Here is a 57,671-nt window from a genome sequence, read left to right as displayed (position 1 = left end):
TGCAGATCAATGGAGAAGACAGGCGGTGGGTTATGAAGAGGAGGATCAAGTAATCACACCAAATATAGATGCTTTTTCCAAAGAAGGTACAGTTTTTTCAAATGCGTTGACTGTTTCTCCATTGTGCTCGCCTCACAGAGCATCTTTACTGACAGGAAAATATCCTATTCATACGGGAGTATTTACAAACTGTAAAGTAGGTGCGGATATCATGCTACAACCAGATGAAACTTGTATAAGTGATGTCTTAGCAGATTCAGGCTACGAAACCTGCTATATCGGAAAATGGCATCTGGACTTACCTGATCTAAACGTGACTGATAAGCCTGCTTCAGGTGCTAAAGGATGGGATGCTTACACCCCACCTGGTCCAAAGCGTCATGGATTTCAGCATTGGTACTCATACGGTGCCTGGGACGACCACTTATCTCCACATTACTGGGGGGATAGTCCGGAAAAGATAAAAGTCCAACAATGGTCCGTTGAACATGAAACAGATAAAGCAATTGAGTTTATTGAAAAACGGGATCAAGAGAAAGCTTTTGCACTCTTTATTTCGTGGAATCCACCACACAGCCCATTTGACCAAGTGCCGGATAAATACCGAAAAGTATATGAAGGAATGGATCTCAAGTTTCGTAAGAATGTAGAGATTCGTGATCCACTATTGGTTCATACCGGAGAACATGTTGATGGCGGAGAAGAGAAGTTAAAGGAAAATCAACTTAATTATTTTGCTGCTATAACTGGAATAGATGAGCAGTTTGGTAGAATTCTAGAATTATTAAAAGAAAAAAACTTAAATGAAAATACCATTGTGGTACTCACATCCGACCATGGAGAGATGATGGGTTCACATGGTCTAATGGCGAAGCATGTATGGTATGAAGAATCAATCGGAGTACCATTTATCATCCGCTGGCCTAATAAAATACCAAAGGCAAAATCAGAAGTGTTGTTAAATACGGTTGACATTATGCCAACGATTTTATCATTAATGAATTTGGTAGCACCAGATTCGGTTGAGGGAACAGATTTATCTGATTTTATCATTAAGCAAACGAATGAAGGCCCAGAATATGCGTATATTAGCTGCTATCCTGGAAGAAAAGAAGCCTTGGAGCAATTCCAAGAAGCAGGAGTAAGTAATCTCGCCTATGGATGGCGCGCAATAAGGTCGAAAGAATATTTGTATGTGATTCACAATGGATATTCTCCGGAAGATGTACAAAAAAGGTTGTTTTATAAGTTAATGGAGGATAAATTTCAACAACACCCAGAAGCAATTAGGGAGCCAGTCAAACACCCAATCGTATCGAAACTAGAGGGGAAATTATGTGACTGGTTAAATGAAATGAACGATCCATTTTTACTATATCATGTGAAAAAGGTGGTAGAACAATGACTGTAAGTGTAAATGAGGTACATACGGAAAAAATTTTAAATAAAGAAAGATTTGAACAGAAGTCTAACGTAAACAGAGCATTTGTTGAAAAAGCAATTGACCATGTATTAGCAAAAATCGATCAAAGCTTAGATGAGTTTACTGATTTCTTTCCCGATTCAAATAGTGAAAATCTGGTCTATAAACCAATCGAAAACGTAGAGTGGACGACAAGCTTCTGGACTGGAATGCTTTGGCTAGCTTATGAATGGACTGGTGATGAGAAATATCGAAAAGTTGCAGAAAAACAGCTTGATAGCTTTGTAGAACGATTAGAAAAGCGAATTGAAGTTGATCATCATGATTTAGGATTTCTATATTCGCTGTCATGTGTGAATGCATATCAATTAACTGGGAATGAAAAGGCAAAAGAAACAGCCATTAAAGCGGCTGACCTATTAATCACTAGGTATTACGACAAAGCGGGTATTATCCAAGCATGGGGAAATCTAAATGACCCTGCAGAGCGTGGCAGAATGATTATTGATTGCAATATGAATCTACCATTACTCTATTGGGCATCAGAAGTTACTGGTGATAAAAAATACCATCAGATTGCCGAAACACATGTCAAACAAGCAGCTAAATATATTGTGAGGGAAGATGCATCAACATTCCACACTTATTATATGGATCCAGAAACTGGTAAGCCGTTGTATGGAAATACAAGACAAGGATATTCAGATGATTCTTGTTGGGCCCGTGGCCAAGCATGGGGTATTTATGGTTTTCCTTTAAGTTACTCCTATACAAATGATTGGAGTTTAATTGAACTAACGAAAAAACTCACAAACTACTATTTAAACAGAATCCCTAAAGACTACATTTGCTATTGGGATTTGATATTTACTGATGGTGAAGAAGAAAGAGATAGTTCTGCTGCAGCTATAACAGTTTGTGGATTACTAGAATTAACAAAGTATTTACCACTAACTGATGAAGATAAGAAGTTATATGAAAATGCAGCGTTATTGATGGTTGAATCACTTTATGAAAATTATCGAACTGAAATTGACAGTGAAGCAAATGGAATTCTCAAACACGCTGTCTATTATAAAGGGGGAGGCCGCGGAATCGATGAAAGCTGTATTTGGGGAGATTATTATTATTTCGAAGCCCTCATTCGATTAGCAAAAGATTGGAAAAAGTACTGGTAAGAATAAATTAGTTGGTTAAATATAATGCCTACCACATGTAGAAAAGGAGACAAAGGATATGGGAATATACGACAGTAAATTATATAGGGCAATGGATTTTATCATGAATACCTTCTTATTAAATTTAATTTGGATTCTTATGTGTATTCCCATTATCACGATTTTCCCAGCAACAGCAGCTATGTTTGGTGTCATTCGTAAGTGGAAAAGAGAAGGCGAAATCAAAATATTCGCCTCCTTTTTCCGTTTTTTTAAAGAAAATGTAAAACAGGGAATCGTCCTCGAGTTAATCTGGTTATTTATCGCCTTTCTTTTTATAGTTAACTTTAATTTTACAAACCAAATTCCTTCAAATGTGAAGTATGTGTTATTTGCAGTTTACTTTCTGGTCTTAATCCAATTTATCTTTATCACTCTGTATATATTCCCAGTCATGGTTCAATACAAAGTAACTTGGATCCAGACGATTAAAAACTCACTTATTCTCTCGATTCGTAACCTACCTAATACAATTTTATTACTCCTAATTCTGAGTGCAGGTATAGCGATTATTTACTTTTTTGCAGGGGCTACAATGATCATTTTTAGTTTAATTGCATATTTCATTTATAGTGTTGTGGATTGTACTTTCCATAAGATGACAGAAGAAATTATCTAATTATTATTGGTATGATAATATTAAGCAGAATTATTCGAAAATAAAATTGGACCCAACAACCCATCAATTGTATAATGAAAATACAGTCTAATAAATTATTAATCTAACTGTAATTAAGATTTAAGTATTGTGGTGAGGTGATATATACATGAAACGATCAATAGGAGTCGATATTGGAGGAACGAAGATTGCCGCAGCAATCATTGATGAAGATGCAAACATTCTGTTTCGTTCAGAGGTACCAAGTGACCCAAGTGATAAAGAAAAAATGTTTCAACAAGTAGTGAAGGTAATTAACAATGTTTTGGATGAATCGCATTTGAACATGCAACAACTTGAAGGCATTGGGTTAGGGGTACCAGGAATTTTAGATCGAGAATCAGGTATTGCTGTTTTTCAAAATAATTTGCCGTGGAGAGGTTTTCCGGTTATTCAACGGATCAAGGAAGCCTTTCCTGCAGATAAAGTTGTAATTGATAACGATGTTTATATGGCAGCCTTTGCAGAGTGGCAAAAATATGGAGCAAATCCACATGAGACCTTTGTATATTTTACAATCAGTACTGGCATTGCGGTTTCAATTATTCATAACGGAGATTTTATTCGAGGAATGGGATTTGCTGGTGAACTGGGGTTATTGCCTGTGAAATCTGCCAATGGAATCGAAAGACTGGAACAAGCGGCAGCTGGCCCTGCGATTCAAAAATTAACGAACAATTCAATGACAACTAAAGAGGTCTTCGAAAAGTATCAGCAAGATGATGAATTTGCACACTCTTTAATTCCGAAAGTAGTTGAATCACTTGTACATGGCTGTTATGCCATAACTTGTTTATTAGACCCCGAAAAAATTGTCTTTGGGGGAGGAGTTATTAATAACAATCCTTTTTTGCTTCCATTAATCAAGGAGAAAATGGAGGAGTACTGTATTCCAGACCAGAAAGCAGCTGTCAGCCGATTGCATTTAAGTCAATCGAAGGGTGATGCTGGTGTTCTTGGAGCTGGACTGAGAGTTTTTGATGGGATGCGAGGAGATACCAGTGAAGAAACCAAATATCTTATTAATCACGAGTGATCAGCAGCATTTTGACACGATTGGAGCTTTTAATTCTGAAATTCAAACCCCCAATCTAGATCGTCTAGTGAAGGAAGGTATTACGTTTCAACGAGCGTATTGTCCCAATCCAACCTGTACGCCATCACGAGCATCAATCATAACAGGAATGTATCCGAGTCAGCATGGTGCATGGACTTTAGGAACCAAATTATTAGAAGACCGCCATACAATTGGAGAATACTTACAGGAAAACAATTATCGTACTGCTTTAATAGGGAAGGCTCATTTACAACCAACCAAAACAACAGATGAATACGAGTCCGTTGAATCCTATCCACTATTAGCAGATTTGGAGTATTGGAAGAGCTTTGATAAAGAATTTTATGGGTTTGAACATGTTGAACTAGCACGAAACCATACGAATGAACATCTTGTAGGACAACATTATGCTTTATGGATGGAAGAAAAGGGATGTGAAAATTGGCGTGACTACTTTCTTTCACCAACAGGTAACATGGACCCAAATATAAAGTATAAATGGGATATTCCGGAAGAGTACCATTATGATACGTGGATAGCAGAGAGGTCAAATGCTCTACTAGAAGATTACGTAAAAAATGGTGAGAATTTCTTCTTGTGGTCTAGCTTTTTTGATCCACACCCACCATACCTTGTACCAGAACCGTGGGATACAATGTATGACCCGGAACAATTGACCATACCGACAGGAAAAGAAGGGGAGCATCAGCAAAATCCCCCACATTTCCAAATGACCCAAGAATTAAACCCTGATTTCAGCTCTTACATGGAGACAGGCTTTGGAATTCATGGCTACCATACTCATCGTGACATTGACGAAGAAAACCATAAAAAGCTTACAGCTACCTACTACGGCATGATAAGTATGATGGATAAATATATTGGAAAAATTCTTGATAAGCTTGATGAACTAAATATCGCTGACAATACGATTATTGTCTTTACAAGCGATCATGGTCATTTCTTTGGGCAGCATGGGCTCCAGTATAAAGGCGGGTTTCATTACGAAGATTTGATTAAAGTACCTTTTATTGTTCGCTATCCAGGGAAGATTCCAGCTGGAGTTGTTTCAAATGCTTTGCAATCATTGGTAGACCTCACACCTACATTTATGGATTTTGCAGGTTTAAAGATTCCTAGCGAAATGACTGGTGTTAGTCAAAAGGAAGTTTGGAAAGGAAATCTAAGTAGTGTTCGTGACCATATCATCTGTGAATTTCGTCATGAACCAACGACTATTCATCAAAAAACATACGTAGATGAGAGGTATAAACTTACAGTCTACTATAACCAAACATATGGGGAGTTATTTGATTTACAAGAAGACCCCAATGAATATAACAATCTTTGGAATCATCCAGATTACACTACTTTGAAAATGGAACTGTTATTGAAATACATTTGGGCTGAATTGGGCAATGAACCACTTCCTATGCCACGAATATCACATGCATAACAATGAATATAGTTGGGAGATGTACTTATGTTGAAATTAGAAGGCGCTACACATACTGCTTCCGAAATTTTCCAGCAACCAGTTGTTTGGAAAAAGTCAATTTCACTTTTTGCTCAAAAAAAGGATGAATATAAAGGTTTTCTACAGGACATATATTCAAAACACGAAGTTGTTAAGGTAATCCTAACTGGGGCAGGTACTTCAGCGTTCATCGGTGATATACTTGCACCAATATTTAAACGAGAGGGTAAAAATAAGGTCTTTTTTGAAGCTGTAGCTACAACAGAAATTGTATCTAATCCAAGCGAATATTTAGTTTCAGAAATACCGACCATTCTCGTTTCGTTTGCGCGTTCTGGAAATAGTCCAGAAAGTGTAGCGACTGTTAATCTAGGTCAACAATTAATTAACGATTTTTATCAAGTCGTTATTACTTGTAACAAAGACGGACAGCTTGCTCAAAACGTAAAGGATGACAAGGATAGTCTCGTTATCTTACTTCCTGAAGAAGCGAACGACAAATCATTAGCGATGACGAGTAGTTTTTCTTGCATGCTGTTAATGGCTTACGCCTTGTTTACAAACAATCCATCTTTTGAACAAGAAATGGATCTTGTGATTGAAAATGGAAAACAATTAATTCAATCAGTGGAAGCATCAGTAGACAGTGTGTTGGAATCTGAGTTTAATCGTATCATCTATCTTGGTTCTGGATTACTTGGCCAATTAGCTCATGAAGCTTCATTAAAGATGCTAGAGCTAACCGCAGGAAAAGTAGTCGCAACATTTGAATCTTCATTAGGTTTTCGTCATGGTCCCAAATCAATTCTTAATGATAAATCAGTTGTTGCATTATTCCTATCAAGTGATCCTTATACAAGAAAATATGATCTTGATATTCTTAAGGAAATTGCAGGAATTCCAGGGGTTAAAGTCATCGTATTAACAGAAAAAATAGATGAAACAGTAGAACAATATGCAGATTGGAAGTTCTCGGTGAATACATCTCGAGAATTACTGAGTAACGACTTTTACTTAGCTTTATTATATATCGTCTTTGCCCAAACATTAGCCATGAAAAAGTCTATCAATCTAGGCATTTCACCTGATAATCCAAGTCCAAATGGAGTCATTAGCCGTGTTGTTCAAGGTGTAACAATCTACGATTATGAGTGAGCTGTAAAGGAAGAATGACAATGACATACTATTTAAAAGCTGAAAAATATCTGCTAGAAAATGAGGAAAAAAAGGGTGGCTACTTGGTAATTGATGACGGGAAGTTTGGGTCTATTGTGAGCCAGGTTCCGGAGGATGCAGAAATCATTGATTACAGTGGTTACACGATTGCTCCAGGGCTATTTGATACTCATATTCACGGTATTAAAGGAAATGACATTATGGATGGAAAGGTAGAAGTAGTCAAAGAAATCTCAAAGACACTCCTTTCTCTAGGAGTGACTCGCTTCTTACCGACTACATTAACGTCATCAAAAGATGACTTGGACCGTGCAATAATTGCAATTCGAGAAGCGGTAGAAGAAGGTCTTCCAGGTGCCCAATCGGAAGGAATTTTTTTAGAAGGCCCATATTTCACTGAACTTCACAAAGGAGCGCAAAATGCTAGCTACTTCCGAGATCCAGATATTAAAGAGTTTGAATATTGGCAAGTATTAGCGAATGGATCTATTAAAAAAATAGCAATTGCACCAGAAAGAGAAGGGGCTTTTGAGTTTATTCGAAAAGTGAGTAAAGAAGGTGTATTAGTGAGTATTGCTCACACTGATGCAACTTATGGATGCTGTATGGAAGCTGTGGATGCGGGGGCAAGGAATTATGTCCATTTATTTAATGGAATGACTGGATTACATCATCGAGAACCAGGTGTCGTTGGGGCAGCTTTAATAGACGACAGAGCTTATGCTGAACTAATATGCGATAGCTTTCACGTGCACCCGGATGTTTCCTCGTTAGCATTACGAATCAAAGGGGAAAAATTACAACTGATTACAGACTGCATGCAAGCAGGATTAATGCCGGACGGCAATTACCAACTTGGTGAATTTCCAGTAGTCATGAAAGATGGAATAGCCCAACTTGAAGGCGGTTCCCTAGCAGGGAGTACGTTGAAGTTAATTAATGGAGTAAAAAACCTACAAGAGTGGAGTAACGAGCCTTTATATAAAATCTGGCATCTAGGCTCATTAACTCCGGCTGTGAGTGTAGGGAGAGATATGATTCTGGGTAGCATTTCATCAGGTAAGGTTGCTGATTATGTTGTTATAGATGAACAATTTGAGGTTCAGGCTACAGCAGTTGCGGGCGAAGTAAAGTATCAGAAATAAAGGGTTAAAAAATCTAATAAAGGGTGATGAAAATTGGTATCTGTTCAACCAAAGAGTTTAATACAAAATACAAAAGAAATGTTGTTAAAAGCAAGTCGTGAGAATTATGCAGTACCAGCATTTAATATTCATAACCTCGAAACGATTCAAACGGTTGTTGAAGCTGCTGTGGAATTAAGGTCTCCTATCATTCTAGCAGCGACTCCAGGAACGATGAACTATGCTGGACGATCTTATATTCAAGCGATTGTAGAAGTAGCTGCAAGAGAAAATGACATACCAATTGCGCTGCACCTTGATCACCATGAAACTTATGAATCTATTGTAGAGTCCTTAGAATTAGGAACAAAATCAGTGATGATTGATGGCTCGCATTTATCATTTGAAGAAAATATTGCGCTTGCAAAAAAAGTGGCTGATAAGGCTCATGAATATGGTGCTACTGTTGAAGCTGAGCTTGGGAAATTAGTGGGACAAGAGGACGATCTTATTGTTGAAGCAAAAGATGCAGCTTATACGGATCCGGATACTGTCGAAGAATTTGTAGCACGAACAGGTATTGACTCACTTGCAGTTGCAATTGGAACAGGCCACGGATTATACGAAACAAAACCAAATCTTGATTTTGCCCGCCTTGCTAAAATTAAGAGTTTGACCGATGTACCAATTGTGCTCCATGGTGCATCAGGAATTTCTAAAGAAGATGTTCAAAAGTGTATTTCCTTAGGCTGTGCTAAGGTAAATATCTCAACAGAACTAAAAATTCCTTTCTCAGCTGGTTTGCGAGAACATTTGATTGCAAACCCACAAGAAACAGATCCAAGAAAATATTTTGGACCAGCAAAAGCGAAAATGAAAGAAGCAGCAATTGAAAAAATCTTAATCTGCATGAGTAACGGAAAAGCATAACTTTTTTCAGCAGAATTCCTTTAACTATTAAAGGAGTCGTACTTTGCGTGTGGGTTCAAACCCAACTGAATAAAGTTATAGCCTCCGGCAGATGCTACGATTTTTCAAAGGAAATTTTTCGAGCAGAAAGATTAAAGACTAAGAGCGCCACATCCTGTGGCAACGTTTTTATGACCCACCTCGTGTGGGCCTAAAAATCAGGCGCAAATTACGCCAAGGCGAATTTGATTTTGAATTAGGTGAGGGATCGAAACCTATGTGTGTATATATGCGCAAGGAGAGTTCCTCGCCTTTTTTGATAAATAGAAATAGAGGTGTATATTCATGATTTTAACCATTACTTTAAATCCTTCTGTTGATATCAATTATAAGATGGATTATTTTTCATTAGATAAAGTAAATAGAGTCAATACTGCCGGCAAAACAGCAGGTGGTAAAGGACTAAATGTAGCCCATGTACTAAGGCAATTAGAGGAAGAGACTGCTGCATCAGGTTTCTTGGGAGGTAGTTTGGGTGAATTTATTCGAAAAGAAATAAACAAAAAGGGAATTAGGGACTTTTTTGTGGAAATTGGAGGCGATACCCGGAACTGTATTGCAATAATTCATGAAGGCAAGCAAACTGAAATCTTGGAAGATGGTCCGGACATCAGTGAAAAAGAATCAAACGAATTCTTAAAACAATACTCAGAAGCAGTACAGCAGTCAAATTATATTACAATCTCAGGAAGTACTCCACAGGGAATAAACGACGAGTATTACAGCGATTTAATCGACATTGCACATCAGTTTCAAAAACCTGTTTTATTAGATACAAAGGGTTCATTACTAAAAGCAACATTGCGAGGTAACAATAAACCTTTTTTAATTAAACCCAATCAAGATGAATTAGGTGACTTATTCGGAAAAAGGCTGACAAGCGAAAAAGAAATTTTCTCAACTTTACAAAAGGATCTATTTCAAGGAGTAGAATGGGTTGTCGTCACACTAGGGGGAAATGGTGCAATTGTAAAACATAATGAGAATATATACCGAGTTCAAATACCGAAAGTAAAGGTTGTAAATCCTGTTGGCTCTGGTGATTCAGTTATCGCTGGTTTTGCAGCGGGGTTATCGCGCGGTTTAAAGGAAGATGAACTTATTAAATTTGGTCTTGCAATGGGAACATTAAATGCTTTGGAAGAGCAGACAGGAAGTGTTGATGTGACTAAGATTACTTGGTGTGTAGATTCGATAAAAGTAGAAAAAATAGAGGAGTTAGCCGTATAGAAGCTGAAAACCTTAAGTCTATGTGATTAACATCACCGTAGCTTTTTATTCTTTTTAATAATATAAGGATAAAAGGATAAGGTGGGAAAGTTGAATGAGTGCCTGTGGAATAGGAGCAACAAATCTTACAGGAGTTCTTTGGAAAACAGTTTCAGAGGCTTGTAATCTAGCATGTGATTATTGTTACTATAGCAAGTGTAAAGGTAAGATCGATCAATTAAATATAATTGAGGATGAAGTACTTGAAAAGTTTATTAAAGAATATATGGCCATGTCAAACGGTGTGGCTTCTTTCGTATGGCAAGGTGGAGAGCCCCTATTAGCAGGGCTAGACTTCTTTAAAAAGGTAGTCTCACTTCAGGCCAAATATGCAAAACAGAATACAATCATAAGCAACTCCGTTCAAACAAATGGAACATTAATCACGAGAGAATGGGCAAAGTTTTTTAAAAGATACAATTTCTTAGTTGGTGTTAGTCTCGACGGTCCTAAACATATTAATGATGCAAAGCGGGTTACAGGTTCAGGTGGTGGTAGTTTTAACTCCATTATGAAAGGCATCCAGTATTTAAGAGATGAGAAGGTAGATTTTAATATCTTAACTGTCATCCATGAGGGAAATGTTACAAAAGGGAATGAATTAATGGAATTCTATCTGAACGAGCAATTTCAATATATTCAATTCATTCCTTGTATGGACTTTAAAGCACAGGAAGTTGGACAATTAGGAAGGTATACGATTACACCAAAGGAGTATGGTGATTTTCTATGTCAAGTATTTGATAGTTGGTATAATGACGGAAATCCAACTATCTCTGAACGATTTTTCGATAATATGTTGGCCGTCTATCTTCATCAAGAAGCAGAGATCTGTATTCACCGAGTGACTTGTCCAAAAACATTAATTTTGGAACAAAATGGGGATGCGTACCCCTGTGATTTTTACATACATGACGATTTTTACTTAGGCAATGTGGGAAAGGATCCGCTCAAAGATATTATTAACCATAAGAAATTTAATGAATTTACTCGTTTAAAAGAAAATCTGTCAGAGCAGTGTTTGAACTGTGAATTTCTCCACCTATGTCACGGAGGTTGTCCAAGAGCTCGTAGTTGGGACCCACAGAAACAAACAGTCAATGTTGAATATTTTTGCCAAAGCTATCAACAAATTTATCAATATGCTCATGAAAGAATGCAAATGGTAGCAGAAAAAATAAAGGAAAGAAAACTAGTAGAATATCTCCAAAGTGGAGGAAAGCTTCCCGAAAGAAATGATCGTTGTATTTGTGGAAGTGGAAGGAAGTTTAAGAAGTGTTGTGAAAAATATAAGCCACAATATGCCTTAACTTAATTAACTCCAATTCAGGACTTTCAACAGGACATTTTCGAACCATATCGAATTTTAATAAAGAAGGGGGCGTGACAGCATGAGCAAGGTAGTAAGGTCTTGTTGTTCAGTTAGTCGAACAGCAGTTGAAACACGGGATAAAGAAGCTTCGTTAATTACTATGGAAAAGGCGAAAAACCATTCATCGATAGACGGCATGGTCTACATCCCAGGTGGAGAATTTTTAATGGGAACCGACCAAAAAGAAGGATTTCCTGCAGATGGAGAAGGGCCAGTTCGTGAAGTGATAATAAATCCTTTTTATATGGATACTTATGCTGTTACCAATGCACAGTTTGCAGAATTTGTGAATGATACTGGTTATAAAACAGAAGCAGAAGTGTTTGGTTGGTCATTTGTGTTTTATCAGATAATATCGAAAGAAGTAGCGAAGACCGTTAAAAATCAGGTTGCATCGACACCTTGGTGGTGGGTCGTAGAAGGTGCCTATTGGAAAAAGCCTGAAGGGGTAGATTCCTCGATTGACAATCGAATGGACCACCCAGTTATTCATATTTCATGGAATGACGCTATGAAATATTGCGAGTGGGCTGGGAAGCGACTTCCAACTGAAGCAGAGTGGGAATTTGCAGCAAGAGGAGGTTTAAAGCAAAAAATTTATCCGTGGGGAGATGAATTAACCCCTAATGGTGACCACCTTTGTAATATATGGCAAGGGAATTTTCCACATGTAAATACAAAATTAGATGGCTATTTATCCACTGCACCCGTCTCAGCATTTCCACCTAACGGTTATGGGTTATATAATATTGTAGGGAATGTATGGGAGTGGTGTGCAGATTGGTTTAGTCCCACTTTCCATGTGTCTGATACAGGAGATAATCCGAAGGGACCGCCTACTGGGCAAACAAAAGTAATGAGAGGTGGATCTTATCTTTGTCACCACTCGTACTGTAATCGTTACCGGGTTGCTGCGAGAAGTTCGAATACACCAGATAGCTCAACTGGAAATCTCGGCTTTCGCTGTGTGAAAGACATATGATGCTATAAAACCACAATCAATATCAATAACTGATATCGATTGTGGTTTTTTCAAATAGAGATTAAATAAAAGTCTCAAGCCACTCTAATGTTTCCTCTTCATCTGGACCCTCAATTTTAACAGTTATAATCTGTCCTTCACGAATACCTGCCCCCATTAACCCTAAAATACTTTTGGCATTGTATGATCTATTTTTAAACTGAAATTCAACATCACTTGTAAACCTACTGAGATTCTGAACTAATTCCCCTGCTGGCTTAGCGTGTAGTCCTTCCTTGATCGTAACTGTAACTTCTTTTTCAATCAAAGCATTCCACTCCTTACAAGAGTTAATTTTAAAATGAACATTACTACTTTTATTCTGAGAAAATAATTTTAGACCTAAAAAAGCACCTCTTCTCAGGTAGAAAAAAACATGTAAGCGTGTTAATTTTAAGTAAGGAGAACGTTTTAACTTGATTCAGAAGAAGTTTCTACTTCTATAAGTGGGGATGAATGCAATTTTGAGTACTCAATTTAGTGATGGGTCCAAATTCCGTCTGAATAAAGTTAAAGCCTTCGGCGGATGCCACGATTTTTCAGAGGTAGTTTTTCGAGCGAGCTCGAAAAAAATCGGGCGCAAATACGCCAAGGCGCATTTGATAGGGGGGCTATAAATTGGAAAAATACATACTTTCACTTGATCAGGGTACCACGAGTTCACGCGCCATCTTATTTAATCAAAAAGGTGAAATAGTACATGTTGCGCAGAAGGAATTCACGCAAATTTTTCCAAAACCAGGCTGGGTGGAACATAACGCAAATGAAATTTGGGGTTCGATTTTATCGGTCATGGCATCAGTTTTATCCGAGGCAAACGTAAAAGCGGAGCAAATTGCAGGAATAGGGATTACAAACCAACGTGAGACGACGGTTGTATGGGACAAAGAAACTGGCCAGCCTGTGTACAATGCAATAGTGTGGCAATCCCGTCAAACGGCTGATATTTGTGAAGAACTAAAAGAAAGAGCATTAAGTGATACATTCCGTAAAAAAACTGGGCTATTAATTGATGCTTATTTTTCAGGGACAAAAGTGAAATGGATTTTAGATCATGTAAAAGGAGCACGTGAAAAAGCGGAGAGCGGGAAACTTCTATTTGGTACAATTGATTCTTGGGTCATATGGAAGCTGTCAGGTGGGAAGGCTCATGTAACAGATTATTCTAATGCCTCCCGAACCTTAATGTACAACATTTACGAGTTACAATGGGATGATGAGTTATTAGGGCATTTAACAGTACCTAAGTCGATGCTCCCAGAAGTTCGCCCATCTTCAGACGTGTATGAAACCACAGCTCCTTATCATTTCTTTGGTCAAGAGGTGCCAATTGCAGGTGCAGCGGGTGACCAACAAGCAGCTCTTTTCGGGCAAGCTTGTTATGATAAAGGGATGGTTAAAAACACATATGGAACAGGCTGCTTTATGCTGATGAATACCGGTGAGAAAGCAGTGCCTTCTAAGCATGGATTACTAACAACAATTGCATGGGGGATTAACGGAAAAGTTGAATACGCCCTAGAAGGAAGTATTTTCGTCGCAGGTTCCGCTATTCAATGGCTTCGTGATGGTCTGCGCATGTTTAATGATGCCAAGGACAGCGAAGGCTATGCTGTCAAAGTGGATTCAACTGATGGAGTATATGTTGTGCCGGCATTTGTTGGACTAGGCGCTCCATATTGGGATAGTGACGTGCGTGGGGCTGTGTTTGGCCTTACACGGGGGACTTCAAAAGAACATTTCGTTCGAGCAACTTTAGAATCATTAGCCTACCAGACAAAGGATGTCTTAACGGCCATGGAGGCCGATTCTGGCATATCGTTGAAAACGCTTCGTGTAGATGGTGGTGTTGTTAAAAATAACTTCCTTATGGATTTCCAATGCGGAATTTTAGGAGTTCCAGTCGAACGTCCTGTAATCAATGAAACAACAGCTTTAGGGGCTGCATACTTGGCTGGCTTGGCAGTTGGTTATTGGAAGGGTCAATCAGAAATTTCTAGTAAATGGGCGATTGATCAAACATTTGAACCAAAAATGAGTGAGGAAAAGCGTGAAGAACTATATAATGGTTGGAAAAAGGCAGTACAGGCTGCCATGGCATTCAAATAAAAGTTATGCTATCATGAAGATAAGTTAATCATTCGGTAGGAGATTAGGGAGAGACCGCAGGAGCATTGTCACTATGTGAACAATGACTTTTGTGGTCTCTTTTTCTACCTCTTTTAAGGAGTGGAGATCGTGACACAGTTCTCAAGTATAAAAAGAAGTTCAATCTTAGCGGATATGGAAAAGGAGGTTCACGATTTATTAATAATTGGTGGTGGAATAACGGGTGCAGGTATTGCACTTGACGCTACTACACGTGGACTTAAAACAGCGCTTGTTGAAATGCAGGATTTTGCTGCTGGTACATCCAGCCGTTCCACAAAGCTGGTCCATGGTGGCCTTCGCTATTTAAAACAGTTTGAAGTCGGATTAGTGGCCGAAGTAGGTAAGGAAAGGGCCATTGTTTATGAAAATGGGCCACATGTGACAACTCCAGAGTGGATGCTTTTACCCCTACATCAAGGTGGTACTTTTGGAAAATTTTCAACATCCATTGGCCTAAGGGTTTACGACTATTTAGCAGGTGTCAAAAAGTCAGAGAGAAGATCCATGTTAAGTGCTGATGAAACTCTTGCAAAAGAGCCACTTATCAAAAAGGAAGGTCTTAAAGGTGGAGGCTATTATGTTGAGTATCGTACAGACGATGCGCGCTTAACAATTGAAGTGATGAAAAAAGCCATCGAAAATGGCGCAAAAGCGGTCAACTATGCCAAGGTAGAATCATTTATCTATGAGGATAAAAAGGTAAAAGGAGTAAAAGTGGTTGATCAACTTACTGGAAAAGAATACAAAATTCACGCGAAAAAAATTGTCAATGCAACAGGGCCATGGGTTGATAAATTGAGAGAAGCCGATAATTCGAAAAAAGGGAAAGTATTGCGTCTAACAAAGGGGGTTCACATTGTACTTGATCAATCCAAGTTCCCGTTAAAACAAGCGATTTATTATGATACACCAGATGGCCGAATGGTATTTGCAATCCCACGTGACGATAAAACATATATCGGAACAACCGATACTTTTTATGACAAAGATACCGCACATCCAACGGTTACATCAGAGGATCGTGCGTATTTAATCAATACAATTAACTATATGTTTCCAAGTGTAAATGCGAAGGAATCTGATATTGAATCGAGTTGGGCTGGTGTACGACCATTGATCTACGAGGAAGGAAAGGATCCTTCCGAAATATCCCGTAAAGATGAAATTTGGATTTCTGAATCAGGTCTCATCACAATTGCAGGTGGAAAATTAACAGGTTATCGTAAAATGGCGGAAACCGTGGTAGATAAAGTTGGAGGGCTTTTACAAGAAGAAGGGGTAACTACACTTAAAACTTGTCAAACAAAAAACATGGCTATATCTGGTGGAAATGTTGGTGGCTCGAAAAACTATCCATCATTTGTGGCTAAAAAAGTTGAGAAGCTCATGAACGAATTCCACCTTTCTCGAAAGAATGCTCAAAAATTAACGCATTTGTATGGATCAAATATTGATATTGTTCAGGGAATCATGGTCGATTTTAGCGATAGAGCAGATGAAGAGACTTTGCCAGTACTTGCGTCATTGGAATATGGAATTCAATATGAAATGGTTACAAAACCAATCGATTTCCTTATTCGTCGCACAGGTGCGATGTTCTTTGATATCGATTGGGTCAATCAATGGAAACAACAGATTATTGCCTACATGGCCGAAAAGTTTAACTGGACTGCCGAAGAAAAACAAGGTTACGAAGCCGAAGTTGAAGCTTACATTAAAGACGCAACCGAGCCAACTGAAGAAAGATAATAATTGCTGTAGACAGACGGAGAAATCCGTCTGTTTTTTGACTTTCAGGGAATTATAAGGTCCCACCATGTGATAATAGTGAAACGGCGCTAGGTTAAACAGGTACGTAACTGGAGGATATTAGGAGACAGCGAGGTAGTAAACCAGTTAAAGAGGTATGCATATGGATTATAGTAGGAAACAGCGAGCTAGTAAACCAGTTAAGGAGTATGCATATGGCTTATATTAGGAAACAGCGAACCAGTAAACCAGTTAAAGGGGTACGCATCTGGATAAAATTAGGAAACAGCGAACCAGTAAACCAGTTAAAGGGGTACGCATCTGGATAAAATTAGGAAACAGCGAACCAGTAAACCAGTTAAAGAGGTATGCATCTGGATAAAATTAGGAAACAGCGAACCAGTAAACCAGTTAAAGAGGTATGCATCTGGATAAAATTAGGAAACAGCGAACTAGTAAACCAGTTAAAGGGGTATGTATATGGATTATATTAGGAAACAACGAACCAGCAAACCAGTTAAACAGGCACCCATCTGGAAAAATAAGAAATAATGAACAGCAACCGCCTTAAACATGTACCACCTGTAAAGTTAAAAGAGAACAAACTTAGTGGTCCTTATTGTACAAGAATGATTGGGATCATAACAGGAATCCCTACTAAAAATCATAAACTTCATTTAATCAACCTAGCCTTTTTACTCATTTTCATAAGAAACAAGACAAACTTTGCTAAATTAATTGGAAAAAGACAGGATTTTATATAGAATAGGTAGAAGATAAAACAAAGATATTAACAATACAACTGTAATTGGGGGCATCGAACATGAGTTGGATGGAAAAGTATAACCAATGGCTAAATACGCCGGGGTTAGATGTAGAAATCAAGAATGCGTTGCTTGAAAAAAAAGACAATCAAAAAGAACTTGAAGATTGCTTTTATAAAAATCTCGAGTTTGGAACTGGTGGAATGCGTGGAGAAATCGGACCAGGGACAAACCGTATGAATTTATATACCGTAAGAAAAGCTTCAGCTGGGCTTGCAGCATTTATAGAGACATTTGGTGAAGAGGCGAAGCGCCGTGGGGTTGCTATTGCGTATGATTCTCGTCACAAATCACCTGAGTTTGCAATGGAAGCTGCAAAAACCCTTGCTACACATGGAATTCAAACCTATGTATTTGATGAACTTCGACCTACACCAGAATTGTCATATGCGGTTCGTCATTTAGGTGCTTTTTCAGGAATTGTCGTGACTGCAAGCCACAATCCACCAGAATATAATGGGTATAAGGTATATGGCTCAGATGGTGGACAACTTCCACCAGAAGCTGCTGATACAGTGATTGAAAAAGTAAATGCGATTAATAATGAGCTTGATTTAGAAGTCGGTAATGAAGAAGAATTAAAGGCTTCCGGACTTATTAAAATGATTGGTTCAGAAATTGATAATGCCTATACAGAAAAACTAAAAACGATCTCAATTAATCCAACGCTTTCTCAGGTTGGTGTCAAGGTCGTGTTTACTCCACTCCACGGTACTGCAAACAAGCCCGTTCGAAATGGCTTAAAAGCATTTGGATACGAGAATGTTACTGTGGTAAAGGAACAAGAGCTTCCTGATCCTAATTTCTCAACTGTAAAATCACCAAACCCAGAGGAACATGCAGCTTTCGAATTGGCGATTAAAGAAGGCAAAAAGATTGACGCAGATATTTTAATTGGAACAGATCCAGATGCAGACCGTTTAGGGGTAGCTGTTAAAGATGACAATGGTGAATATGTCGTATTAACAGGAAACCAAACAGGTGCTATTTTGCTGCATTACATATTATCAGAAAAGAAGAAACAAGGTGTTCTTCCAGAGAATGGTATTGTTCTTAAGACAATCGTTACATCTGAAATTGGACGAGAAATCGCAAAATCATTTGGCCTTGATACAATTGATACACTTACGGGATTTAAATTTATCGGTGAAAAAATTAAGGAATTCGAACAAACAGGAGAATACAAATTCCAATTCGGTTATGAAGAAAGCTATGGTTACTTAATTGGAGATTTTGCTCGTGATAAAGATGCAGTTCAAGCTGCATTATTAGCAGTAGAAGTTTGTGCTTTTTACAAAAATAAAGGCATGACAATGTATGAGGGCCTAATGGAGATTTTTGAGAAATATGGCTATTATCGTGAAGGCCTTGAATCCTTAACACTAAAAGGAAAAGAAGGGGCAGAGCAAATTAATAACCTTCTTGCAAGCTTCCGTAGTGAACCGCCAACAATTGTTGCTGGACGTAAGGTAACACTTGTTGAGGACTATAAGGAAAGTGTCCGAACCAACGTTAAAGAAAGTCAAAAAGAAGAAATCACTCTTCCAAAATCAAATGTTTTAAAATACTTCTTAGAAGACGGTACGTGGTTCTGCCTACGACCATCTGGAACAGAACCTAAAGTAAAATTTTATTTTGGAGTTAAAGGAAGTTCACTTGAAGATAGTCAACAAGCTTTACATGACATTTCTAAAGATGTGATGGAACAAGTTCATAATACATTAAAATAAAAACAAGGCCCTCGGGTCTTGTTTTTTTTCGATTAAAATGAAGTGGGGATTTTCACCCCACTTACATATGTGCAGCTAATTCTTCCATGCTTTCTGTGGATGCATGGTCTATATACCGTAGTAAAGAATACAACTGTCTCTCGATAACAGAATAATCTTTTTCAAAATTATAGGCATGTAAAAAGTGTTCAATTTTTTTTGAAAGGAAATCATCCTTTGTTCGAACCATCAATATAAGTAAGTTGTCCCACTGGGAACGATGCGTGTAATAAAGCGCTTTGTCATAGTCAACAGTATTCACTGCTTTTCCCTCCTTCTAAGGAGTTGATTATAGTGTGTGGAGAAAACAATTTTTTTCTCTCTGTAAATCTTGGTCAAGAATCCAAAACAAATATGAATACATAAAAGCTCGAGTTTTGTTTAATTGGAAAAAATAAAGTGATTAATATCTCAAGGAATAGCACAAAATACAATTGATTTTTACATAGGAGGTATGGAAGGTGACAAAAAGAGTATTGATTTCAATTTTCTGTAGTATATTTCTATTAGCAGGAGGCGGTATGGTAAGCGCACAACAGAAGCCACCACAAAAACCACCACAGCAGGAACAACCGCTTCCAACGGATTATGAAAAATGGGGTAAAATTGCAATTGATGTGGCAAAATTAAATTATCCAGACAGCAAAATTAGTGATTATCAGTATAAGGGACGAGAAAATCTTACTAATACACAATCAAAAGATACTTTTGAATTGAGAGTACAAACCAAAGACCGCACTTTTACAGCAAAAGTGATGATCTTGTTTAATCCACAAACAGAGTCCCTTTTATCGTTAAGCATCGAAGAAGTAAAATAAGGAACAACCATCTGGCCACAATTCACTGAACGAATGTGGCCTCTTTTGCGTTAAAAACGTGTAACAACAAAATCCCCTTTCATCATTTTGACCAATGACTCATAAATTGTGATAAGGACGAAAAGGGGGAGATCAACTGTGAGAGATTCTGATCGCAAGAAGCTAGAGTATGCAATTGATGAAATCACAGAAATTGCAGAAGGCTTTGGACTGGATTTTTATCCAATGAGATACGAAATTTGTCCTGCTGATATTATTTATACATTTGGCGCCTATGGGATGCCTACTCGATTCTCGCATTGGAGCTTTGGAAAACAATTTTATCGAATGAAGCTACAATATGATTTAGGATTAAGTAAGATTTACGAACTCGTTATAAATTCAGATCCATGTTATGCGTTTTTACTTGATTCTAATTCCCTTATTCAAAACAAACTAATTGTTGCCCATGTACTAGCACATTGTGATTTTTTCAAAAATAATATCCGTTTTAGTAATACAAAACGAGATATGGTTGAAAGTATGGCAGCTACAGCGGAACGGGTGAAACATTATGAACATGTATACGGAAAACTTGAGGTCGAAACATTTTTAGATGCAGTATTAGCTATCCAAGAGCATATTGACCCTTCCCTTATGAGGCCAAAGCTTTCTTGGAGCCTTGAGGATGAAGAAGAAGAAATAAAGCGAAAGCCGTCACCATATGATGATTTATGGGGCTTAGATAAAAAGGCGGCAAATGATAAACCAGTTGCACGTAAGAAAAAGAAATTTCCGCCACAGCCTGAAAAAGATATTCTTCTATTTATTGAACAATACAGTCGGGAACTAGAGGATTGGCAACGCGATATTTTAACAATGATGCGCGAGGAAATGCTGTATTTTTGGCCGCAGCTTGAAACCAAAATTATGAACGAAGGCTGGGCTTCATATTGGCACCAACGCATTCTCCGAGAAATGGATCTTACTTCTGATGAAGCCATTGAGTTTGCGAAGCTCAATGCAGGTGTAGTGCAACCATCAAAAACAAGCATTAATCCATATTACCTAGGTTTAAAAATCTTTGAGGACATAGAGGAACGATACAATAATCCAACAAAGGAAATGAAGGAACGTGGTGTTCAGCCAGGATCTGGGCGTGAAAAAATCTTTGAGGTTCGTGAAGTTGAATCAGATATATCGTTCATTCGAAATTACTTAACGAAGGATTTAGTCCTACGTGAAGACATGTATCTCTTCCAAAAGCAAGGTCGAGATTATAAAATCATTGATAAACAATGGACGCAGGTTCGTGACCAGCTCGTAAACATGCGTGTCAACGGTGGATTCCCGTATATCACTGTAAACGATGGTGACTATCTAAAAAGTGGGGAACTCTTCCTAAAACACTGGTACGAAGACATAGAGCTTGATTTAAAATATCTTGAAAAAGTACTTCCTTACATTTATCAATTATGGGGCAGACCCGTCCACATGGAAACTGTACTAGAAAATAAATCGGTTGTATTTACGTATGATGGAAAAACAGTGCATAGGAAGTATGTCTAAATAGAAAGAAGCTGCCTAATGGGTAGCTTCTTTTATTATTAGAATTTATTGCAAAAATCTAAAAATGGTGATGTTCCTCACAGAAAAAGTAAGGTAAATAAACTAAAATAGATTCCAATTATAAAGGGAGGGAATAGAGAGTGGAAAAAAAGAAATTACCTTTAGTGTATTCTTGTTCAGGTTGTTCGTCCGCTGCACAAACAGCAAATACAATAGCTATAAAGATGGATCGAGAAAATATAGCTGAAATGTCTTGCATTGCAGGTGTAGGCGGAGATGTAAAACCACTTGTAAAAACAGCAAAATCAGGAAGGGATATCATTGCGATTGACGGTTGCCCACTGGCATGCTGTAAGCATATTTTGGCTAGACATAACATCGAGACTAAGCATCATTTTGTATTAACAAATTTTAATGTTCCCAAAAAACAACATGAAGATCCGGACCCCCGACTAACGTTAGATACTTACAATAAGATTTTGGAGATAACTAGATAAAAGTCCTATAGTAATTTCAAAGTCGTAAAAAAATTAAAGTAATAAAGGAAAATGTGTATATTGTAAGGAATTATATAAGAGAGCATTAAATAGGGAGGTCAATTATGTACAACAAAATCCTATTAGCTGCAGATGGTTCTGAGCACTCTATACGTGCGTCCGAAAATGCAATAATGCTTACAAACGGAAAATCTCATCCTAAAATTGAAATCGTATATGTAGTCGATCACAATAAAGTCAAATCCGATGTATTAGAAAATTGGAATGCTCCGGATATAGGTGATAAACGAAGATTCCGATTAAGAGAAATAGAACAATTAATGAGGAAATCAGGAGTTTCTTATGAAATAACTTTTCTCCATGGCGAACCAGGACCTACTATTGTAAATTATGCGAATAAAAATCAGTTTGATCTTGTCATCATTGGAAGCAGAGGATTAAATGTGCTACAGGAGTTTGTACTTGGAAGTGTTAGTCATAAAGTTGCCAAGCGTGCAAATTGTCCAGTGCTAATTGTAAAGTAAAATTGAGTAAAGGCAGTCAGTGCTTTATAAAAAAGAACTGACTGTTTTTTTATTTGGTACTGCACTAAAAACTACCATATAGAATTAAGATTTTTATTAAGTCACAGTGAAAATGAGAGAAAACAGTAGAATAAGGAAGATGGATCAATATGTTTGCGTTTACATAACATTTTCACAAATTAGCAATAATCCGCTATACTATGATTTGTTAAAGACGGACCCGACTTTCATGAGAGTTGAAAGTCATTAGAAAGCGAAGGCAATCATTTTGAGACAAACGGACTGATATGAACCTGAAGGAGATAAGGAAATACGGCGAGGAATCGGGCCGATGTTAGGCTTTGTGTACGGAAGGTAAGAGGAGTCTTGATAGTAGCTACTTGCTAGAGCTAGACAAAAAAATGATAAACAAAATAGAAAGAGGTGCTGATTTGAATATATCAACATTTAAAACTGAATGGTTTGGCAATGTGCGAGGAGATATCATGGCAGGGATTGTTGTTGCACTTGCTCTAATTCCTGAGGCAATTGCCTTTTCACTGATTGCAGGAGTAGACCCCATGATAGGGCTGTACGCCTCATTTTGTATTGCAGTCACAATTGCGTTTGTTGGAGGAAGACCTGGTATGATTTCTGCAGCAACAGGTGCAACTGCATTGTTAATGGTAACATTGGTTGCAGATTATGGACTCCAATACTTACTTGCTGCAACGATTTTAACGGGGATTATCCAAATTATCATGGGTGTGTTAAAGCTTGGAAGACTTATGAAATTTGTCCCTCGTTCAGTTATGACTGGTTTTGTGAACTCACTGGCAATCCTTATTTTTGCAGCTCAATTACCGCATTTTGCTGGTGAATCATGGCAAATGTACGCAATGGTAGCGGGGGCATTAGCGATAATTTATATCTTCCCGCGCTTTACAAAAGCTGTTCCATCACCATTAGTGGCGATCATCGTTATGACAATAATTGCAGTATTAACCAATAGTGGAGTACGTACAATAGGAGATATGGGGGAACTACCATCAACATTACCGATCTTTTTACTACCTGATATTCCATTCAATTTTGAAACATTAAAAATTATTTTCCCTTATTCTTTATCAATCGCAATTGTTGGATTAGTGGAGTCTTTACTAACAGCTACGATTGTTGATGATATGACAGATACAGAAAGTGATAAAAATAAAGAAGCACGTGGGCAAGGGATAGCAAATATCGTTTCTGGTTTATTTGGCGGAATGGCAGGTTGTGCAATGATTGGACAATCTGTGATTAACGTTAAATCGGGTGGTCGTGGAAGGCTTTCTGCGTTTGTAGCCGGATTGTTTTTAATGGTCTTAATCTTAGTACTTAAGGACTTCCTAGTTCAAATTCCAATGGCAGCCCTTGTTGGGGTGATGTTCATGGTTTCAATCGGAACGTTTGACTGGTCTGCATTACGTACTCTTCATAAGGTTCCAATCACGGATACTATTGTTATGATTGTTACAGTGATCACAGTTATACAGACACATGACCTATCAAAAGGTGTTTTAGTTGGAATCATTTTGAGTGCAATTTTCTTTGCTTCTAAGATTTCAAAAGTAAAAGTTTCAAGTCTTTCAGCTAAGAATTCGCAAAAGAAAATGTACCATGTTTCAGGGCAGTTGTTCTTCGCTTCTGTTACTGATTTTGTTAATAGCTTTGATTATAAAGAAGATGTAAAAGAAATTGATTTAGACTTATCAAGTGCTCACCTTTGGGATGACTCTGCGGTAGGGGCAATTGATAAAGTCGTCTTTAAATATCATCAAAATGGGACTAAAGTAAACATTAAAGGATTAAATACAGAAAGCAATAAATTAGTTGAGAAGCTTGCAGCATACAAGACACCAGGTGCTCTTGAAAAAGCAGGAAATCAATAAGGTAGGGGAAACACGCAGTCTCTTTGGCAGCGTGTTTTTTTGTCTATAAAGAATAGTATTAGGAAACAATAGAATGTGATTTCAAAATTTTTACAGTTAGAGTAACTGAGGTGCCTTTTTGTGAATGCAATTTATGGTTTAATTTGGCTAGCTGCGTTATTTATTTGGGGAGATTGGAGAAATTATAGAAAATACTATCCAACCTACCTCTTTTTCCTATTGGGGGATTTTCTTTATTTATATTTATTATCTGACAAGTTTGCGATGTGGACATATACCCCTCAAGGTGTTGATGAGGGAATTGGACTGACCAACACACATATCGTTCTTTCAATTATGGCCATAAAATACCCTGCAACAATCCTCATCTTTTTAGGAAGATACCCTGAAGAACGATCATGGATAAAACAATTTATTTATATCTTATTATGGGTAGGCATTTATGCTGTGAATGAAGCTGTGGATTTATTTGTTGGACTTATAAGACATGATCATGGTTGGAGCTTGGGATGGTCAGTATTATTTAATCTTGTGATGTTCTCCATTCTTCGTTTACATTATGTACGTCCTTTTCGCGCCTGGATTGCCTCACTCATATTTATCCTCATACTTTGGAATATCTTTGATGTCCCTTCTTCGGTATTTCGATAAAACTAACATATATATATCACCTACTACTGAATGATCCTTAGTAGTATTTTTTTAACCACTTTGATGTTCCGATTAGGAAGATAGGAATACCTTCCTATTGGAAATAAGAATGGGTTCCTATATGAATAAGAATAGATGGTGATACATTATTTTTACAATTTCCGGCAAAATAGGTTTACAGATGAAAATAACAAAAAAGCACTTTAGGACAAGTTGTCATTATATAAAATATGGAGAAAATGAACATGAATCTTACCAATATGTTTGAACAAAAAAGCATTAGTAATTTAATTAATCTTGTAGCAACAGCATTTAATAGTTTAAAAGATATCCTATATATTCTGCAAGTTGATCATTCTCAATTTACATATTTATATGCTAACCAAGCAGGATTATCAATTCTTAATGCTGATGAATCATTATTTGGGAAAACGATGGATGAATATTTGCCAAAAGAAAAGGCGCAATATTTGAAAATATTTTACAAAAAGGCAGTCTTGTCTAAAACAGTTGTGACATTTGAAGACGAGACTATACTTCCAAATGGCCAAATCATGTTTAATGAAACTGTGCTAACTCCTGTTATTGACGGAGAAATTGTATATCTTGTTGCAATCGTACGCGATGTTACTGATAAAACATTAAGAGTAAGGGAACTTCAACAAGCAAAAAAAGTATTGGAAGAGAATAAGCTAATGCTTGATTCTCTCATCGCGAACAATGTGGATGCAGTACTTATGCTTGATACAAATGGGATCATTCATGAGTTAAATGATGCAGCAGAGAGCATTATAGGATATAAACCAAGTGAACTAATTGGCGCTCATTACTCGAAAATAATGACACAAAAAGAATATAAAAAAATACAAAAGATTATTCAGCATGTATTAGGAGGAGAGTCTTTTTCTTACGAAACGAAACTTTCCCATACAAACGGCAATGAAATCCATGTCAAAGTAAAAAACATACCAATTACGATTGACGGAACATTGACAGGAATTTATGGGATTGTGAAAGATATCAGCGCAAACAAAAAAGCTGAACAAGCACGAAGAGAAAGTGAAGAAACCTTTCGGATCATTGCAGAGAATTCTGTTGACATTATTAAAGTACTTACACCAGATGGAAAAATCACTTATGTATCTCCTTCGATTGAGGATATTTTAGGATACTCTGCACCAAAAATGATTGGTAAATCATTTATTGAAACTATACATCCTGATGACAGAGAAAAAATGAATGAAGTTTATCTAAATCTGATTGAACTAAAGGAAAATGTTGACATTGAGGTAAGGCGTAAACACCAGGATGGGCATTTTATATGGTTACATTCAGACTTAATACCCGTATTGGACTCAGAAGGACAGCTTGAAAAAATAGTTGTGATTTCAGGGGACATTACTGAATACAAAAGAAAGCTAAAAAAGTTAGAAAAACTGGCCTATTATGACCATTTGACGGGTCTTCCTAATCGGAGAATCTTCTTAGATCGGCTCCAACAATCTATGTATACAACAGATCGAAAAGGTAATTTAACAGCATTACTGGTTTTAGACTGTGATGCTTTCAAACAAATAAATGATAATCATGGACATGATACTGGAGATGAAGTGATTAAAGAATTCTCCAAACGTATACGTACAGTGATTCGCGACACGGATACACTTTCACGAGTGGGTGGGGATGAATTTACAGTCGTTCTTCCAGAAATAATAGACGAGCAGCAAGTGGTAGATATTTCAAATCGAATTTTGAATGCAGTAAGACAGCCTATCGAAATAAAAGAACACGTGCACAAAATCACAACTAGTATCGGTATTTCTTTTTATCCACTACATGGAACGGTTGCTGATGAGTTGTTTAAAAAGGCTGATGAGAATCTTTATAAATCCAAATCACTTGGGGGAAATATATTTTCGTTATAGAAAGATAAGCCATCGTTAAAAGGGGGATAAAAATGGCAGGACTATCTTTTTTTAAACAGCTTACAAAGCTTTCAAATGTGGACACAATAGTATCTAAAACAATGAATCAAGAGATGGAGCATGATTTATCATTATTAAGAGAACTAATTAATAATCATCCACATGCTGTTCTGGCTTTTGATGCAAATGTGAATTTATTACATTACAACCCTTCAGCAGTAAAAACATTTGGTTACAAAGAAAAGGAATTATCTCAAAAGTTAAAACAATATTTTAACGATAATGACAAATACAAAAGAAATAAACATTTTCAACGTGCTTTACAGGGAAAAGTACAAAATTATCGAACAGCTGTTACACATGCGAATGGAGAAAAAATTTATATTGATGTTAATCTAATCCCAATAAATAATAGTGCTGGGAACACAATCCTAATTTATGCAGTGGCAAAAGATATTACAACATATGTTCAACATGAAAAAGAATTAGTTAGAATCAAAGGAAGCCTTGAATTAGCACAAAAAGTCGGTGCAATTGGCAGTTATGATTATGACGTAATTGAGGATGAAGCGTATTGGTCAAATCAGATGTATGTCCTATTCGGTATTGAAAATACAAAAGGGTTTGTTCCAACATTTGATAGTATTACAGAACTTGCTCATCCCGATGACCGAGAAAAGTTTAAAATAGCTATTCTATCTGCTATAGAAGAAAAAAGAAATCTAAGTTTTGAATTTAGGATTCTTCGTAGCGATGGGACTACGATACATGTATATAACCAAGCAGATGTAATCTTGGACGAAAATAAGAAACCCGTTCGATTTATAGGAACTGTTCAAGATATAACCAAAAGAAGGACAGCAGAACTAAAGCTGAAAGAAAGTGAAAATCGAATCGAACATATCTTTGATAATTTGGAAGTAGGTATTTGGTCTTTAGATATAAAAAATGGTGAATACAATCTGGTCTCAAAAGGCTTTGAGGAGATAACTGGGTTTTCTCCTTCTGATATAGGGAATCGGATTACCTGGGATTCACTAATCCATCCAGACGATTATATGGAATATCATGAGAATCAACAAAAAAAATTAAAAGGTGAAAATCTCTATCATCAATATCGAATCGTTCATAGAAATGGAGATATTGTCTGGATTCAAGATCAAACATTACCGGTTCTTGATAAAAATGGTGAAGTAATTAGGATTGATGGGATCGTTTCAAATATTACAGAGCAAAAAGAATTTGAAAAGAAAATCCAATATCTAGCTTTTCACGACTATTTAACCAAACTACCAAATCGGATGCTTTTTGAAAATAAAATAAATGAATTAATTTCAACTTCAAACCAGGTTAACAAACATTTTTCAATTTTATATATAGATTTGGATCGGTTTCGAAATATCAATGAATCACTTGGACACCAAATTGGTGACAAATTGCTTTTTGAGTTTAGCCAAAGAGTGAATATGTTAATGAATAAAAACACGTTATTTGCAAGACTAGGTGGCGATGAATTTGGCATTATTTTATGGGATTATGAAGATTCAGACTACCCAATTAAGGCTGCTAAGATAATCATTGACTGTCTTGACCTACCATTTGAAATTGAAGATTTCGAATTACTTATAACGACAAGTATTGGAATAAGTACATTTCCTGAGAATGGAAAAAACATAGAGGAATTAATAAAAAATGCCGATGCGGCTTTGTATAGGGCAAAGGCTAGTGGTAAGAATACGTATCAAATTTATTCTTCCTCATTAAGTATTAATTCTTTCAAACAGTTTTATCTTGAAAGGGATTTAAGAAAATCGATTGAGAACAACCAATTAGTCGTATATTTCCAACCAAGGGTTGATTCAGGTTCAGGTAAAATTGTAAGTGCAGAAGCTTTAGTTCGGTGGGAGCATCCGGTATGGGGACTTGTATCTCCACTTGAATTTATTTCACTTGCAGAAGAAACAGGTTATATTAATGAAATAAGTGATTGGGTATTAGACCAAGTGTGTCAAAGTATCACCAGATGGGAAAATAAAAATTTGGAAGTTGTGCCTATTTCGGTGAATATATCACCGCAACGGTTTTTAAAAAATGATTGGAAAGCAAGGTTGGTTTTTATACTGGAAAAAAACAATACAGACCCAACTTTACTTGAGTTTGAAATTACGGAAACAACCATGATTAAACATGAGGAAGCAGTTAGATTGGCTTTACAATTTATGAAGAGCATGGGGTTTAAAATTGCTCTAGATGATTTTGGTACAGGCTATTCCTCTATCACTTATTTAAAGGATTACCCTATTGATACAATTAAGATAGATCAGTCCTTTACTAAACACATTGCAAAGACAAATAATGTTGAAACGATTATTAAATCTCTTATTTTTATGGCGAAAGGTTTAGACATGAACGTTGTAGCAGAAGGTGTGGAAACAATCGAACAGCTATCATTCTTAAGACAACAGGAATGTCGAGAAATTCAAGGGTATATCTTTAGTAAACCAGTACCAGAAGAGACCTTTCAAAGTTTATTAAGAAAAATGATTTTGAAACCAACCTTTAATAGTGATACCGCAAAATTCCCGAATAGAAGGCGATATTACAGAATTAATCTTTTGTTTCCACTAAGTTCACAAATGACGTTAACCACGATACTTGGAAATCAGGTTAGATTAGGAAATACAGAGATTCTAATTGAAGACATTGGGCCAGGCGGGTTACGATTTTTATCAACTATCCAGTTACCTGTACGTCCTGATATTACCTATCAATTCAATACTAAAATTATGGGTGAAATCATTACCTTAAATGGTCATGTTGTTTGGAAAGAAGAGGTTAAGGGAATCTTCCAGTATGGGCTTAAGTTTATTATGGATGAGACTCAAAGAGATGCGCTCGTAAAGTTTTTAAATCATTTCTCTCTACAATTGCGTAATAACCCATTTGTACCAAACTGTGATTTTGTGAAAGACGAAAAGATTTGTTATTTACTAAGAGCAACCTCAAATGAGTAAAGAGGTGCTCTCTCTTTTTTTAGATATGGAAAAAACTAGTCCATTTTACACTTAAAATAAACTCCACCCAAAGATATAGGTATGATATCCTATAACAGGAGTATATGGAAAATATCAGGGGTGGAGTAATGGCAGATATTGAAAAAATAAATATTCTCTTAGTGGATGACCGTCCAGAGAATCTATTAGCCTTGGAAGCTATAATTGAAAGGGAAGATTATAACTTAATCAAAGCTTTTTCTGGGGAAGAAGCTTTAAAGTATCTATTAAAATATGAGTTCGCAGTCATTTTATTGGATGTTCAAATGCCAGGAATTGATGGGATTGAAACTGCGAAAATAATCAAAGCACGTGAGAAAACAAAAAATATTCCACTTTTATTTATAACGGCTAATAACATGGACTCGGATCATATTTTTAGAGGATATTCGGTTGGGGCAATTGATTATATACTGAAGCCTGTTGACCCAATAGTATTAAAGGCAAAGGTTGATGGCTTCGTTGAAATATATACAATAAAAAAGCAACTTATGATACAAACAGAATTACTAGAAATAAAAAATAAAGAAATTGAATTTATGGCTTTGCATGATTATTTAACGGGTTTACCAAATCGAAGAATGTTCCAGGACGAACTAACTGTTTGGGTAAAGGAATCTAAGAAAAGAAACCAAGCAATCGGAGTTGTTGTTTTAGATATTGACTACTTCAAATATGTGAACGATTCACTTGATTTTAATACAGGTGATCGAGTACTAAAGGAAATTGCGAAACGATTGAAAGCAACTGTAAGGGAAGGAGACTTTGTTGCTAGATTTGGCGGTGATGAGTTCTCCATTATATTACCTAATACAGATCGTGAGGAAACATTAGAAATTGCTACAAAAATTAATGTTGCTTTTAATGAGCCACTATACATTGATCACTATGAATTGTTTTTCACAGCAAGCGTTGGATTGAGTATATTTCCATATGATGGAGAAGACCCGGTAACACTTGTGAAAAATGCGGGTACAGCATTGTTTCGTGCGAAGGAGCAAGGAAAAAACAATTATAAAGTGTATCACTCCGGGATGAATCTTCAGTCTTATCGGACGTTTATCATGCAAAATGATTTACGTAAAGCCATTGAACGACAAGAACTTTCAATCGTTTATCAGCCTCGTATGGAACTTGAAAATGGCAAGATTAAAAGTGCCGAAGCCTTATTGCGGTGGGAGCATCCAAAATGGGGAATATTGTCACCAAGTGAATTCATTCCATTAGCCGAAGAAACCGGGCAAATCATCGAGATCGGTGAATGGGTTCTTACAACTGTTTGCAGCCAATTAAATGAATGGAATAAGACAGAATTGTCTTCAATTAGAATTGCAGTTAATTTTTCAGCCCAACATTTTTTGCAAAAAGATCTAGTTGATAAAATCCAACGAATTTTATCTGAATACAAGGTAAGTCCTAGTTTACTAGAAATTGAGATTACTGAATCGGTAATACTGGGGAATGAGACAGTGATTTCTAAGACTCTTCATCAATTAAAGGATATGGGGATACAGGTAAGTATCGACGACTTCGGGACTGGCTATTCGTCTTTAAGCTATTTGAGACGTTTCCCAATCCATGCGTTGAAAATCGATCGGACTTTTATTCAAGAAATATCTAGTGACTCTCCAAACGATACTGTTTTAACTGAGGCTATCATTTCATTAGCACATAATTTAAATATGTCCGTAATAGCCGAAGGTGTAGAGACGGAGAAGCAAATGTCAGTTTTAAGGCAGTTAAAATGTGAAGAAATTCAAGGATACTTATTAAGTACACCATTAATAAAAGAAAAATTCGAGGCATTTCTTCTAGGCCATAATGAAATTGACTTTATTTCTGAAAAGAGAATAACTTCATTATTCGATCAAAAGAAAATCGTTTCTGAACCTTTCAATGAACCTGAGACAATTCATAAAGAAATTACAGGCACAATTCAGATTACAAAGGAAGTCTTTGGACTCTCATCAAGAGAAGTAGATGTTTTTGAATTACTGTTAACAGGATTAACTAATAAGGAAATCTCTGAAAAATTATTTATTAGTGAGCACACCGTGAAAAATCACATTACAAGGATATTCCAAAAAATGAATGTTACTGATCGAGTTCAAGCAATTGCTTTAGTATATCAAACATGTTTTGAAATCAGTGATTCAACGATCAGTAAATAAATGTGACATGAAAGGAATCCATTCATGAAATTTAGAACAAAATTATTATTAGGCCTAAGTACACTACCAATTTTACTTGTTGTTCTCATAGGTATTGGCTGGGCTCAGATCTCTGGTCTTAATAAAATGAGCACATCAATACAATCAAACTATGAACTAACTATACTAGCAGAAGATATTCATCGGGATATTAAGGACGAAGGGATTCGACTGCGAAATCTTGTTTTGTTTAATGATGAAAAAATGATTCAACAAGAACTGGCAAAGTTGGAAGAAGAGAATCAATCCATTGTAGAAAATATTACTTTAATTGAAGAAAAGGCTATTACTGCAGAACAAAAAATTTTAGTAAAGAAACTTATAGATATAAATAGTGACTTTAATGTTTATCAGAATGAGCTAATCAAATTGGTCAATGCCGGGAGTAAGATTGAAGCTCTAGATTTAATTGATGAGAGTTCAAACGAACTACATGAAGATTTTTTTACCATTCTTTCAGATATAACTGAATCTTTTGAAGTAAGTATGGAATCATCTTTACATGATAGTGTTTCAGAGTTTAAGAATGAGCTTGTCATTAGTGCAATAATTATCATAATTAGTGTCATTTTAATCATGGGTTTTCTTGCTAAAAGTATTTGGACACTATCAAATAGGTTAAATAAAGTCTCTGCTGTAATGAAAGAGGTGGCAAACGGTAGTGCCGACCTTAATACAAAGGTTGAGATTGATTCAAGTGATGAAATAGGTGATGTCGCAAACTCATTTAATATAATGACAGATTCCTTACAACAGCAAATAAATAGAGAACAAGAATTGGCCTGGTTGAATTCTAATATTGCGGAAATCACGACGAGCCTAACTGGAATAAACGATTTAGAAACGTTAGCACAAACTTTCCTTTCTAAGACAGTTCCTTTAGTTGACTCTAGCCATGCTGTATTTTATGTCAAGGACATTGAAATCGATGATGATGAGGAAGCTCGTTTTAAACTGCTCGCATCCTACGCTTTTAAGGAACGAAAGAGTTTCTCCAATACCATTCGATTGGGCGAAGGACTTATTGGACAAGCTGCCCTTGAAAAATCTCCGATCATTTTAACAAATGTCCCTTCAGACTATGTACGGGTAAGTTCAGGGTTAGGAGAAGCTTCTCCTTTAAATTTATACGTATTGCCGATTGTTTTTGAGGGGGATGTAAAAGCAGTCATCGAAATTGCATCTTTCAAATCATATAGTAAGACTCAACAAGATTTCCTAGAAGAGCTAATGAATGGTCTGGGAATAATCATTGAAAGTGTAGTGGGAAGAATTAGGCTAGCTAAATTATTGGAGGAATCTCAAACATTAATGGAAGAGATTCAAGCACAGTCTGAAGAACTGCAAGCGCAGCAAGAGGAACTTAGAGCAACTAATGAAGAGCTTGAGGAACAGACACAAGCTCTTCGTCAATCTGAGGAAAAACTCCAAGTTCAGCAAGAAGAGCTGGAACAAACAAACGCTGATCTTGAAGAAAAAGCGAAAAATCTAGCTGATCAAAATAAGAGATTTGAACAAACAAATAAAGAGGTAGAGGCCGCAAGAGCAGAACTCGAGGAAAAAGCAAAACAACTTGCATTGAGTTCAAAATATAAATCTGAGTTTCTAGCAAATATGTCTCATGAATTAAGAACACCATTAAATAGTTTACTTATTTTATCTAAACTCTTATCGGACAATACAGAAGGAAATCTATCTACTAAACAAGTAGAATATTCTAAGACCATCTACTCAGCTGGAAATGATTTATTAGCATTAATTAACGATATTTTAGATTTAGCAAAAATTGAATCAGGAAAAATGGAAGTAAATCCTAGCAAAATAACAATCGATGATTTAGCTGATTACGTTGAAAGAAGCTTTAGACCAGTTGTAAATGAAAAAGGTCTACAATTTTCAATCAATGTAGAAAAGGGTCTGCCACCTTTCCTTTATAATGATGAACAAAAAATTCAACAGGTACTGCGAAATCTATTATCAAATGCTTTCAAATTCACCCGAGAAGGAGAGATTAAACTAGATATTTCCTCTTACCTAGAAGACAATAGCAATCCTGCTTTTTCTTTCTCAGTAATCGATAGTGGGATTGGAATTCCGACTGAAAAGCAGCAACTTATTTTTGAAGCATTCCAGCAAGCAGATGGTACTACGAGCCGGAAATATGGCGGAACTGGCCTAGGATTATCGATCAGTAGAGAAATTGCTGCATTGCTTGGAGGCAAAATAGTCCTCCAGAGTGAAGAAGGAAAAGGAAGTACATTTACATTTATTGTTGGTGATTTTCAACATGAAATTGATCTTCAAAATGCTATAAACGAGGTTGCGGTATCTACCGAAAAGCCAATTTCAATCCTGACGAGCAGTGTTGAAACTTCTGTAGGATTTAAAGAAACTCCAAGTGTTGATGAAAATAGTCATATTAAGCGGCTTTTAATCATTGATGATGATCTGCTACAACGAAATACCCTTATGGAGTTTATAGGGAATATGGATGTCATAATTAAAGCAGTATCGTCAGGCTATGAAGCGATTGAAGAATTAAAGGTAAATTCGTTTGATTATCTTATATTAGACTTGGGATTAAGAGATACAAACGGTTTTGATTTATTGGAGAAAATAAAGAATTCGCATCATCATGAAGATGTAAAGGTATTCGTTTATACAGGGCGTGACTTATCATCAAAAGAGGAAATTTTCCTAAATAAATATGTTCATCGGATAATCATTAAGGATGAACACTCTCCGCAAAGGTTGAAGGAAGAAATTTCATTACTATTAAATTGCAACGAATCAATGAATGAAATACCGGAGATGCCTTCAACTAGCTCTGTTAAGGATCAAACAGGACTACTCGGTAAGAACATCCTTCTTGTTGATGATGATGTACGAAATGTATATGCGATTTCAAGTATTCTTGAAATGTACGGTATGAACGTAACCTTTGCTGAAAATGGGATTGAAGGAATTGAAGTATTGCAGCAACAACCAGATACTGACCTTGTATTAATGGATATTATGATGCCTGAGATGGATGGATATGACGCGATTAAAAAAATTAGAGAGAATCCACAATTTTCTTCCTTACCTATTATTGCGCTGACGGCAAAAGCAATGAAAGAAGATCGTGAGAAATGTATGGAGGTAGGAGCATCTGATTATATTGTGAAACCAATTAATCCCGACCAACTGATTTCTTTAATAAAGGTTTGGTTATATCAATAGAAGGGACTCTTTAGACTATGAATACTCAATTTGGTGCAGTAAATCTTGAGACAAAGGAAAGCTCAGATCTTGAAAAGATTGAAATTGAATTACTGCTAAACGGCCTATATCAGTGGTGTGGGTATGACTTTCGGAGCTATGCTTACAATTCGATAAGAAGAAGAGTTCAGCATCGATTAGAGGCAGAAAAGCTTTCAAGTATAACAGGGCTACTTGAGAGGATTCTTCATGATCCTGCCTGTTTGCGCAGATTGATAGCCGATTTCTCGATTAATGTAACAGAGATGTTTAGAGATCCTTTATTCTTTTTAGAATTTAGGGAAAAGGTTGTCCCATTATTGCGAACATATCCTTCTATTCGTATCTGGCATGCGGGATGTTCTACGGGTGAAGAGGTATACTCAATGGCAATCCTACTTCTTGAAGAGGGGCTCTATGAAAAGACCAAAATTTATGCGACAGATATTAATGCGGATGTATTAAAGATTGCCAAATCAGGTAGATATCCGTTAGAGAATATGAAAAAGTACACAACGAACTATTTGCAAGCGGGTGGAAGTAATGCTTTTTCAGACTACTATACAGTTACAGATAATGGCGTAAAATTTCATTCGCACCTGTCTAACAATGTCGTATTTGCACAGCACAATTTAGTAACTGACCAATCATTTAATGAGTTCCACGTCATAATGTGTAGAAATGTCCTCATTTATTTTAATAAAGAATTGCAAAAGCGGGTTCATAATTTGTTCTATGAAAGCTTAGCAATGTTTGGCATTCTTGGACTTGGAGACAAGGAAACGATTTATTATACGGACAAAGACAATGATTACGAGGAAATCAGTAAAAAACAAAAATTGTATAAAAAGGTAAAATAAATGGTAAAGGTTGCTGTTAACACTCAGCAACCTTTTGTTATATGTATCACACGAGAGCGTCCTCTTTACCAAAGGTTAGGATGATTTTTCTTATGAGAAAGCCAACGATTAGCCCAGGAATTACACAGATCATTGGGAAAAATACAGGTCCAAATGTAATCCCCCAAAAAATAGCTTTAGGCGCGACCATTAAACCGACCGTAACAAAATAAGCACAAAATGCAAATGGCAAAAAGGAATAAGGAGCTTTTCCACCACCTGCTTCTTTAAATGCATCCCACATGGCAAAAAAGTACAAACAGGGATAAAACATGAGCCATCCATAATTAGTGGATTCAAGTGCTTGTTGTGTTTCACCTAAAAAGCTAAGCATGATGACTTCATTGAAATTTGCAAGGGTATTGACCAAGAACTCTAAGAAAATAAAGGTTAGACCCTTTACATATTGTTTATTTAATAATTGTCCGAACCCTGGTAATGCAATACTCCAAAATATACGTTCTACAGCTTTCACATCGTTTTATCCACCACACTTCAGTTCGCTATATATCTATTTTCTTATATTTCCCAGTTAATTATTCATTTTATTTCAATGAAAAAGCACCTGTTGATCAGGTGCTAGGAAAAGCTTACTACATATGCTCGTTTGGTGGTGCAGGCATTCCGTGAATAGAGTTTCTGTCAAAGTCACTTGGTGTATGCTCTTTATTAGAGGCATACTGATTAGTGTCTATATTAACTTCCGATTGAACCTGTGATTGTTCGACTTCTTGTGAGTAAGTCGCATTGTTTACATTTGCACTATTTTGATATTCATTGTAGTTTTGTTGAGCATTAATTGTTTGGTTTTGGTAATTTGGGTATTCATTTTGAAGTTGGTTTATTTGATTTTGAGATTGAACTGGCTCTATTTGATTCTGTGGTTGCTGTTGGGGTGTATTTACTTCCTGGCCTGTAGGGGATTGATCTTGACTTTGCAATTGTTCTGTAACATGTGTAATGGCATCTACAGGTGAATCGGTTATTTTGTCAAAGAAACCTTTACCCTTATCTGGATTTGAAATTATCCCTAGTGCCCCTAAAAGCCCTAATATTGCAGTCACGTATGTTTCCCAGGCTGTTAAATCAATTTGCGCACCTAAGTCCTTAAATACCATATATAAAATCGATGCAAGAGAGACCCATAATCCATAATTTTTCCATTTCATAAGTTGAAAACTCCTTTGTGTTAGTCTCTTACATAACTTATTCGATTAATATGAAAAATGTGACCGCCTAGAACCAGTTAGTCTTTATCACGAAAAAAAACCCCCTAAAAAAGGGGATTTTAAGATGTTGGAGTTTCATCTTGTAATCTTTCTAGGATTCTTCTTTTACGGTATAACATATTTCCAGTCTCCGTGAGATCTTGAATCATTGAGCGATTGGAAATAGCTCCAAAAAGAATCCCTGCAATTGGTATCATTTGAAAAAGTTTTTTCCACCCAAATGAATCGCGGTAGGTATACACTACCTCACGCCAACCTTGGAGTTGTGACATCATTTCATTCGAAGAATTTCTGCCTTGGTAAAAGGAGGAAAGTTCCTTAAGAATTGCCTGCTTACCAACTACATCTGCAGAAGAGAACTGTAAACATTTAATGATAAATATTCGCTCATTTTTTTCTTTTGGGTCAAACCCATGGATTATCGCAATTTCTTGAAGTGTTTTTAATGACATTCCAAGTATAGCAGGGATATCAACGGCAAGTGTAAATATTCCGCCAACACCGGTCGTCGCTCCTTGCAGAGTGGCCACTTTTGCCCATTTTTCGGAATGCTCTTGACTGGCTTCGATCATGTTGTGAAGCGGAATTTGTTCGATATCTGTAATCTTTTCAATGGGGGTATTTGCTTTTTTTTCGATTAAATTAAAAATAGCTTTTTCCTGAATCAGATATTTTCCACCGTTTTGTATATAGCTTCCAATTTCATCAAGAAGAATACCGATTTTCTCATGGATGAATTTTGGTGTTAGTTTATCAAGGAGTTTAAAAGGAAGTCGACCAATTCGTTCCCAAAACCATAAACCACTCTGGTCTTTTTCCCATGCTTCTATTTTTTTTAGTTCACTTTCGAGTATTTGTTTAGATTCCATTTGCATTCCTCTTTCTGGTTTTATCCTCTTATGTATTACGGTTGTACGTAAAAATAGTTTCATGAAATGAATATTAGATATGTGTTTCAAGCAAAAGCAATCTGCCGCTCTTAAAAGAGACTAGAGGGAACTAAGCTTCCTAAAAGGAAGAAAGTAATGCCACTCCAAACGGTTTCGAATGGTATTAACCTCCTAAAACCAGGAAAGTGATGCTACTCCAAACGGTTCGAATGGTATCAACCTGCTAAAAACAGGAAGATACATGTTACTCTATTCCAATTCAAATCACCACCGCCTTTCCAACATAAAATGCTATAATAATTTAATCAGAAATAAGGACAGTGATTGGATGAATATACTATTTGTAATGATTGGTGGATTTCTGGGGGCTTGTTCCCGTTATTTAATTGGAGAATTGGTGCCTCCAACTAGAGGTTTTCCGATTGGAACTCTATCTGTTAACTTAATCGGATGTCTATGCTTAGGATGGTTGTTAACTTATATCACTAAACAAAAAAATATCAGTCCAAAAATAGCATTGTTGTTTGGTACAGGTTTTATTGGTTCATTTACAACATTCTCCACTTTCTCAGTAGAAGTTGTTCAATTAATGGAGGAAGGGAAATTTGGTCTTTCCGTTTTATATGTGTTAACGAGTCTAATAGCTGGAATTATCTTATCATTTTTGGGTTATCGGTTGGCTAAAATAAGTAAAATGGGTGAAGAATCGCAATGATACTTGTTGGAATCGGTGGAGCAGCTGGAGCTGCATGTAGATACCTCGCGGGAATATGGATTGGAAAAATAACTGGTAATTCATTTCCATATCCAACTTTATTCATAAACATCTCTGGATCATTACTTTTAGGAATTTTAACTGGCCTTAAGCTAATTCATACAATACCAGAGTGGAGTTGGTTATTATTTGGAGTCGGCTTTTGTGGGGCATTCACGACATTTTCTACATTTGGCTATGAAGCTATTCAGTTATTTCTTTCAAGACAGAACAAGAAAGCATTCTTATACATATTAGCATCAGCGATACTATGTACCATATCGTCCTATGTAGGTATTCTCATCATTATCTAAAAAGCCAGGAGATATTATTCACCTGGCTTTAATTAGCATGTTATTTTTTCAACACGTCATGGTCAACATAACGCTCACCATTGATTTCACTGATGATATTAATCGCAACTTTAGCACCGTCGCCAGCTGTAATTATTGTATGAACACTTACACCTGCACACGTACCAGCAGCCCAGATTCCCTCAACATTTGTTTTACCAGATGCATCCACATCAAGAACTGTTTTGATACGAGGCTCCGTGCCTTCTTTAGTGGCAACTCCTGCAGATGCAGCTACGTCCGTTAAAGCCCCAGTAGCAAAAACTACGTATTTTCCTTCGTAATCACCGTTATCAGTAACAATCTTAAAACCGTTTTCAGTTTTTTCAATAGAAGTCACAGGCTGTTGAACAACCTCAGCACCAAATTTCGCCGCTTGTTTTTGGCCAATTTCAACTAGTTCAGGGCCTTCAATTTCCATAACGCCATAATGGTTTTCAACCCAAGCACGCTTGGTCATACCTTTATCACTATCTAAAAGTAATGTTTTCTTACCAGCCTTTGCTGTAAATAAAGCTGCACTTGCGCCTGCAGGACCAGCGCCTACTATAACAACATCAAACATTGTTCAATCACTCCTTATGTAAAATAGTATTCAATCATAATTATACCCATTAACATCATGTCAATCTAATCATCTGCTTAAGTTTAAATTACATCATCTCTAGATCAAAATTAGAAAGGACAGAAAGGAAAAATCCCTTCTATCCTAGATGGATGCTGATGTTTAATTATAAGTTTGTTCCGTTTGTACACCAAATTTCGATCTACGATCATGAAGAAAATAATAGAGTATAATCCCGAATATCACATAAAAGGCACTAAAGAAATAGAAGGTGCCGAGTCCGATTTGTGCGCTTATAAGGCCTACAATTGATGAGCCTAAACCAATTCCAGTGTCAAAAATGGATAAGAATGTAGCTGTTGCTGTTCCTCTGCGCGTAGGGGCTGCAGCTTGAACAGCAATTGTTTGGAAACTTGGGAATAATGTTCCCCAGCCTAAACCAATTAAAGCAGCAGCAATTAAGAACATCAAGGAAGTTGATGAAATCCCAAGACACAACATTCCAATAGCAAACACTACAATCGATGGATAGACAATTTTATTTGCTCCATATTGATCAAACCATCTTCCAGTGAAAGGTCTAGATACTAATAGTACAATGGCATATACCACGAAAAAGAAACTTGAAACCTCAAATAATCCAATTTCTTGGGCATATACTGAAACGAAAGATAAGAGTGAAGAGTATACAATCCCTAATAGTCCACCGACAATGGAAATTTTTATCGCAGGAACCTCAAACAGATCCCCGAAAGACAATTTTGTTTTTACTGTTTTTTCTTTTAGTAATTCTTCATGTGCTCTTTCAGGAACTTTTACAAAATAGCCTGTTACCAACGCAAGCATCGAACAAATTGCTCCAACAATGAATACGCTATTCATTCCGGATTTATTCAATAGTGTTAGCCCTAAGAATGGACCAATAACCATTGCTAAGTTGTTTGACATAATAAAATATCCCATGCCTTCTCCTTTTCGAGAATCGGGGATAACGTCTGCAACAATTCCTCCAGCAGCGGTTGTTGCCATTCCGAATCCAATTCCATGGAATAAACGTAACAATAAAACAGAGTAGATGGATGGAGTGAAGAAATAGAATAGCGATGAAATCATAAAGATAAGTAATGAAAGAGTAAGGACATTCTTTCTACCAATGGTATTTAACCATCGACCCGCAAAAGGACGGACGATGATAGCAGAGAATAAAAATACAGTAATCATGAGTCCTGCTTCTAATTCATTTCCGCCCAAATCATTCAACGTGTATACCGGTAATGAAACCAATAAATAGTAAAACGTCAAAAATACAAAAAAGTTACTAACCGAAAGATTAATAAAATCCTTCGTCCAAAGTTTTTGTTTCCCCATAGTTTCCCTCCTGGTGTTAGTTCTTAATCTGACAGAACCAATGGTTTAAAAGGTGATATACCTGATTCTGTAATTCTGTTGGGTAATTTTCTAAGAGCTTTTTATTCATTTCGATTATAGCTTGTTCCCATTTTGGATACTCAGTTAGTGCCTTTTTCGTTAATTCAATTTGCTTAGTACGCTTGTCAGTTCCTTGAACCTGTCTGACATATCCAAGTTTAACTAGCTTTTGTATATTTCGTGTCATCGGCGGTGCCTCAACAGTTAAGTAGTCACATAGCTCAGATTGTGTTAATGTCCCTTTTGTTTTTAAAACAAATAAAACGGACCATTGTGCGCCAAATAGTCCGAAGGGTTCTAAAGTTTCATTTACATGTTTAGTAAGCTGTCGTGATAACTGATGAACTGCGTGAAATAGAGTATGTCCAGTTTGCATATAAACACCTCTGAATATTTCTTTATAATTAGTTACCTAGGTAACTATATCATTTTTTAACTTCAGAAAGCAAGACTAAAGCCTTAAAAACGAGAAAGATGGGGTGGATAAATATATGATAATAATCAAAAACTACTTGTAACCAAATGAGCAAGGGGGATTATTCGTGATTTCAAAAGAAATTATTTCCATCTTACAGGAGAAAATTAAACTCATTGAAAGAGGAGATAAAGCAATTTACTTAGTTGGGCCAATTAAGCTTCCTGTGAATTTAGATGGAGAGACAGTCATTTTTCAGTGGTATTGCTGGCTACTTTGTGATGAGGTAACGTTGGATGCAAATCGAATCATTGATAAGCTTTCATCAACAAACCTTGCTGAAAAACAGCAATCCAGTGTATTAGTATATGGAGATTTTGAAAATGCAGATGAGGCTTTAATTCGAATGCATAGTATTTGTCATACGGGTGATATTTTTGGAAGCAAACGTTGTGATTGCGGATATCAACTAAAGCAATCTATGAGAATTATTGTGGACCATGGGGCAGGTGCTTTATTCTATTTAGCTAATCATGAAGGTCGAGGAATAGGCTTATTTAGTAAAGCGATGGCTTATATCCTTCAAGAGAATGGATTAGATACAGTTGAAGCAAATATCCAACTAGGGTTTAAGGATGATGCTAGAAATTACGACGATGCGATTCGGGTCTTGAAGACGTTACGGTCTAAACCAGTTTCGTTAATAACAAATAATCCTAAAAAAATTGAAGCCCTTAAAAATTCAGGTATGAATGTCTCAGAACGGATGCCAATTTGGGGAGATGTGTCGGAGTTTAACCAAAAATACTTAAAGACGAAAGTGGAAAGAGCCGGCCATCTAGTTGAAATGGCACAAGATGAACAACCTTTTTAAAATGAGGAGCTAGCCCATTGGTGGACTAGCTCATTTCTAATCATACGGATAATTATCACCTTCTGTATTTCGAAAAGGAGGGAGAAACTGAATCACGATGACCACAGGTAACAAATAACCGATTAATGCTTCAATAATCGCTACAGCTCTTGAGACTCCAAATGGAGTTACGTCGCCATATCCAACAGACAAGAGGGTAATGGCACTAAAATATAACGACCGGGTTACAATATCTAATGACTGTTCTTGATGCGAATCGGATGCATAATGGTCATGTACCGCTCCAAGGTCTAGTAAATCTAAAAAAATATATAAAATGGCAAAGGTTAACAATGTATTAAGATACACAACAATAAAAATTAACCCACGATATAATGTCTTTTTTCTATGAATAAATGATTTCAATTAAATCACTTCCTTATAACCTGCCTTATTATATGTATATTAAAAAGTTAGTAGAATAGACTAGCCTTCAATTCAACCCAAAACTGAAAAAACTCGGCAAAGCTGCCGAGCAAAATACACTTATATGCTTAAAGTTGGAATACATTATGATTTTCTTTGACAAAGCTATTCATTTCCTGAAGGAATGCTTCTTTTTCATCAACTGTTACATATAGCTTAGTGATATCCGTTTTCTTCCCAAAGGGGAGGTAAGCAACAACTGAGGATTTTAATTCAATTTCAAACTGTGGATCTTCTTCAAAGAAATCAGGTAGTGTGATCGCAAAACTATTTTTTTCCTGAGCTCTAGCCTTCTTATCTGTAACAGTTCTTTTTATTGATTTTATATTGTCTAAATCAACTTCTATTTCACGTCTAATTCCAACCTGTGCGAAGAGCTTACGGTCTTTAATTACAATTGGTGAAAGACGTACAGCCTGATAGTCTGCAATAATCCAAGCAAGAGCATATAAATCGAAAATGGTAAATATCCATGCTGCAATAGGGCTCCAAAAATGGGCTATTAAAAAATGAACTCCGATTACCTCTATCACCATCGCATGTACTAACATGATAAACAACCCAAAATATCCTGATTCAGTATGAATGGTAAAAACACGAGTACCTGATTTACTATCCCATTTTTTCTTCCAAACGAAGAATGCATAATAGAAAATGGTGAAATCGTAAACAAGGATATCTAGAAGTTTTTTCTTTCCGAATGTTTGATGTAAGGCTCTACGAATAGTTGCAGGATAATAAAAAGAGTATTCTTTTTCTTGTTTGTAGTGCTGGATGAGAGTTGGAATTTTACGAATTAACAAGACGGCAAGAAATATTTCAATTGCAATAAAGAGGCCTTCGATTAGAAAGATTCCGTATTTTGCATAATTAAAAATAGCGATATCATGATGGGGAACAATGAAGTATGCAAACCAAAAGCCGCCAATCACAACAGGAAGAAGAGTAATCATGGAAAAACGGTTTCGAACCACAAATATATAGAAGAATAGAGGTAAAACGATTGTTAAATCAAACAAGGTTGCGAGAATCAAAGTATCTGTGACAGGCTCAAATGGCTGAATGACCATCACTGTATAATTTGAGCTAATGATTAATAGTGCCAAGATAATAAAAATATAAATTGATCTGTTCTTCTTGAGTGAGTGCACCATAAAAATTCCTCCTTCATTCCTACTCATTATTTGAGGTAGTAATAATCGTATGAAGTTTTCGCACAATTGTTTGGAATTGTATCATTTCTTCTTCGGTAAGTTTCGAGTAATATTTTTCCATTATTCTTTGGTCGATTTTGTCACTTTCCTCATATAATTTGATTCCTTTTGAACCAAGAGATATGAGAATTTCACGCCTATTCTTTGGGTTTATTTCTCTTTTAATATATAGTTCACTTTCTAATTTGTTTAGTAATTGACTGACAGCACTTGCTGAGATTTTCATAAGTTGCGCTAATTCATTTACTGTAATTGTTTTGGCTTGATAGACATGATGTAAAACGATTGATTGTTTTGTAGTGATATCAAAGTGAAATATCGATTCGAATTCTTGAAGTAATAGGGAATTAACTTCATCGAGTAGATTAAAGGTTTCTTTCATATAGGCTTTCGTATCCATGATTAATCATCCTTTAAGGTTAATGTTAATAAATATTTAAGTCATCTTAAATATATTATAATCTTAATTATTTATCATGGCAATAAAAAAAGGCAGCATTTGCCACCTTTTAGAAAAATAGGTTAATGATTTGATAAATGAGTGCTGCTAACAATGCTGAGATTGGAAGTGTAATCACCCAAGTGAGGACGATTTTACGGGCAACACCCCATTTTACGCCTTTTACACGTTGAGCAGAACCGACCCCCATGATTGCGGATGAAATCACATGTGTTGTACTAACTGGTAAATGAATATAAGTCGCTCCAAAAATGATTAGAGCAGAAGATAGGTCAGCAGCCGCGCCATTTATTGGACGGATTTTCATAATTTTACCGCCGACCGTTTTAATGATTTTCCAACCACCTATTGATGTACCGAGCCCCATTGCAGTTGCTGCAGCAATTCTCACCCAAAGTGGTATATCGGTAGAGGTTGTAAATCCACCTGCAATTAATGCCATCGTGATAATCCCCATCGCTTTTTGAGCGTCATTTGTACCATGGGTAAAAGATTGAAGGGCAGCTGTGAATATTTGAAAGATCCTGAAACCCTTGTTTGTTTTATAAAGATTTGTGTTTTTGAAAATAACTTTAAAAAGGCTCATCATTAGAAATCCAACTGCTAATGCAATAAAGGGGGAAAGAATGAGTGCTTCTAAAATTTTTATAAATCCACTGTAATTCAAAATCCCAATGCCTGCAGCGGAAATTGCTGCTCCAGCAATGGACCCGATTAAAGCATGAGAGGAACTACTTGGGATTCCGTAGTACCATGTTATCAAGTTCCATGCAATTGCAGAAAGCAGGGCTGCTAAGATAACAACTGATCCATTTTCTATTGCAAAAGGATCAACAATATCTTTCGTTATTGTTTTAGCAACACCCGTAAATGTAATTGCACCAATAAAGTTCATGGAGGCCGCAAGGACAATAGCAACTCTTGGCTTAAGTGCCTTTGTTGAAACACTTGTCGCTATCGCATTAGCCGTATCATGAAAGCCGTTAATGAAGTCAAATGCTAACGCAAAAAAAACAATTAAAACCGTTAAAATTAATAAAGTGTCCATTAATAAGATTCTCCCTTATAATATGTGTTCAAAAAGGAGGGTGGAAAGGACCTGAGTCGACAAAAACGTCACGTCCTAATTCATTGTCAACACTAACACATCCTGAGCGTCGAAATTTCAAGGCGGCGCGAACTCCCGAGTACCGAAGCAAGCCAACTAGAATTTCGATTCGTCATTTTCACCACACGTTTTGAACATCAACTTTATGCATTTCTCATGATAATGGTCTCTAAAGTATCCGCAACATCCTCGCAGAAGTCCGAAATGCCTTCAAGAATCTCATAAATCTCTTTTAGTTGGATAATTTTAATTGGGTCCTTTTCAGTTTGGAAAAGTTGTTTGATGGAAACCCTTAAGAGTTCGTCACATTGTGATTCATAATCATTGATTTTAATCGCATGTGTACGCATATCTAGCAGCTTTTTATTTGTAAGAAGTTCAATGGCATGGAAGATTTCAACCGTACTTTTATGGATATAGTCAGCATATGTAGTCATGTATTCGTCTGTAATAGTCAAAGAATACATCTCAAAACGTGCTGCGCATTGCTCCATTCCATCTAAAACATCATCCATTTTCATAGCCAATTGTAGAATATCTTCTCGCTCAATCGGTGTGATGAAAGATTTATTAAGTTGAGTTATCAAGCCATGAATGACATCGTCACCAATTGTCTCATATTCTTTCATTTGACTCGAAAACTCTTTCAAGTCACTTACATTTTTAATTTTAAACTGTACGAAATAATCTGCTGCCTCTTTCAAGTTTGCAGAGATAGATGTAAGTGCATCAAAAAAAACGTCTTTTTTCTTATATGCGAACATAATATTGTTCCTCCAATAATGAAATATAAAAACATACAAAGAATATTTTTATCTAAATTTGTCGAAATTACAATAAAAATTTTACAAAGTTTACAAAAATGTAATATAAGTTTGAAGTTGTATTTCCTGAAAATACAACGGTATGTTGGGTATCTATGTATTTACTAGGTTCTTTTATTATCTATAGAAGATTAAGGAAATATACTTGAAATTTTTCCTTTTTAGTGTAAAATTACACTATAGAATAAAAGGTGTAATTTTACACTATAGGAATTGGTTGGTGGAATGAGTGACTCAATTATTAGAGATTATCAAGACAAATCAATTGCTTATCAAACACAAAGAAGAAATGCTTTTGTTTTCAAGGCGAGTAAGCAAAGTGGGGGAGGAATACCTTTTTCCGAGATTTGAAAGATATGAACAGGCTGTATGCTTAAGACGAAATCAAAAGCTTTTGGCCTTCCAACTTGTTCAAACCTTTGAACAAGGAGATGACAAGTTTGTATACTTCGGTCCCCTGTTTTCGAGGATGAGCAGTTTTCTAGACCTTTTTATGTCTTATATTGAAGTATTAATGGATGAAAATATAGGTAGAAAAATACACCTGCTTGCAGAAATTGAGAATCCGGACGTTTTGGTGTTTTTTAAAGCGCTGTTTAATGATTGCGCTTACCCGAAATTCCAGGTATCCGAGGTTCCTGAAGAAGTAAAGGAAAAGGTTCACGTTTTCTCAAAAAAGCTTTCACATATATATGAGTTAGATATTGAACGTCTAACCTCAAAATCAATAGATCCACTTTATCAATATAAATCAACTTATCCAGAGGTAGAGAATTGGCTTTGTTCAAGAAAAGTGGAGCTATCACAAGGAATGAATGTCGTCCTATACTCCACAATACCGGATGGTCCAAGTGCTCGAGCTACATTCAATCGTCAACTGGAAAGCGGAAGAAAAAGAATGCTGAATTGGAAAGAAGGAAAAAAAGAAGTTCTGGATTTATTCGGGGGAGGGGTTGTAAGTAATGTCTAACATTTATTTTTCGCAAATTAGAGAAGACAGTTTAGTAGAAAGAGAGATTTCAAGAATAGTAGGGCCACAGAAAGTACTTGTTGTTGGATCAGGTGGATGTACAGCATTTTCCATTCTGACTGACACGATCAACCAAGTTCTCTGTGTTGATGTGAATCCTGCGCAATGTGCTTTAATTGAATTGAAAAAGGCAGCGATACAGCAGTTTTCGTTAAATGATTTCCTTTCTTTTATCGGGGAAACGGATTGTGATAATCGGGGTGAGATGTATGAAGAGATAGCTGAAGAATTGCCAGAATACGCGAGACATTTTTGGGAGCTGCATCGTAGTGAAATAGAAGAGGGAATTAATTATTGTGGGATAAATGAGCGTTTTTACAGATTTATAGGAGGAAACATTTGCCGGAATGTATATGACGAGACTGTTTGGAATCAGTTGTTTTCTGCCAAAAACCTTAATGAGCAACAGAGATTTTATGAAGAGTATCTAACAACTGCCCAATGGCGAACAGCTGTAAAAATATTGTTAAGTAAAACGACACACCTACAATTTTTTCCTAGTTTTATGTTTAAGAATGCCAGTGAACATGATTTCGGGAATTTCTTTTTAAGTCAATTTGAAAAGGAAGTGAAAACAAAGCCGATTCACAATAATTATTTTTTGAGCCAAATATTATTTTCTACTTATTTATATGATCATGTCGAGGGGGTTCCTTTCTATTTAACTCCAGAAGGATATGAAGAAGTAAAAAGAAATATTGATAAAATGTTCATTTACCCAGTGAGTATCCAAAGTTTATTGGAGAAGGAAAATTCGATCGATGCGTTTTATTTGTCAAATGTATTTGACTGGGCAGATGAAAAAGGAAAAGCATCGATTTGTTGCCGAGTTATTCAAGCTAAATCAGCAAATAGTGTCTTAATGTTCCGAAATATGCTTAGTACGAGTACATTGCCGGATCGGTTTATACGTGATGAAGAGTTGTCATTGCGCTGTGAGACTTTAGAACGTTCGATGTTATATCAAAAAATAACAGTCGGGCAATTTGTATGACTTATTCATTTATGGAACTTGATGAATCTCACGGATTACAATTGCTTCAATTATCGAATGAATCAAGTACAGGTAGCAATCTCTTCTATGTTGATCGGTCTCCGAACTTTTTTAAGCTGTCAGAGGAATTTGGAAAGACAAGGCATTTCGGATTGTTTAAAGGAAGTGCATTAATTGGCTGTGTTGCAGTGAGTCAGCAAAAGAGGGTCATTGAAGGGGCCTGTAAACATGTGTATTACTTAAATGACTTAAGGATTCATCCTGACTTCCACCGGACTTTTGCTTACTTTCGCTTGACACAACAATTAGTATCTCTTTATCAAAATGAAGGTGCAGTTAAATGGTTGTATTCTACCGTTCTTGATACCAATTCAAACAAAGCATCCATGATAAAAGGCAATGGGCTTCTTCCAAGTGGAATTGAACTTGGAAGAACGTTTCATATTGGTGTACCTATGTTCTTTAAATATCGGAACAATCATTTGGATGTATTTGAAATTGAAGGGGAAGAGGCATGGCAGATTTACAAGAGCTTTGCTACGTCTAAAGACTTTGCTCTATATGATAAGAAAATTTTCTTAAAAGACAATGGTGTGTTCTTAGTTATTAGAGATCAGAAGGACGACCTAGCAATCTGTAAGCTTGTGAATCAATCAGATGCTAGAAAGCTACGACTTTCCAGGAGACTTCCTTTCCTGTTTAAAATAGTAAATTTGATTTGTCGCGCAGTTGGTTGCCCACCATTGCCTGATAAACGTGAGGAATTTCAGCATGGCTATTTGGCGTTTTTCACAGCGCGAGAAACTCCAAAAAGATATCGACAGAAATATATCTCTTATATTCAAAAGACCTATAAACATCGATTTACCTATTTATTTTTTGGAGTATCTTCCGAAGAAGTAGAGCAGTATCGATGTAACCCTTTTTATATAAAACATTCATCAACAACATTTGCTTACGGGGATATTCCTGCAAACCTTTCAATGGATTTTCATGAAATAACACTTATTTAGGAGGATGTAATAATGGAGAAATTTGTAGAGTTAAAGAATGTGACAGTTGGTATGTTTCAAGGTGAGGAAATTGAACAACATCCATTATTTGTGGCTTTGGCAAAAGGGGAATTTTCTGCAGAACAACAAAAGGAGATTGCACTTCAAATTTACCACGTCGTTCTTTACTTTCCACGCTTTTTGTCAGCGATTTTAACGAATATGTCAGACTTTCGAATGAGAATGCCACTTGTGGAAAACTTGTTTGAAGAGCATGGGAAAATGAACGAGAAATATGTTCATAGCGAGACGTATAAACAGTTTTTGAAAGGGATTGGTATATCTGAAGAAGAAATATACGAAAGCGAACCATGCATACCCGTTCTTGCATACAACCGTGCATTAACTGATCTCTGTCTCCACTATCATTATTTGGAAGGGCTTGCCGCACTAGGTGTAATTGAAGAAATTGTTGCCCGTGTTTCTCCATTAGTTGGCCAATTTGCGAAAAACAACTATGGGAGCGAAAACAAGTCACTCGTTCATTTTACAGATCATGAGGTACTTGATGTGCAACATGCAAACGAAATATATGAAGTAGTGGCTCGAGGATATGAAGGAGATCAAAAAAGAATTATCGAACGTGGCCTGAAATTTGGGATGTACTATCACTCTAGGATGTATACAGACATCTTAGAATTTGTTCGATAGTTCCATTTCGTGCCTCCGACACCTGAAGTTTTCAACTAGGTGCTAAACATCTTCGGAAGTTCAAATCTCTCCACAGGTTGTTCTTGAAAAATGGTCTCACGTGATATTAAAGAGGCGCATATTTTAGGTTAGTAGCCTGTGGAGGTGACAGTAAATGGGAATAATTACCGGTAAAGAATATATTAATAGAATTAATAAACTGCATTCTGATATATGGATTGACGGGGAAAAGGTGAAGGGGAATATTTCTGAGCATCCTGCTTTCCGTGGAGTCATTGAGAGTCAAGCGAAGCTCTATGACCTTCAATGTAAATCATCAAATCAAGACATCATGACCTTTCCTTCTTCTATAACTGGTAATCAAATAGGAACTTCCTATCTAGAGCCGAGAACCAAAGAGGATTTAGAAAAAAGACGTCTTATGATACAAACTTGGGCAAAAAGTACACTTGGAATGATGGGAAGATCCCCTGATTATATGAATACGTGCTTAATGGCTGTTAATGCTGCTGCTGATTTATTTTCTTCTAATAATCCGGAGTTTGTGAAAAATCTCCGTAGGTTTTATGAGGAAGCATGTGAAAATGATTATTCATTTACCCACACCTTTATAAATCCACAAACAAACCGTTCCCTTTTTCATATGGAGGACGAAGATAAAATTATAGCTGCCAAGGTTATTGAAAAAAGAACAGATGGAATTATTATTCATGGTGCAAGATTGCTAGCTACACAGGGGGGGATTACAGATGAGTTAATCGTCTTTCCGTCCGGTGGAAATATAGTTAATAAAGATTATGCTTTTGCCTTCTCAATTCCAAGTAACACAAAAGGATTAACTTTTCTCTGCAGAGAATCATTTGCATATAGAGAATCAACGTTTGATCATCCTCTAAGCTCGAGATTTGAAGAAATGGATACGATCATCGTTTTTAATAATGTTCTTGTTCCTTGGGAACGGGTCTTTTTGAATGAAAGTATTGATTGTGCCAATAAAATGTATACAGAATCAAGCTTCTTTCCATTGGTCCTGCATCAAGTTCTTTCTAGACAGGTTGTCAAAACGGAATGTCTGCTTGGAGTAGCCCAAGCTTTAGTGGACACTATTAACATTGGTGAATATCAGCATGTACAAGAGAAAATCAGTGAAATTATAGTTGGGCTAGAATCTTTGAAAGCATTATTATTATCATCTGAACTGCAATCGAAATTGGATAAATGGGGTACAATGGCACCTGCAATCAATCCTCTATACAGTGCGATAAATTTATACCCTCGTCTATACCCACGTTTTACCGAGATTCTTCAGCTATTAGGTGCAAGTGGATTAGTTTCAATTCCAACTGAAAAAGATTTTGCTTCTGATATGAGGGCTGATCTTGATCAATATTTACAAGCTGCAAACGCTAATGCGTATGATAGAGTTAAACTATTTAGACTCGCATGGGATCTTTGTGTTAGTGCATTCGGATCACGACAAACCCTATACGAGCGTTTTTTCTTCGGTGACCCAATACGACTTGCAAGTAACCTATACCGCTCATACGATAGAACTGAACTCACAAATCAAATTAAAGAATTCTTAAAAAGCTAATTCGCGACAGTTCCCCCTCCGCTAACCAATTTTTTAAAAATATATCTTTTGTATGAACATAAAAACATTTCTTGTTCGAATAAATATATGTAGCGCTATTTTTGCGATATTATTCTTACTAGCACATTTGGAGGGCATTCGAATAATGGGAAAAAACTTCATGAAGACATTGTCCGAAGTAGGAAAGGTAAAAATCATCCTGTTAATTGGGTTGGTTTTTATTTTAGTTATTACTATTGGGCTCAACATGTATATCAATTCTCGGGATGTTAGTGCTTTGAACAATCCATTGCCGGAACCAACTATTATCTATGATAAAAATGGAGAAATCGCGAGTAAGGTACCTGGACCTAAAATCGAAGGTGTCAGCTATGAAAAAATTCCGCCACATGTTATCAATGCCTTAGTTGCCATTGAAGACCGTCGATTTTACAAACATCCGGGGGTGGATTATATCGGTATTTTTCGTGCGCTTTTCCGAAATTTAAAAGCGGGTGGTATTGTCGAGGGCGGAAGTACGATTACCCAGCAATTAACAAAGAACGTCTTTCTAACTCATGATCAAACCCTGAAACGAAAAATTGATGAATTCTTCCTTGCTCAAAAGATAGAACGTACATTTTCAAAGGAAAAAATAATTGAAATGTATTTGAATCAAATCTATTTTGGTGAAGGGGCATGGGGCATAAAAAATGCTTCAAGAACGTATTTTGGCAAAGAGGTTAATGAACTAACAGTTAGTGAAGGAGCCATTCTTGCTGGTATTATTAAAGCACCTTCGACGATGAACCCATTAATTAACGAGGAAAAATCGCTTAACCGCAGGGATCTTGTATTAGCAGCGATGGAGGAACAGGGTTATTTATCTTCTGACCAAGTGAAGGAAGCAAAGGCACAAGAAATCGTGTTCAAGGGACGACAACTTGATCCATATGAAGGAAAATACCCATTTTACGTCGACTATATTATTGAAGAAGCCATTGAAAAATATGGACTCACCCAAAATGAGGTGATGTCTGGTGGTTTGGAAATTTATACAGAACTTGATCCTCACATGCAGGAATCTGCTGAAAATGTATACAATAATGACAGCCTATTTCCTGCAAGTCCAGAAGATCAATTGCTACAAAGTGGTGCTATTTTAGTAGACCCGAAGACGGGTGGAATAAACGCTCTAGTTGGAGGTCGTGGTGAGCATGTATTTCGTGGTTTCAATCATGCGACTCAATTGAAAAGGCAGCCAGGTTCAACAATCAAACCACTTTCAGTATACACGCCAGCTTTGGAACGAGGCTACAGTGTGTATGATGTCCTCCCTGATAAACCAATGAGTTTCAACGGCTACCAACCATCAAATGTAAGTGGAAGTTTTAAAGGCAGTGTCACTTTATACGATGCAGTGAGGAATTCCGATAATGTTCCAGCAGTGTGGCTCTTAAATGAAATTGGACTAAAAAGCGGGATTGATGCTGTAAACGAATTTGGTCTTCCGATTACGGAAAATGATCATAATTTGAGTCTTGCTCTTGGAGGTCTGGATAAGGGGGTCGCCCCCATTCACATGGCTGAAGCCTATACAACCTTTCCAAATGAAGGGAAAAAGATGAAGGCACATGCAATTTCAAAAATTATTGATACAAATGGCGAAACCATTGCCGAGTGGAAAGAAGAGCCTGTACAAATTACAACCCCAGAGGTTGCAAAAAGAATGACATTCTTGCTGAAAGGTGCTGTTGAGAACGGGTCTGGTCGAAATGCGAAAATAGAGGGAAGAGAAGTAGCGGGTAAGACCGGTTCAACTCAGGTAGCTATTGATGGTGTAAATGGGGCAAAGGATATTTGGATGGTCGGATATACGCCTGAACTTGTTGGTGCAGTCTGGCTTGGATATGACAAGACAGATGAAAATCACTATTTAACGACTACTAGTTCAACGGCTGCAACAATTTTTAAAGAAATAATGCAACAGTCATTAAGTAATACTCCACCTACTTCATTCAATCTCCCAGCCTATCAGGCTCCTGTTCAGAAAAAGGAGAATGAGTGGAAGGAGCAAGATAAGAAACAAGATAAAGATAAGTGGAAAGAAGAAGGAAAAAAGAAGAAAGAAGAAGAGAAGAAAAGGAAAGAAGAAGAGAAAAAAAGGAAAGAAAAAGAGAAAGAGCGTAAAAAGGAAGAAAAAAAGAGGAAGAAGCATAATGATGACTGAGAGGAAGGTCCCGGGTGAAGGGATCTTTCTTTTTTGTTTAATACGATTGTTACATAAGATTTACTTCTGGATTACAAATTATCTAAAATTCTTTTAAAAAAAATGAAACCTTTTTCAAGTATTTTCCGTAAATGAGATTGTAAAGAAAATTTCATAATTATTATGTTGGATTTGGAGGTGAAGCTATGGAATTATTCGGATATGACATTGAAACAATTTATTTGATTGGCTTAGTCATTAGTGGAATCGGTACCCTTCTTTTTATCCTATTTGGCGATTTTTTAGAGGGAATTTTTCCAGATAGTTTCTTAAGCCCAACACTTATCTTCTCATTCCTCACCTTTTTGAGCGCATCTGGGTACATTTTTGAAAAAATACTTTCCTTTCATAGTTTATTAATTTTTGCTATTTCACTTGTATTAGCACTTATTTTAGTCACATTATTAAATGTATTTGTATTAATCCCGTTGTCTTCTGCTGAGGAATCGATGGTATACAGGGAAGAAGATTTGAAAGGGAGAATTGGAAAAGTAATTACTTCAATCCCGATTGACGGCTTCGGCGAGGTTGTCATTGAGGGAATCAGTGGCACAATCGCTAAATCTGCTAAGAGCTTTAATAATGAACCAATTCCATATGATGAAAAGGTTCTTATTATAGATGTAAAGGAAGGCGTTGCCTACGTCCTGCCTTACCAAAATATGATGATTAAAGGGGGAAATCAACAATGACAACAGGAATTTGGATTGTAATTGGGGTAGTCGCATTTTTACTTCTTGCACTTATTGGGGTATTTGTTACAAAGTACAGAACGGCTGGTCCCGATGAAGCTCTTATTGTAACGGGTAGTTATTTAGGTGGCAAAAATGTTCATGTAGACGAATCAGGAAATCGAATCAAAATTGTCCGCGGTGGCGGTACATTTGTACTTCCTGTCTTCCAACAGGCTGAACCTTTAAGTCTCTTATCTAGTAAACTAGATGTTCAAACACCCGAAGTTTACACAGAGCAAGGTGTGCCGGTAATGGCGGATGGAACAGCAATTATTAAAATCGGTGGTTCCATATCTGAAATTGCAACAGCAGCAGAACAATTTTTAGGTAAGCGAAAAGAAGATCGAGAAAATGAAGCAAGAGAAGTATTAGAAGGTCATCTTCGTTCAATCCTCGGTTCAATGACCGTCGAAGAAATCTATAAAAATCGTGATAAGTTTTCACAAGAAGTACAACGTGTCGCATCACAGGATTTAGCGAAAATGGGTCTTATCATTGTGTCGTTTACAATTAAGGATGTTCGTGATAAGAATGGTTACTTAGATTCACTTGGTAAGCCAAGAATTGCTCAAGTAAAGCGTGACGCAGATATTGCAACAGCTGAAGCTGAAAAAGAAACACGTATTAAACGTGCAGAAGCCGAGAAAGAAGCGCAGAAGTCTGAGTTAGAGCGAGCTACTGAGGTTGCGGAAGCAGAAAAAATTAATCAATTGAAAATTGCTGAATTCCGTAGAGAGCAGGATATCGCGAAAGCACGTGCTGACCAAGCATACCACTTAGAGGAAGCGAGAGCGAAACAAGAGGTAACTGAACAGCAAATGCAAATCCAAATCATTGAAAGACAGAAGCAAATTGAACTCGAAGAAAAAGAGATCCTACGTCGTGAGAAGCAGTACGATTCAGAGGTTAAGAAGAAAGCAGATGCTGACCGTTACTCAGTTGTTCAAGCGGCAGAAGCTGAAAAAGCGAAACAGTTAGCTGAAGCAGATGCAAATAAATATCGAATTGAAGCAATGGCAAAGGCGGAAGCAGAGAAAATCCGTATTGATGGTCTTGCAAAAGCGGAAGCACAACGTGCACAAGGGGAATCTGAAGCAGATATTATCCGTTTGAAAGGTCTTGCAGAAGCAGAAGCAAAACAAAAAATTGCAGAAGCATTCGAGCAATATGGGAAAGCGGCTATCCTCGATATGGTTATTAAAATGCTTCCTCAATATGCGAAAGAAGTGGCAGCACCATTATCAAATATCGACAAAATTACAGTTGTGGATACTGGTAGTAATGGGAAAAATAGTGGAGCCAATAAGGTAACTGGTTATGCTACTAATTTGATGTCAACTCTTCAAGAGTCGTTAAAAGCATCCTCAGGTATTGATGTAAAACAAATAATTGAAAACCTATCTGGTAAAGGTAATGTGAAAAACAGCATCGACCAGTTAACGGATGAATTAGTCCAAACTAGAAAAGCGGAGCCAACAGATAAAGAATAATATGAATCGAAAAGCAGCTTACTCAAAAGCTGCTTTTCTTTTTTGCGTTGAATTTGTAAAAAGTGTTATTGCGTCTAGGGTATTAGAAGAAAGCGAGCAAGAGTCGGAAAGAAAGTGTGATTCGGACAAGGCTATAGGAAATCTCTAGTCATGAGTCCGAAAAATAGTGTGATTCAGACAAGGCTAGGGGAAATCTCCAAGTATGAGTCTGAAAAATGGTGTGATTCAGACAACACCCGAGGAAATTTCCGGTCATGAGTCCGAATGCGGGTGTGATTCAGACAAGGTCAGAGGAAACCTTCATGCATGAGTCTGAATAAGGGTGTGATTCAGACAAGGCAAGAGAAAATCCCCTAGTATGAGTCTGAATAAGGGTGTGATTCGGACAAGTCTATAGGAAATCTCTAGGCATGAGTCCGAAAAATGGTGTGATTCGGACAAGGCAAAAGGAAATTTCCAAGCATGAGTCCGAATGCGGGTGTGATTCAGACAGGGCCAGAGGAAACCACTAAGGATGAGTCCGAATAAGGGTGTGATTCGGACAAGGCAAAAGGAAATTTCCAAGCATGAGTCCGAATGCGGGTGTGATTCAGACAAGGTCAGAGGAAACCTTCATGCATGAGTCTGAATAAGGGTGTGATTCGGACAAGGCTATAGGAAATCTCTAGGCATGAGTCCGAATGCGGGTGTGATTCAGACAAGGCCAGAGGAAATCTTCATGCATGTGTCTGAATAAGGGTGTGATTCGGACAAGGCCAGAGGAAATCT

General features: G+C 36.7%; 49 protein-coding genes (1 of these 49 running past the window's edge). 36 read left to right on the top strand and 13 right to left on the bottom strand.

The annotated features are described in order from the left end of the window. The 11 genes from AC6CHV_RS23700 to AC6CHV_RS23650 form a co-directional block, all read left to right on the top strand. Window positions 1-1,405, top strand: the 3' portion of a protein-coding gene (locus AC6CHV_RS23700) for a sulfatase-like hydrolase/transferase (RefSeq protein WP_498079787.1). The gene continues 38 nt to the left of window position 1, outside the view; the window shows 1,405 of its 1,443 coding nt (coding positions 39-1,443); the start codon falls outside the window, past its left edge; the stop codon is at window positions 1,403-1,405. Beyond that, on the top strand, window positions 1,402-2,601 hold the full coding sequence (locus AC6CHV_RS23695) for a glycoside hydrolase family 88 protein (RefSeq protein ID WP_498079786.1): 1,200 nt from the start codon (window positions 1,402-1,404) through the stop codon (window positions 2,599-2,601). Before AC6CHV_RS23700 ends, AC6CHV_RS23695 begins: the two co-directional genes overlap by 4 nt. A gap of 58 nt (window positions 2,602-2,659) precedes the next feature. Then, window positions 2,660-3,259 (top strand): DUF624 domain-containing protein, encoded by a 600-nt coding sequence (locus AC6CHV_RS23690; protein WP_498079785.1) that lies wholly within the window; start codon window positions 2,660-2,662, stop codon window positions 3,257-3,259. Between the two features lie 148 nt (window positions 3,260-3,407). Further along, complete coding sequence (locus AC6CHV_RS23685; protein WP_498079784.1) at window positions 3,408-4,334, top strand: ROK family protein; 927 nt, start codon at window positions 3,408-3,410, stop codon at window positions 4,332-4,334. Then, the gene (locus tag AC6CHV_RS23680) at window positions 4,279-5,811 is read left to right on the top strand and encodes a sulfatase family protein (RefSeq protein ID WP_440274499.1); all 1,533 of its coding nucleotides are present in this window, start codon (window positions 4,279-4,281) and stop codon (window positions 5,809-5,811) included. The genes AC6CHV_RS23685 and AC6CHV_RS23680 overlap by 56 nt, the downstream gene beginning before the upstream one ends. Before the next feature lie 27 nt (window positions 5,812-5,838). Continuing rightward, on the top strand, window positions 5,839-6,987 hold the full coding sequence (locus AC6CHV_RS23675) for an SIS domain-containing protein (RefSeq protein WP_498079783.1): 1,149 nt from the start codon (window positions 5,839-5,841) through the stop codon (window positions 6,985-6,987). Window positions 6,988-7,007: 20 nt separating this feature from the next. Beyond that, window positions 7,008-8,153: an N-acetylglucosamine-6-phosphate deacetylase gene (nagA, locus tag AC6CHV_RS23670; RefSeq protein ID WP_341332573.1), complete on the top strand. Its 1,146-nt coding sequence runs from the start codon at window positions 7,008-7,010 to the stop codon at window positions 8,151-8,153. Window positions 8,154-8,186: 33 nt separating this feature from the next. After that, window positions 8,187-9,062 (top strand): tagatose-bisphosphate aldolase subunit GatY, encoded by an 876-nt coding sequence (gene gatY, locus AC6CHV_RS23665; RefSeq protein WP_341332572.1) that lies wholly within the window; start codon window positions 8,187-8,189, stop codon window positions 9,060-9,062. A gap of 324 nt (window positions 9,063-9,386) precedes the next feature. After that, entirely contained in the window at window positions 9,387-10,331 is a 945-nt protein-coding gene (gene pfkB / locus AC6CHV_RS23660; RefSeq protein WP_440274497.1) for a 1-phosphofructokinase, read from the top strand. A gap of 94 nt (window positions 10,332-10,425) precedes the next feature. Continuing rightward, window positions 10,426-11,685: an anaerobic sulfatase maturase gene (locus AC6CHV_RS23655; protein ID WP_498079782.1), complete on the top strand. Its 1,260-nt coding sequence runs from the start codon at window positions 10,426-10,428 to the stop codon at window positions 11,683-11,685. Between the two features lie 76 nt (window positions 11,686-11,761). Further along, window positions 11,762-12,724: an SUMF1/EgtB/PvdO family nonheme iron enzyme gene (locus AC6CHV_RS23650; RefSeq protein WP_498079781.1), complete on the top strand. Its 963-nt coding sequence runs from the start codon at window positions 11,762-11,764 to the stop codon at window positions 12,722-12,724. Window positions 12,725-12,785: 61 nt separating this feature from the next. On the opposite strand, the gene AC6CHV_RS23645 is transcribed toward AC6CHV_RS23650, so the two are convergent. After that, on the bottom strand, window positions 12,786-13,031 hold the full coding sequence (locus tag AC6CHV_RS23645; RefSeq protein WP_341332563.1) for an HPr family phosphocarrier protein: 246 nt from the start codon (window positions 13,029-13,031) through the stop codon (window positions 12,786-12,788). A 350-nt stretch (window positions 13,032-13,381) separates the two neighbouring features. Between AC6CHV_RS23645 and glpK the strand changes: the two genes are divergently transcribed. From glpK to AC6CHV_RS23630, 3 genes are all read left to right on the top strand, one after another. Further along, window positions 13,382-14,872 (top strand): glycerol kinase GlpK, encoded by a 1,491-nt coding sequence (glpK, locus tag AC6CHV_RS23640; protein ID WP_498079780.1) that lies wholly within the window; start codon window positions 13,382-13,384, stop codon window positions 14,870-14,872. A 174-nt stretch (window positions 14,873-15,046) separates the two neighbouring features. Then, window positions 15,047-16,663 (top strand): FAD-dependent oxidoreductase, encoded by a 1,617-nt coding sequence (locus tag AC6CHV_RS23635; RefSeq protein WP_498079796.1) that lies wholly within the window; start codon window positions 15,047-15,049, stop codon window positions 16,661-16,663. Between the two features lie 823 nt (window positions 16,664-17,486). Further along, complete coding sequence (locus AC6CHV_RS23630) at window positions 17,487-19,217, top strand: phospho-sugar mutase (RefSeq protein WP_341332561.1); 1,731 nt, start codon at window positions 17,487-17,489, stop codon at window positions 19,215-19,217. A 61-nt stretch (window positions 19,218-19,278) separates the two neighbouring features. Here AC6CHV_RS23630 and AC6CHV_RS23625 read toward each other — a convergent pair whose 3' ends face one another. Next, on the bottom strand, window positions 19,279-19,518 hold the full coding sequence (locus AC6CHV_RS23625; protein ID WP_099353313.1) for a YhdB family protein: 240 nt from the start codon (window positions 19,516-19,518) through the stop codon (window positions 19,279-19,281). A gap of 199 nt (window positions 19,519-19,717) precedes the next feature. Here AC6CHV_RS23625 and AC6CHV_RS23620 point away from each other — a divergent pair, with 199 nt between their 5' ends. The 11 genes from AC6CHV_RS23620 to AC6CHV_RS23570 all read left to right on the top strand — a co-directional run bounded on the left by AC6CHV_RS23620 (window position 19,718) and on the right by AC6CHV_RS23570 (window position 36,492). Next, on the top strand, window positions 19,718-20,074 hold the full coding sequence (locus AC6CHV_RS23620) for a DUF3889 domain-containing protein (RefSeq protein ID WP_341332560.1): 357 nt from the start codon (window positions 19,718-19,720) through the stop codon (window positions 20,072-20,074). Between the two features lie 138 nt (window positions 20,075-20,212). Next, a complete protein-coding gene (locus AC6CHV_RS23615) occupies window positions 20,213-21,622 on the top strand; it encodes a SpoVR family protein (RefSeq protein ID WP_341332559.1) in 1,410 nt (469 codons plus the stop codon). A gap of 140 nt (window positions 21,623-21,762) precedes the next feature. Beyond that, window positions 21,763-22,119: a putative zinc-binding protein gene (locus tag AC6CHV_RS23610; RefSeq protein ID WP_440274491.1), complete on the top strand. Its 357-nt coding sequence runs from the start codon at window positions 21,763-21,765 to the stop codon at window positions 22,117-22,119. Between the two features lie 104 nt (window positions 22,120-22,223). Continuing rightward, window positions 22,224-22,643: a universal stress protein gene (locus tag AC6CHV_RS23605; RefSeq protein ID WP_341332557.1), complete on the top strand. Its 420-nt coding sequence runs from the start codon at window positions 22,224-22,226 to the stop codon at window positions 22,641-22,643. Between the two features lie 431 nt (window positions 22,644-23,074). Further along, complete coding sequence (locus AC6CHV_RS23600; protein ID WP_341332556.1) at window positions 23,075-24,553, top strand: SulP family inorganic anion transporter; 1,479 nt, start codon at window positions 23,075-23,077, stop codon at window positions 24,551-24,553. Window positions 24,554-24,673: 120 nt separating this feature from the next. Beyond that, on the top strand, window positions 24,674-25,204 hold the full coding sequence (locus AC6CHV_RS23595; RefSeq protein WP_341332555.1) for a CBO0543 family protein: 531 nt from the start codon (window positions 24,674-24,676) through the stop codon (window positions 25,202-25,204). 245 nt (window positions 25,205-25,449) lie between these two features. Continuing rightward, complete coding sequence (locus AC6CHV_RS23590) at window positions 25,450-27,129, top strand: PAS domain S-box protein (RefSeq protein ID WP_341332554.1); 1,680 nt, start codon at window positions 25,450-25,452, stop codon at window positions 27,127-27,129. A gap of 32 nt (window positions 27,130-27,161) precedes the next feature. Beyond that, on the top strand, window positions 27,162-30,143 hold the full coding sequence (locus AC6CHV_RS23585) for an EAL domain-containing protein (protein ID WP_498079779.1): 2,982 nt from the start codon (window positions 27,162-27,164) through the stop codon (window positions 30,141-30,143). A gap of 104 nt (window positions 30,144-30,247) precedes the next feature. Then, a complete protein-coding gene (locus tag AC6CHV_RS23580; protein WP_498079778.1) occupies window positions 30,248-32,353 on the top strand; it encodes an EAL domain-containing protein in 2,106 nt (701 codons plus the stop codon). 24 nt (window positions 32,354-32,377) lie between these two features. Further along, window positions 32,378-35,614, top strand: coding sequence for a response regulator (locus tag AC6CHV_RS23575; protein ID WP_341332551.1), 3,237 nt, complete (start codon window positions 32,378-32,380; stop codon window positions 35,612-35,614). 17 nt (window positions 35,615-35,631) lie between these two features. After that, window positions 35,632-36,492, top strand: a complete 861-nt coding sequence (locus tag AC6CHV_RS23570; RefSeq protein ID WP_341332550.1) for a CheR family methyltransferase — start codon at window positions 35,632-35,634, stop codon at window positions 36,490-36,492. 46 nt (window positions 36,493-36,538) lie between these two features. On the opposite strand, the gene AC6CHV_RS23565 is transcribed toward AC6CHV_RS23570, so the two are convergent. From AC6CHV_RS23565 to AC6CHV_RS23555, 3 genes are all read right to left on the bottom strand, one after another. After that, window positions 36,539-37,006, bottom strand: coding sequence for a hypothetical protein (locus AC6CHV_RS23565; protein ID WP_121447149.1), 468 nt, complete (start codon window positions 37,004-37,006; stop codon window positions 36,539-36,541). A gap of 118 nt (window positions 37,007-37,124) precedes the next feature. Beyond that, window positions 37,125-37,700 carry a hypothetical protein gene (locus tag AC6CHV_RS23560; protein WP_341332549.1) on the bottom strand — a complete coding sequence of 192 codons (576 nt, stop codon included), beginning with the start codon at window positions 37,698-37,700 and terminating at the stop codon, window positions 37,125-37,127. A 119-nt stretch (window positions 37,701-37,819) separates the two neighbouring features. After that, the gene (locus AC6CHV_RS23555) at window positions 37,820-38,629 is read right to left on the bottom strand and encodes an EcsC family protein (protein WP_341332548.1); all 810 of its coding nucleotides are present in this window, start codon (window positions 38,627-38,629) and stop codon (window positions 37,820-37,822) included. A gap of 349 nt (window positions 38,630-38,978) precedes the next feature. On the opposite strand from AC6CHV_RS23555, the gene crcB (AC6CHV_RS23550) reads away from it, so the two are divergent. Both crcB (AC6CHV_RS23550) and crcB (AC6CHV_RS23545) read left to right on the top strand, forming a co-directional pair. Beyond that, the gene (crcB, locus tag AC6CHV_RS23550) at window positions 38,979-39,365 is read left to right on the top strand and encodes a fluoride efflux transporter CrcB (RefSeq protein WP_341332547.1); all 387 of its coding nucleotides are present in this window, start codon (window positions 38,979-38,981) and stop codon (window positions 39,363-39,365) included. Then, a complete protein-coding gene (gene crcB, locus AC6CHV_RS23545) occupies window positions 39,362-39,718 on the top strand; it encodes a fluoride efflux transporter CrcB (protein WP_341332546.1) in 357 nt (118 codons plus the stop codon). The genes crcB (AC6CHV_RS23550) and crcB (AC6CHV_RS23545) overlap by 4 nt, the downstream gene beginning before the upstream one ends. 40 nt (window positions 39,719-39,758) lie before the next feature. Here crcB (AC6CHV_RS23545) and AC6CHV_RS23540 read toward each other — a convergent pair whose 3' ends face one another. The 3 genes from AC6CHV_RS23540 to AC6CHV_RS23530 form a co-directional block, all read right to left on the bottom strand. Then, on the bottom strand, window positions 39,759-40,322 hold the full coding sequence (locus AC6CHV_RS23540) for an FAD-dependent oxidoreductase (protein WP_341332545.1): 564 nt from the start codon (window positions 40,320-40,322) through the stop codon (window positions 39,759-39,761). Between the two features lie 162 nt (window positions 40,323-40,484). Then, window positions 40,485-41,690 (bottom strand): MFS transporter, encoded by a 1,206-nt coding sequence (locus AC6CHV_RS23535; RefSeq protein WP_341332544.1) that lies wholly within the window; start codon window positions 41,688-41,690, stop codon window positions 40,485-40,487. Between the two features lie 16 nt (window positions 41,691-41,706). Further along, window positions 41,707-42,126: a MarR family winged helix-turn-helix transcriptional regulator gene (locus AC6CHV_RS23530; protein ID WP_341332543.1), complete on the bottom strand. Its 420-nt coding sequence runs from the start codon at window positions 42,124-42,126 to the stop codon at window positions 41,707-41,709. Between the two features lie 166 nt (window positions 42,127-42,292). Between AC6CHV_RS23530 and AC6CHV_RS23525 the strand changes: the two genes are divergently transcribed. After that, a complete protein-coding gene (locus AC6CHV_RS23525; RefSeq protein WP_341332542.1) occupies window positions 42,293-43,039 on the top strand; it encodes a GTP cyclohydrolase II in 747 nt (248 codons plus the stop codon). A 36-nt stretch (window positions 43,040-43,075) separates the two neighbouring features. On the opposite strand, the gene AC6CHV_RS23520 is transcribed toward AC6CHV_RS23525, so the two are convergent. The 5 genes from AC6CHV_RS23520 to AC6CHV_RS23500 form a co-directional block, all read right to left on the bottom strand. After that, window positions 43,076-43,444, bottom strand: coding sequence for an ion channel (locus tag AC6CHV_RS23520; RefSeq protein ID WP_121447141.1), 369 nt, complete (start codon window positions 43,442-43,444; stop codon window positions 43,076-43,078). 128 nt (window positions 43,445-43,572) lie between these two features. Continuing rightward, on the bottom strand, window positions 43,573-44,658 hold the full coding sequence (locus AC6CHV_RS23515) for a hypothetical protein (RefSeq protein ID WP_341332541.1): 1,086 nt from the start codon (window positions 44,656-44,658) through the stop codon (window positions 43,573-43,575). A 19-nt stretch (window positions 44,659-44,677) separates the two neighbouring features. Beyond that, the gene (locus AC6CHV_RS23510; RefSeq protein WP_341332540.1) at window positions 44,678-45,118 is read right to left on the bottom strand and encodes a MarR family winged helix-turn-helix transcriptional regulator; all 441 of its coding nucleotides are present in this window, start codon (window positions 45,116-45,118) and stop codon (window positions 44,678-44,680) included. A gap of 109 nt (window positions 45,119-45,227) precedes the next feature. Further along, window positions 45,228-46,226, bottom strand: a complete 999-nt coding sequence (locus AC6CHV_RS23505; protein WP_341332539.1) for an inorganic phosphate transporter — start codon at window positions 46,224-46,226, stop codon at window positions 45,228-45,230. Between the two features lie 203 nt (window positions 46,227-46,429). Continuing rightward, window positions 46,430-47,050 (bottom strand): DUF47 domain-containing protein, encoded by a 621-nt coding sequence (locus AC6CHV_RS23500; RefSeq protein ID WP_440273913.1) that lies wholly within the window; start codon window positions 47,048-47,050, stop codon window positions 46,430-46,432. A 289-nt stretch (window positions 47,051-47,339) separates the two neighbouring features. Between AC6CHV_RS23500 and AC6CHV_RS23495 the strand changes: the two genes are divergently transcribed. The 8 genes from AC6CHV_RS23495 (at window position 47,340) to floT (ending at window position 56,903) form a co-directional block, all read left to right on the top strand. Further along, window positions 47,340-48,080, top strand: a complete 741-nt coding sequence (locus tag AC6CHV_RS23495; RefSeq protein ID WP_498079777.1) for a hypothetical protein — start codon at window positions 47,340-47,342, stop codon at window positions 48,078-48,080. Next, window positions 48,073-49,134, top strand: coding sequence for a DUF3419 family protein (locus tag AC6CHV_RS23490; protein ID WP_498079776.1), 1,062 nt, complete (start codon window positions 48,073-48,075; stop codon window positions 49,132-49,134). The genes AC6CHV_RS23495 and AC6CHV_RS23490 overlap by 8 nt, the downstream gene beginning before the upstream one ends. Beyond that, the gene (locus AC6CHV_RS23485) at window positions 49,131-50,147 is read left to right on the top strand and encodes a hypothetical protein (RefSeq protein ID WP_498079775.1); all 1,017 of its coding nucleotides are present in this window, start codon (window positions 49,131-49,133) and stop codon (window positions 50,145-50,147) included. Before AC6CHV_RS23490 ends, AC6CHV_RS23485 begins: the two co-directional genes overlap by 4 nt. A gap of 12 nt (window positions 50,148-50,159) precedes the next feature. Further along, a complete protein-coding gene (locus tag AC6CHV_RS23480; RefSeq protein WP_498079774.1) occupies window positions 50,160-50,837 on the top strand; it encodes an iron-containing redox enzyme family protein in 678 nt (225 codons plus the stop codon). A 154-nt stretch (window positions 50,838-50,991) separates the two neighbouring features. Then, window positions 50,992-52,431, top strand: a complete 1,440-nt coding sequence (gene hpaB / locus AC6CHV_RS23475) for a 4-hydroxyphenylacetate 3-monooxygenase, oxygenase component (protein WP_498079773.1) — start codon at window positions 50,992-50,994, stop codon at window positions 52,429-52,431. Between the two features lie 136 nt (window positions 52,432-52,567). Then, complete coding sequence (locus AC6CHV_RS23470) at window positions 52,568-54,640, top strand: PBP1A family penicillin-binding protein (protein ID WP_498079795.1); 2,073 nt, start codon at window positions 52,568-52,570, stop codon at window positions 54,638-54,640. 185 nt (window positions 54,641-54,825) lie between these two features. Next, on the top strand, window positions 54,826-55,371 hold the full coding sequence (locus AC6CHV_RS23465) for an NfeD family membrane protein (protein WP_498079772.1): 546 nt from the start codon (window positions 54,826-54,828) through the stop codon (window positions 55,369-55,371). Further along, window positions 55,368-56,903, top strand: a complete 1,536-nt coding sequence (floT, locus tag AC6CHV_RS23460) for a flotillin lipid rafts scaffold protein FloT (protein ID WP_498079771.1) — start codon at window positions 55,368-55,370, stop codon at window positions 56,901-56,903. The genes AC6CHV_RS23465 and floT overlap by 4 nt, the downstream gene beginning before the upstream one ends. The last annotated feature ends 768 nt before the right edge of the window (window positions 56,904-57,671 follow it).

This window comes from Ferdinandcohnia sp. GQ5, from assembly GCF_059759275.1.
The sequence above is the reverse complement of the archived record's forward strand: the minus strand, read 5'-3'. Positions and strand labels throughout refer to the sequence as shown.

What these genes read in the sequence shown, in the direction of transcription:
- AC6CHV_RS23695 (WP_498079786.1), top strand. Translation starts at nt 1,402, where the DNA reads ATGACTGTAAGTGTAAATGAGGTACATACGGAAAAAATTTTAAATAAA.
- AC6CHV_RS23690 (WP_498079785.1), top strand. Translation starts at nt 2,660, where the DNA reads ATGGGAATATACGACAGTAAATTATATAGGGCAATGGATTTTATCATG.
- AC6CHV_RS23685 (WP_498079784.1), top strand. Translation starts at nt 3,408, where the DNA reads ATGAAACGATCAATAGGAGTCGATATTGGAGGAACGAAGATTGCCGCA.
- AC6CHV_RS23680 (WP_440274499.1), top strand. Translation starts at nt 4,279, where the DNA reads ATGGGATGCGAGGAGATACCAGTGAAGAAACCAAATATCTTATTAATC.
- AC6CHV_RS23675 (WP_498079783.1), top strand. Translation starts at nt 5,839, where the DNA reads ATGTTGAAATTAGAAGGCGCTACACATACTGCTTCCGAAATTTTCCAG.
- nagA (WP_341332573.1), top strand. Translation starts at nt 7,008, where the DNA reads ATGACATACTATTTAAAAGCTGAAAAATATCTGCTAGAAAATGAGGAA.
- pfkB (WP_440274497.1), top strand. Translation starts at nt 9,387, where the DNA reads ATGATTTTAACCATTACTTTAAATCCTTCTGTTGATATCAATTATAAG.
- AC6CHV_RS23655 (WP_498079782.1), top strand. Translation starts at nt 10,426, where the DNA reads ATGAGTGCCTGTGGAATAGGAGCAACAAATCTTACAGGAGTTCTTTGG.
- AC6CHV_RS23650 (WP_498079781.1), top strand. Translation starts at nt 11,762, where the DNA reads ATGAGCAAGGTAGTAAGGTCTTGTTGTTCAGTTAGTCGAACAGCAGTT.
- AC6CHV_RS23635 (WP_498079796.1), top strand. Translation starts at nt 15,047, where the DNA reads ATGGAAAAGGAGGTTCACGATTTATTAATAATTGGTGGTGGAATAACG.
- AC6CHV_RS23630 (WP_341332561.1), top strand. Translation starts at nt 17,487, where the DNA reads ATGAGTTGGATGGAAAAGTATAACCAATGGCTAAATACGCCGGGGTTA.
- AC6CHV_RS23605 (WP_341332557.1), top strand. Translation starts at nt 22,224, where the DNA reads ATGTACAACAAAATCCTATTAGCTGCAGATGGTTCTGAGCACTCTATA.
- AC6CHV_RS23590 (WP_341332554.1), top strand. Translation starts at nt 25,450, where the DNA reads ATGAATCTTACCAATATGTTTGAACAAAAAAGCATTAGTAATTTAATT.
- AC6CHV_RS23585 (WP_498079779.1), top strand. Translation starts at nt 27,162, where the DNA reads ATGGCAGGACTATCTTTTTTTAAACAGCTTACAAAGCTTTCAAATGTG.
- AC6CHV_RS23580 (WP_498079778.1), top strand. Translation starts at nt 30,248, where the DNA reads ATGGAAAATATCAGGGGTGGAGTAATGGCAGATATTGAAAAAATAAAT.
- AC6CHV_RS23575 (WP_341332551.1), top strand. Translation starts at nt 32,378, where the DNA reads ATGAAATTTAGAACAAAATTATTATTAGGCCTAAGTACACTACCAATT.
- AC6CHV_RS23570 (WP_341332550.1), top strand. Translation starts at nt 35,632, where the DNA reads ATGAATACTCAATTTGGTGCAGTAAATCTTGAGACAAAGGAAAGCTCA.
- AC6CHV_RS23560 (WP_341332549.1), bottom strand. Translation starts at nt 37,700, where the DNA reads ATGAAATGGAAAAATTATGGATTATGGGTCTCTCTTGCATCGATTTTA.
- AC6CHV_RS23555 (WP_341332548.1), bottom strand. Translation starts at nt 38,629, where the DNA reads ATGGAATCTAAACAAATACTCGAAAGTGAACTAAAAAAAATAGAAGCA.
- crcB (WP_341332547.1), top strand. Translation starts at nt 38,979, where the DNA reads ATGAATATACTATTTGTAATGATTGGTGGATTTCTGGGGGCTTGTTCC.
- crcB (WP_341332546.1), top strand. Translation starts at nt 39,362, where the DNA reads ATGATACTTGTTGGAATCGGTGGAGCAGCTGGAGCTGCATGTAGATAC.
- AC6CHV_RS23540 (WP_341332545.1), bottom strand. Translation starts at nt 40,322, where the DNA reads ATGTTTGATGTTGTTATAGTAGGCGCTGGTCCTGCAGGCGCAAGTGCA.
- AC6CHV_RS23535 (WP_341332544.1), bottom strand. Translation starts at nt 41,690, where the DNA reads ATGGGGAAACAAAAACTTTGGACGAAGGATTTTATTAATCTTTCGGTT.
- AC6CHV_RS23530 (WP_341332543.1), bottom strand. Translation starts at nt 42,126, where the DNA reads ATGCAAACTGGACATACTCTATTTCACGCAGTTCATCAGTTATCACGA.
- AC6CHV_RS23515 (WP_341332541.1), bottom strand. Translation starts at nt 44,658, where the DNA reads ATGGTGCACTCACTCAAGAAGAACAGATCAATTTATATTTTTATTATC.
- AC6CHV_RS23510 (WP_341332540.1), bottom strand. Translation starts at nt 45,118, where the DNA reads ATGGATACGAAAGCCTATATGAAAGAAACCTTTAATCTACTCGATGAA.
- AC6CHV_RS23505 (WP_341332539.1), bottom strand. Translation starts at nt 46,226, where the DNA reads ATGGACACTTTATTAATTTTAACGGTTTTAATTGTTTTTTTTGCGTTA.
- AC6CHV_RS23500 (WP_440273913.1), bottom strand. Translation starts at nt 47,050, where the DNA reads ATGTTCGCATATAAGAAAAAAGACGTTTTTTTTGATGCACTTACATCT.
- AC6CHV_RS23490 (WP_498079776.1), top strand. Translation starts at nt 48,073, where the DNA reads ATGTCTAACATTTATTTTTCGCAAATTAGAGAAGACAGTTTAGTAGAA.
- AC6CHV_RS23485 (WP_498079775.1), top strand. Translation starts at nt 49,131, where the DNA reads ATGACTTATTCATTTATGGAACTTGATGAATCTCACGGATTACAATTG.
- AC6CHV_RS23480 (WP_498079774.1), top strand. Translation starts at nt 50,160, where the DNA reads ATGGAGAAATTTGTAGAGTTAAAGAATGTGACAGTTGGTATGTTTCAA.
- hpaB (WP_498079773.1), top strand. Translation starts at nt 50,992, where the DNA reads ATGGGAATAATTACCGGTAAAGAATATATTAATAGAATTAATAAACTG.
- AC6CHV_RS23465 (WP_498079772.1), top strand. Translation starts at nt 54,826, where the DNA reads ATGGAATTATTCGGATATGACATTGAAACAATTTATTTGATTGGCTTA.
- floT (WP_498079771.1), top strand. Translation starts at nt 55,368, where the DNA reads ATGACAACAGGAATTTGGATTGTAATTGGGGTAGTCGCATTTTTACTT.